Origin of the sequence: Promicromonospora alba (genome assembly GCF_042654905.1) — a bacterium.
Taxonomy (GTDB): Bacteria; Actinomycetota; Actinomycetes; order Actinomycetales; family Cellulomonadaceae; genus Promicromonospora; species Promicromonospora alba.
The window spans coordinates 587,528-639,101 of sequence record NZ_JBHSFI010000008.1 but is presented as its reverse complement, the minus strand read 5'-3'; the positions used below and the strand labels follow the sequence as shown (position 1 = coordinate 639,101).

The 51,574-nt window shown below is 73.0% G+C and carries 35 protein-coding genes; 18 read left to right on the top strand and 17 right to left on the bottom strand.

Translation table 11 applies throughout. The annotated features are described in order from the left end of the window. Positions 1–91: 91 nt before the first annotated feature. The 4 genes from ACFO6V_RS25440 to ACFO6V_RS25425 form a co-directional block, all read right to left on the bottom strand. Positions 92–1,099, bottom strand: a complete 1,008-nt coding sequence (locus tag ACFO6V_RS25440; protein ID WP_377141136.1) for a lysylphosphatidylglycerol synthase domain-containing protein — start codon at positions 1,097–1,099, stop codon at positions 92–94. Continuing rightward, on the bottom strand, positions 1,096–2,265 hold the full coding sequence (locus ACFO6V_RS25435) for a glycosyltransferase (protein WP_377141133.1): 1,170 nt from the start codon (positions 2,263–2,265) through the stop codon (positions 1,096–1,098). The genes ACFO6V_RS25440 and ACFO6V_RS25435 overlap by 4 nt, the downstream gene beginning before the upstream one ends. Next, positions 2,262–3,365 (bottom strand): glycosyltransferase family 2 protein, encoded by a 1,104-nt coding sequence (locus tag ACFO6V_RS25430; RefSeq protein ID WP_377141129.1) that lies wholly within the window; start codon positions 3,363–3,365, stop codon positions 2,262–2,264. Before ACFO6V_RS25430 ends, ACFO6V_RS25435 begins: the two co-directional genes overlap by 4 nt. Positions 3,366–4,895: 1,530 nt before the next feature. Continuing rightward, positions 4,896–6,536 (bottom strand): DUF2142 domain-containing protein, encoded by a 1,641-nt coding sequence (locus tag ACFO6V_RS25425; RefSeq protein WP_377141126.1) that lies wholly within the window; start codon positions 6,534–6,536, stop codon positions 4,896–4,898. A gap of 94 nt (positions 6,537–6,630) precedes the next feature. Here ACFO6V_RS25425 and ACFO6V_RS25420 point away from each other — a divergent pair, with 94 nt between their 5' ends. Next, positions 6,631–8,028, top strand: a complete 1,398-nt coding sequence (locus ACFO6V_RS25420) for a hypothetical protein (protein ID WP_377141123.1) — start codon at positions 6,631–6,633, stop codon at positions 8,026–8,028. Then, positions 8,029–8,643, top strand: coding sequence for a metallopeptidase family protein (locus ACFO6V_RS25415; RefSeq protein ID WP_377141120.1), 615 nt, complete (start codon positions 8,029–8,031; stop codon positions 8,641–8,643). 102 nt (positions 8,644–8,745) lie between these two features. On the opposite strand, the gene ACFO6V_RS25410 is transcribed toward ACFO6V_RS25415, so the two are convergent. The 3 genes from ACFO6V_RS25410 to ACFO6V_RS25400 all read right to left on the bottom strand — a co-directional run bounded on the left by ACFO6V_RS25410 (position 8,746) and on the right by ACFO6V_RS25400 (position 14,170). After that, on the bottom strand, positions 8,746–10,347 hold the full coding sequence (locus ACFO6V_RS25410) for a DUF5719 family protein (RefSeq protein WP_377141117.1): 1,602 nt from the start codon (positions 10,345–10,347) through the stop codon (positions 8,746–8,748). After that, positions 10,344–13,748 carry a glycosyltransferase gene (locus tag ACFO6V_RS25405; RefSeq protein WP_377141114.1) on the bottom strand — a complete coding sequence of 1,135 codons (3,405 nt, stop codon included), beginning with the start codon at positions 13,746–13,748 and terminating at the stop codon, positions 10,344–10,346. Before ACFO6V_RS25405 ends, ACFO6V_RS25410 begins: the two co-directional genes overlap by 4 nt. 80 nt (positions 13,749–13,828) lie before the next feature. Continuing rightward, on the bottom strand, positions 13,829–14,170 hold the full coding sequence (locus tag ACFO6V_RS25400; protein ID WP_357449210.1) for a WhiB family transcriptional regulator: 342 nt from the start codon (positions 14,168–14,170) through the stop codon (positions 13,829–13,831). Between the two features lie 369 nt (positions 14,171–14,539). Here ACFO6V_RS25400 and ACFO6V_RS25395 point away from each other — a divergent pair, with 369 nt between their 5' ends. The 3 genes from ACFO6V_RS25395 to ACFO6V_RS25385 all read left to right on the top strand — a co-directional run bounded on the left by ACFO6V_RS25395 (position 14,540) and on the right by ACFO6V_RS25385 (position 18,313). After that, positions 14,540–15,286: a TIGR03089 family protein gene (locus tag ACFO6V_RS25395; protein ID WP_377141111.1), complete on the top strand. Its 747-nt coding sequence runs from the start codon at positions 14,540–14,542 to the stop codon at positions 15,284–15,286. Positions 15,287–15,434: 148 nt separating this feature from the next. After that, positions 15,435–16,742: an LCP family protein gene (locus ACFO6V_RS25390; protein ID WP_377141108.1), complete on the top strand. Its 1,308-nt coding sequence runs from the start codon at positions 15,435–15,437 to the stop codon at positions 16,740–16,742. A gap of 380 nt (positions 16,743–17,122) precedes the next feature. Next, the gene (locus ACFO6V_RS25385; RefSeq protein WP_377141105.1) at positions 17,123–18,313 is read left to right on the top strand and encodes an LCP family protein; all 1,191 of its coding nucleotides are present in this window, start codon (positions 17,123–17,125) and stop codon (positions 18,311–18,313) included. Positions 18,314–18,428: 115 nt separating this feature from the next. On the opposite strand, the gene purE is transcribed toward ACFO6V_RS25385, so the two are convergent. The 4 genes from purE to ACFO6V_RS25365 form a co-directional block, all read right to left on the bottom strand. Next, positions 18,429–18,950 carry a 5-(carboxyamino)imidazole ribonucleotide mutase gene (gene purE, locus ACFO6V_RS25380; RefSeq protein ID WP_377141102.1) on the bottom strand — a complete coding sequence of 174 codons (522 nt, stop codon included), beginning with the start codon at positions 18,948–18,950 and terminating at the stop codon, positions 18,429–18,431. After that, positions 18,947–20,137 (bottom strand): 5-(carboxyamino)imidazole ribonucleotide synthase, encoded by a 1,191-nt coding sequence (locus ACFO6V_RS25375; RefSeq protein WP_377141182.1) that lies wholly within the window; start codon positions 20,135–20,137, stop codon positions 18,947–18,949. Before ACFO6V_RS25375 ends, purE begins: the two co-directional genes overlap by 4 nt. A gap of 137 nt (positions 20,138–20,274) precedes the next feature. Beyond that, positions 20,275–21,630 (bottom strand): sensor histidine kinase, encoded by a 1,356-nt coding sequence (locus ACFO6V_RS25370; protein WP_377141099.1) that lies wholly within the window; start codon positions 21,628–21,630, stop codon positions 20,275–20,277. A 3-nt stretch (positions 21,631–21,633) separates the two neighbouring features. Then, a complete protein-coding gene (locus tag ACFO6V_RS25365) occupies positions 21,634–22,317 on the bottom strand; it encodes a response regulator transcription factor (RefSeq protein ID WP_026366105.1) in 684 nt (227 codons plus the stop codon). A 152-nt stretch (positions 22,318–22,469) separates the two neighbouring features. On the opposite strand from ACFO6V_RS25365, the gene ACFO6V_RS25360 reads away from it, so the two are divergent. Both ACFO6V_RS25360 and ACFO6V_RS25355 read left to right on the top strand, forming a co-directional pair. After that, on the top strand, positions 22,470–23,864 hold the full coding sequence (locus ACFO6V_RS25360) for a sensor histidine kinase (protein WP_377141096.1): 1,395 nt from the start codon (positions 22,470–22,472) through the stop codon (positions 23,862–23,864). Further along, on the top strand, positions 23,861–24,568 hold the full coding sequence (locus ACFO6V_RS25355; protein ID WP_377141093.1) for a response regulator: 708 nt from the start codon (positions 23,861–23,863) through the stop codon (positions 24,566–24,568). The genes ACFO6V_RS25360 and ACFO6V_RS25355 overlap by 4 nt, the downstream gene beginning before the upstream one ends. A 13-nt stretch (positions 24,569–24,581) precedes the next feature. Here the strand turns inward: ACFO6V_RS25355 and ACFO6V_RS25350 are convergent, their stop codons facing one another. The 3 genes from ACFO6V_RS25350 to ACFO6V_RS25340 all read right to left on the bottom strand — a co-directional run bounded on the left by ACFO6V_RS25350 (position 24,582) and on the right by ACFO6V_RS25340 (position 30,757). Then, positions 24,582–27,194 (bottom strand): FtsX-like permease family protein, encoded by a 2,613-nt coding sequence (locus ACFO6V_RS25350; RefSeq protein ID WP_377141090.1) that lies wholly within the window; start codon positions 27,192–27,194, stop codon positions 24,582–24,584. Between the two features lie 129 nt (positions 27,195–27,323). After that, positions 27,324–29,882 (bottom strand): ABC transporter permease, encoded by a 2,559-nt coding sequence (locus ACFO6V_RS25345; protein WP_377141087.1) that lies wholly within the window; start codon positions 29,880–29,882, stop codon positions 27,324–27,326. Between the two features lie 41 nt (positions 29,883–29,923). Beyond that, positions 29,924–30,757 carry an ABC transporter ATP-binding protein gene (locus ACFO6V_RS25340; RefSeq protein ID WP_377141084.1) on the bottom strand — a complete coding sequence of 278 codons (834 nt, stop codon included), beginning with the start codon at positions 30,755–30,757 and terminating at the stop codon, positions 29,924–29,926. Positions 30,758–31,146: 389 nt separating this feature from the next. On the opposite strand from ACFO6V_RS25340, the gene ACFO6V_RS25335 reads away from it, so the two are divergent. Then, positions 31,147–34,176 carry an FtsK/SpoIIIE domain-containing protein gene (locus tag ACFO6V_RS25335; RefSeq protein ID WP_377141081.1) on the top strand — a complete coding sequence of 1,010 codons (3,030 nt, stop codon included), beginning with the start codon at positions 31,147–31,149 and terminating at the stop codon, positions 34,174–34,176. Here the strand turns inward: ACFO6V_RS25335 and ACFO6V_RS25330 are convergent. Further along, on the bottom strand, positions 34,124–34,546 hold the full coding sequence (locus tag ACFO6V_RS25330) for a hypothetical protein (RefSeq protein ID WP_377141078.1): 423 nt from the start codon (positions 34,544–34,546) through the stop codon (positions 34,124–34,126). The genes ACFO6V_RS25335 and ACFO6V_RS25330 overlap by 53 nt on opposite strands. A gap of 287 nt (positions 34,547–34,833) precedes the next feature. Between ACFO6V_RS25330 and ACFO6V_RS25325 the strand changes: the two genes are divergently transcribed. Continuing rightward, a complete protein-coding gene (locus tag ACFO6V_RS25325) occupies positions 34,834–35,082 on the top strand; it encodes a WhiB family transcriptional regulator (RefSeq protein WP_026365970.1) in 249 nt (82 codons plus the stop codon). A 173-nt stretch (positions 35,083–35,255) separates the two neighbouring features. On the opposite strand, the gene ACFO6V_RS25320 is transcribed toward ACFO6V_RS25325, so the two are convergent. Continuing rightward, on the bottom strand, positions 35,256–36,734 hold the full coding sequence (locus ACFO6V_RS25320; protein WP_377141179.1) for a sensor histidine kinase: 1,479 nt from the start codon (positions 36,732–36,734) through the stop codon (positions 35,256–35,258). 209 nt (positions 36,735–36,943) lie between these two features. On the opposite strand from ACFO6V_RS25320, the gene ACFO6V_RS25315 reads away from it, so the two are divergent. From ACFO6V_RS25315 to ACFO6V_RS25285, 7 genes are all read left to right on the top strand, one after another. Next, on the top strand, positions 36,944–37,468 hold the full coding sequence (locus tag ACFO6V_RS25315; protein ID WP_377141075.1) for a DUF2505 domain-containing protein: 525 nt from the start codon (positions 36,944–36,946) through the stop codon (positions 37,466–37,468). Between the two features lie 273 nt (positions 37,469–37,741). After that, a complete protein-coding gene (locus ACFO6V_RS25310) occupies positions 37,742–39,088 on the top strand; it encodes an ABC transporter substrate-binding protein (protein ID WP_377141072.1) in 1,347 nt (448 codons plus the stop codon). Positions 39,089–39,279: 191 nt separating this feature from the next. Next, positions 39,280–40,611 carry an ABC transporter substrate-binding protein gene (locus ACFO6V_RS25305; protein ID WP_377141069.1) on the top strand — a complete coding sequence of 444 codons (1,332 nt, stop codon included), beginning with the start codon at positions 39,280–39,282 and terminating at the stop codon, positions 40,609–40,611. Between the two features lie 266 nt (positions 40,612–40,877). After that, complete coding sequence (locus ACFO6V_RS25300) at positions 40,878–41,897, top strand: carbohydrate ABC transporter permease (protein WP_377141066.1); 1,020 nt, start codon at positions 40,878–40,880, stop codon at positions 41,895–41,897. Next, a complete protein-coding gene (locus ACFO6V_RS25295) occupies positions 41,894–42,811 on the top strand; it encodes a carbohydrate ABC transporter permease (protein WP_377141063.1) in 918 nt (305 codons plus the stop codon). The genes ACFO6V_RS25300 and ACFO6V_RS25295 overlap by 4 nt, the downstream gene beginning before the upstream one ends. An 8-nt stretch (positions 42,812–42,819) precedes the next feature. Beyond that, positions 42,820–44,406 (top strand): GH1 family beta-glucosidase, encoded by a 1,587-nt coding sequence (locus ACFO6V_RS25290; RefSeq protein ID WP_377141060.1) that lies wholly within the window; start codon positions 42,820–42,822, stop codon positions 44,404–44,406. 29 nt (positions 44,407–44,435) lie between these two features. After that, positions 44,436–45,428, top strand: a complete 993-nt coding sequence (locus ACFO6V_RS25285) for a LacI family DNA-binding transcriptional regulator (RefSeq protein ID WP_377141057.1) — start codon at positions 44,436–44,438, stop codon at positions 45,426–45,428. A 110-nt stretch (positions 45,429–45,538) separates the two neighbouring features. On the opposite strand, the gene ACFO6V_RS25280 is transcribed toward ACFO6V_RS25285, so the two are convergent. Beyond that, the gene (locus ACFO6V_RS25280) at positions 45,539–49,087 is read right to left on the bottom strand and encodes a bifunctional proline dehydrogenase/L-glutamate gamma-semialdehyde dehydrogenase (RefSeq protein ID WP_377141054.1); all 3,549 of its coding nucleotides are present in this window, start codon (positions 49,085–49,087) and stop codon (positions 45,539–45,541) included. A 108-nt stretch (positions 49,088–49,195) separates the two neighbouring features. On the opposite strand from ACFO6V_RS25280, the gene ACFO6V_RS25275 reads away from it, so the two are divergent. Both ACFO6V_RS25275 and ACFO6V_RS25270 read left to right on the top strand, forming a co-directional pair. Next, a complete protein-coding gene (locus ACFO6V_RS25275) occupies positions 49,196–49,960 on the top strand; it encodes an AraC family transcriptional regulator (RefSeq protein ID WP_377141051.1) in 765 nt (254 codons plus the stop codon). 253 nt (positions 49,961–50,213) lie between these two features. Then, positions 50,214–51,521: a Glu/Leu/Phe/Val family dehydrogenase gene (locus ACFO6V_RS25270; RefSeq protein WP_377141048.1), complete on the top strand. Its 1,308-nt coding sequence runs from the start codon at positions 50,214–50,216 to the stop codon at positions 51,519–51,521. Positions 51,522–51,574: the final 53 nt, after the last annotated feature.

Genomic DNA, 51,574 nt, shown 5'->3' with positions numbered 1-51,574 from the left:
AGCCCAACGCCTCAAGCAACTCTTCGAACAAGCCGCATAACTTGCACTGACCGCTTGACAACGCCCGCCGGGCGTGGCAGCAGGTGCATGGTCATTCTCGCTGTCGGCTTCCGCGGCTCAGCAGGAGCCCCGCACCCGCGAAGGCCAGGTCGACGAGCGTCAGGACCACCCTGCTGACGAGCACCGCGAGAGCCGCGGCCGGCCCGGGGAGCGCACCCGCGAGGACCGCCGCGAGTACCAGCTCGCGCACGCCCGCACCGGCCGGCGCGACCACGAACAGGAACCCGGCGGTCCACGCGAGCGCCCAGCCGCCGGTCGCCAGGGCGAACGTCCGGGCGGTGGGGGGCAGTCCCAGTCCCGTGCAGAGCACCCAGAGCTGCAGGCCGGCGACGAGCCACCCCGCGACCGACCAGGCTGCGGCCCGGCCCAGGCCGGCCCAGGTCATCGGGTGCTCTGGCGCGCCCCGCCGGGCGACTCGTACGGCCAGCCCGATCAGCCGGTTGAGCACGGGCGGGGCGAGCACCACCACGACGGCGGGGGCCGCCCACACCACCCACGACCACGCACCCAGCGCGCCCGCCGAGACGAACGGCAGCGCGACGGCGCCCACCGCCGCGCCCGAAGCCACGGACACCGCGACGGCGACCAGCATCGACGTGGCCGAGCGGCTGCGCGGCACGCTGTGCCCGGCGCCGACCTCCGCGGCGGCCACGACGTTCCAGACGCCGCCCGGCACGTACTTGCCGAGCTGGCTGACGCCGAACACGGCGACGGCTCTCCGCAACGACAGGGGCGAGCCGAGGTCCGCCAGGACGGCGCGCCAGGCGAGCAGCGTGCACCACACGTACCCGGCGCCGAGGACGACGACCAGGACCACCTCGGTCCCGGACAGGTCCGTCGCGGCGCGCGCCAGGGCCGCCCGGTTGTCCAGCACGTACCAGACGGCCAGCCCGAGTGCGGCGGCCAGGAAGCCCCACCGCACCCACCGCGACCGCAGGGCGGCCAGCACACGACTGACGACCGAGCGGCGGGCGGCGGGTGCCGTCGTCACTGGCTCCGCCGTCCCGGGCGCCGCCGTCCCCGCATCGGTCCTCGTCACAGCACTCCCCTGCGCCGCAGCTCGGCGACCAGCGGTTCGGTGACGACCTGCGGGCGGATCCGGTCCCTGCCGCGCGCCGCACGCTCCCGGGCAGCGGTCAGCACCGCGGGGTCGCAGAGGCTGGCGAGCTGAGCCGCGAGCGCCCCGGGATCGGCCGCCGGGACCAGCTCGACGTGCTCCCCCACTGCCCGGCGCTGCGGCGGGGTGTCCGAGGTGACGACCACGCAGCCCGCCGCGAGCCCCTGGTACACCTTGTTCGGCACCACTCGCACGCCCTTCGGGGTGTCGCTGAAGATGCCCAGGCAGACCTGGTGCCCGGCGACGAGGCCGGGCAGCTCGTCGGCCTCCACCCAGTCGTGCCAGGTCACGCCCGGTGTGCCCGCCAGGATCTCGCGCGCGCGGGGCAAGTCCTGGCCCGCGCCGACCATCGTGATGCGGAGCGCGGCACCCGCCGCGACGGCGTCGCGCACCGCCTCGGCGATGACGGGTGCACCCTGCAGCGGTGTGTACAGCCCGAAGAAGACGACGGACAGCTCTCCGTTGGTCGATCCAGTCGAGCCTCCGGTTTCGACGAGCTCAACCGGGGCAACCGGGGTCTCGCCAAGCTCGACCAACGGCGGGACGGCCGGCGAGGAGGCCGCCGTCCGCCAGGCGACCGGTGCGCCGACCAGCACGACGACGCCCCTGTCCGGGTCCGGGAGCATCTGCCGGTGCTCCTCGGTGTCCGTGACGACGAGGTCGGCGCACGCGACGGCCAGCCGGTCCAGCCCGGTCAGCAGCCGCACCCGCAGGCCGGCGGCCCCGCGGTCGGCGGCGGTGTCCCCGGCGAAGACCAGATGGTCGAGCACGATCACCGAGCGCGGGTAGAGCAGCCGCGCGAGGACGACGTCGAAGTGCCCGAGGTAGCCGACGAGCACGGCCCCGGGCCGGCCCTCCGCGCGTCGCTGCCGCACGGCGTCGCGCACCAGCCCCGCCCAGCACAGCAGGAGCCGGATCGCCAGGGCGGGCAGGCGCCACGGCTGCTGGAGCATGCGCACCCGTTCGGCGGTGGAGAAGCCGAGCGGCCGGTTCAGCTCGGCGACCTTGCTGCCGTGGGCGCGCAGCCCCGCGATCAGGACGGCGATGCGGGGGTGGCGCGCGGCGTCGTACGTGCCGAAAGCGATCACTGGACGGCTGCCGGGACGTCGGCGAGCCCGGGGTCGCTGGACCCGACCGGCCGCGCCCGCTCCACGGCCGCCGCCCGGTCGATGGGTGCCGTCAGATCCACCGGTGCCGCCCGGTCCACGGACCCCGGACGGTTCCTGCCGGACGGCCTCCGGTTCTCCGCGGCCGCCGATCCGGCCGGAGCCGCCGTCGTGCCGTACTGCACCTCCTTGAGGCGCTCCAGCGTGTCCTCGAGCAGCACCCGGTTGGTGCGCTGCAGGTCGGCGAGCACGAGCAGGGCGAAGCTGAGCAGCACCCCCACCATGGAGGTCGCCCCGAGCACTATCGACTGGAGGTGCTGCCCAGGGGTGCCGGTCGCGAGGAGCACCGCGTACCGGCCGAACGGCACCGCCGCACCGACCGCGAAGACGAGTCCGAGCGTGAGGAACACCGCGTGCGGCTTGTACATCACGTAGGACCGGCTGATCGCCTGCCCCGACTTCGCGATGTGCTGCCACATGCTCGAGAAGAGGCGCGACTCGCGGGTCTTCGCATTGGTGGTGATCGGCAGGCTCTGGATCCGCAGCCGCTTGTTCCCGGCCTGGATGATCGTCTCCATGCAATAGCTGAACTGCGTGACGACGTTGAGCCGCAGCAGTGCCCCGCGCGAGTAGGCGCGGAAACCGCTCGCGGCGTCGGGCAGATCGGTTCCCGCGGCGAAGTTCACCACCTCGCTGCCCACCTTCTGCAGCGCTTTCTTCAGCGGGGAGAAATGCTCGATGGTGCCGGTCTGCCGGTCGGCGATCACTATGTCGGCGTCGCCCAGCACCACGGGCATCACCAGGTCGCCGATCCGTTCCTGCGGGTACTGGTTGTCGCCGTCGGTGTTCACCACGATGTCGGCACCGTGCCGCAGCGCGTAGTCGACGCCGTCCCGGAACGACCGCGCCAGCCCCATGTTCCGGGCGTGGTGCACGAAGTGCCGCACGCCGAGGCGACGCGCCACCTCGACCGTGTCGTCCGTGGACCCGTCGTCAACGACCAGGATTTCGATCTCGTCGACTCCAGGGATGTCCCGGGGAATCGTGGCAAGCACCAGAGGAAGGGTTTCTTCCTCGTTCAAGCAGGGAATCTGCACGAACAGCTTCATGGCCCTGTGCTTTCGGTAGCAGGCTCTCAGCAAGCAGTGAGTGGCTTCACAAACGGTAAGCACGCCACATGACCAGGGCGTGAACACTGCGTGCCATTCAGTTTCTGTTACCCGGCCGTGACCGAAGCGACGGGATCGGTCATCGAGGCGCGGATACTCTGCACGCGTGACCCGCTCCCCGGCGCGATCCCACGGCGGCGAGCGCCTGGCCGTTCTCACCAGCGCCCTCACCGCAGTCCTGCTGGCACTGACCGTCGCCCTGGCGGACGCCCCGTACGCGACCGGCGACGAGCCACCGCACGTCGACTACGCCTACCAGCTCTGGCACGGCGTTCTCCCGGTCTTCGAGGACGGCCTGCGGCTTCGGCCCGACGGCGCCTGGCTCGCCCCGGTCCAGTGGACGGCGCAGCACCCGCCGCTGTACTACCTGCTGATCGCCCCGCTGGTCGGCCCGCTGGCCGACGCCGGACACCCCGTGGCCGCCGTCTACGCGGCGCGGGGCGTCAACGTGCTCCTGGCCGGCGTCCTCGTGGTCGCCGCCTGGTGGAGCGCACGCCGGCTGACCCGGCCCGGCAGCACGCTGCCCGTCCTCGCCGCGTTCCTGACGGGCGTCATGGCGGCGGTCGCCCACGTGGGCGGCACCGCGTACAACGACCTGCTGGCCGCGCTGTGGGTGACGGTCCTGCTCGGGCTGGTGGGCACCGTGATCCGGCGCGGGCTCGACGCGCGCCTGATCGCGCTGATCTCCGTGGTGGCCGCGGCCGCGTCGCTCACCCGGCTGTCGGCGGGCGCCATCGCCGTCGCCGTAGCGGCCGCCGCGGTGGTCGCCGGGGCGGTGCGTGCCCGGCAGGGCAGGGGCCGCTGGGGGCCGGTGGTCGCGCTGTCCGTGGCCGGCCCGCTGACCGTGCTCGCGGCGAGCGGCTGGTTCTACCTCCGCAACCTGGCACTCACCGGGACCATCACCGGCTCGCACTTCGACTGGGCGCTGGCGAACCAGAACCGTACGGAGCGGCCCGTCTGGCTGGTCCTGGTGGACCCCGTGACGTGGGCCCGGCTGCCCGACGTCTTCTGGTGGGCGGGCCGCACGCCCCCGAGCAACCCGTACGTCATCACGACGCTCGTGGTCACGGCGCTCCTGCTCGTCTGGGTCCCCCTGGTCATCGCGGCCCGTGCCGCACTGCGGCGAGCCCGCCGGCGTACGCACGGGTCGACGGCCGGCAACGCCGACGACCCGGGCACCGCGCGTACCGACAGCCTGCTGCTCCTCGCGCTGCCCGCGGGGGCGGTCGCCGTGGCCGTCACCATGCAGGTGCTGTACGCGGCGAACAGCGGCGGCGTCTACCCGCGCTACCTGCTCGTGGTCTCGCTGCCGCTGTGCCTCGCCGTGGCGGCAGGCCTGTCGGCGCGCCTGCGCCGGTACCTGCCCGTCTGGACCGCCATCTCCTTGGCCGACCTCGTGGTCTGGCTGGCGGTGGAGCTGTCCTCTCCGCCGCCCGCCGGTTACTACGCGGAGCTGCCGGTGCCGGCAGCGGTCGTCGCCGCACTCGCCTGCGGGACCGCCGTCGTCTCCGCGAGGGCGGTGCTGCGGGCAAACAGGCCGCAGGACAGCACCGCGGCTACGGCCGCCAGCACGAGCAGGACGACCAGCGCGGCGAGCTGAGGCCCGGTCAGCGGGCTCCAGCCCGCCCAGCGGGCCGCGGCGTCGGCCACCGTCGACGTCGGGCCCTGGTAGAAGCCCCAGAACCCGAAGGTGAGACCGCTCGCCGCGGCCGCGCACGCCGCACCCACGATCCAGGGCACGGCCCGGCCGATCCGCGGACCGAACAGTGCCGCCGCGCCGAGCGCCGTCGTCACCGACAGCGCGGCGAGCCCGGCGAACAGGTACCTGCCCTGCACCGCGATGACCAGGCCGGTCTCCTGGTAGCCGGGCCAGGCGTTGGCCAGGACCGCGAGCCACAGGGCGGCCGGCAGCAGCAGGAGCACGGCCACCGCCCGCCGGGTGGCGGTCAGGCGCACCAGCGCGATCGCGGCCAGCGCACCGATGGTGACCGCGGCGGTCCAGAAGACCGCGTCCGGTATCCGCAGCTCGAGCCAGCCGAAGTTGCCGAAGAACGACCTGGTCAGCTGAGTCACGCCCGTCCGGAGGAAGTACCAGAGGCCGGCCGGCTCACCGGCTGCGAAGCGGTCCGGGATGCCGACCGGCTGGACCGTGCCAAGGACCAGGAGGTTGCGCAGCCACCACCAGCCGCCGACGGCGAGCGCGACGGCGCCCGCCAGGAGCGTGCCGCGCAGCCGGCGCGCGCGGGAGCCGGACGCCACGAGGTAGGCCGCGGCCACCATCGGCAGCGCGAACACCACCATCACCTTGGTCAGCAGCCCCACGCCGAGCGCGATGCCCAGCCAGGCGGCGGTCCGGGCCCGCAGGTCGCCACCGAGGACGACGACGCACAGGTAGGTGATCGCCGCCCCGCTCAGCGTCACGAGCGCGTCGTTGGTCACGCTGCCCATGATGTGCCCGGCCTGGGGCACGAAGAGCGTGAACGACGCCGCCACGAGCGCCACCGGGCGTGACCCCGACAGCCGGCGCGCCGCCGCCGCGGCCAGCAGCGGCACCGGTACCAGGAGCGCGACGTCGAACAGGCGCAGGGCGAGCAGCTGGTGGTCCCAGCGCGCCTCTGCCATCCCGGTCCCGCGCAGCACCAGCGCGGCGACCGCGTAGTACAGCGGCGGATGCTGCGTCATCTGGTCGACGGCGTCCTCCGGCAGGTGCCGCGTGCTCGTACCGGCGGGCACCGGGTCGGCCAGGGCGTTGCCGGCGTCGACCACGAACCGGTCGCCGTCCGGGACGGGCGGGACCGCGACGAACTGCGGGACGTCCTCCCGGTCGAAGTGCCTGCCGGGCAGGTCGGTCTCCAGCTCGGCCTGCTCCCGGGCGGCGTCGACGGCGGGACCCACCAGGGCCTCGCCTGCGGCCGGCCACCCGCCGCCGTAGGCGAGGCGGAGGACGCTGTTGACGTGCTGCGGCTCGTCCGGCGCGCGGAACGGCGGGGCCAGCACCGCCCACAGCACACCCGTCAGCATGACCGATGCGGTGATGAGGGCGAGGCCCCGGCGGTACGCCACCTCGGCAGGATCGTCGCGCACGCTCACAGGATAGGGGTCACGCTCGCCGTCGTCCGGATGACGGCGGACACCCTCGCGTCGTCTGCGCGTCGGCCGGGGGCCCTACTGTGACCCCGTGCGCCCCCTCGTACCCGTCGCCGTGCTGGCCGCGATCCTCGCCTCGCTCGTGCAGGCCCTGCTCAGCCCTCCGCTGCACACGGGCGACGAGACGGCCCACCTCGACTACGCCTACCAGGTGTGGACCGGGCACCTGCCGGTCTTCGAGGACGGCCTGGTGCTCGCGCCCGAGGCCGGCTCCGTGCCACCGGTGCAGTGGGCCGCCCAGCACCCGCCGCTGTACTACCTGGTGCTGGCGCCCGTGGTCGGGCCCCTCGTGGAGGGCGGGCACGTCATCACGGCGGTCTACGCCGCACGGGGCCTGAACGTGCTGGCCGCGGGTCTGCTCGTGCTGGTGGCGGCCTGGGCGGCCCGGCGGGCCTTCCCGGCGTCGCCGCTCCTCGCCCCCGTGACCGCGCTGGTCGTCGGCACGACGGCGTGGGTCGCCCGGGTCGGCGGCTCGGGCTACAACGACGTCTTCGCCACCCTGCTCACCACCTGGCTGCTGGGGATCGCGGCGGGTGCCGTCCGGTCCGGCCTGACCTGGCCGCGCGCCGCGGGGCTGATCGTGGTCTCGGCGCTGTGCCTCGGCACGCGCCTGCACACGATGGTCATGGTGGGCGTCCTGGTCGCCGCCGTGCTGGCCGGGGTGCTCCTGCGGACCGCTGGCCTGCCCGGCGTCCGGGGCGCGACCGTCCGGGGCGAGGCCGTGCGCGCCGCGGTCGTCGCGCTCGGCGCCCCGGCCGCCGTGGCGGCGACGTCCGGCTGGTTCTACCTGCGCAACGTCGCCCTGACCGGGTCCGTCACAGGCGGGCACCCGGACTGGGCGGCCGAGAACCTGGACCGGGTGGTCCGTCCCGTCCCCGAGGTGCTCGCCGACGCCGGGGTCTGGACCCAGCTCCTCGCGGTGTTCGGGCACGGCAGGCTGCCCGACGCCGCGGTGGTGCTGGTCCTGCTGATCGTGCCCGCCGCGCTGGCCGCCGTCGCGGGCGTCCGTGCCGCGCGGAACGTCCGGCCGCCCGCGGCCGAGCGGGCCGACGTGCTGCTCCTCGTGACCGGCGCGGCGGCGGTCGCGGCGACCCTGGCGATGCAGCTCGTCTACACCGCGGGCGGCGGCTCGCCGCACCCGCGCTATCTCCTCCCGGTGATCGGGATCCTCGCGATGCTCGTGGCCCAGGGCCTCGCGTCGACGCGCCGCGGGCTGCCCTGGGCGGTCGGGTTCTGGTGCGCGGTGCCCCTGCTCGACCAGGCCGTCTGGATCGCGGTCTCCGCGCCGCGCTACGCCGGGCAGTGGCCCGACAGCTCGCTCTCCGTGCCCGGCGCGTGGGTGGCCTGGGGGCTCGCGTGCGTCGCGGTCGCCGTGGCGGTCGCCGTGGCGGTGACGAACCGGGACCCGGATCGGACGTATCGTCGGTAGGTGCCTCCGTTCTCTCCACGCGGCCGGAACCGACGGTCGGACCGCGGTACCGGCCCGGCCGGCAGCTCATCCGGCAGCTCCGGCAGCCCCAGCAGTGCCGGCAGCTCGGCCGGCAGCCCTGCCGGTATCCCCAAGGCCTCCCAGGCGGACCTGCTCCGGCTCGCGGCGATCCGCTCCGGCGACACCTCCGGCGAAGCGGTGCGTCCCCGGCGGAGGGACCGGCGCGGCCGCGGTCTGCGGGGCCCGATGTTCCCGCCCGGGACTCCCGCGCACCGCACGCGGGCGCAGCGGTTCGACGACTTCGTGCTCGACGTCGTCGAGGACCTCGACCGGACCTGGGCCGCACAGCTGCGCGGCACCGAGTTCGCCGTCGAGGACGTGCCGCCGTCGGACCCGGCACCGTGGGAGGACGGCGGTGTGCTGCTCGGCCGGTTCTTCCCGGCAGAGGCCGGCCGGCCCGGGCGCGTGGTGGTCTACCGCCGGCCCGTCGAGGTGCGCGCTCTGGACCGGGAGGACCTCGCCGACCTGGTGCGCGACGTCGTGGTGGAGCAGGTGGCGCACATGCTGGCCCGCACCCCGGAGGAGATCGACCCGAACTTCGGCGACCGCTCCTGAGTCCCGGTCGCTCAGGCTCTACTTGTATCGGCTGAGCCTGTTGTTCCGCTCCGGGCGAGCGCCTTGCTTCGCTGCGGCCTCACCCTGCGCTTCACCTCCGGCTCAGCCGGCCGCGTCGACCCGGCGCACGTGCACGTCCCCGCCCGCGGCCAGCGGCGCGGTCGGCGAGAGCACGGAGAACAGGGTCGTGTCGCTGTCCTCGGCGATGCGTACCGACCAGACGACGCCTGGCTGCCCGGCGGGCTGCTCCGCGACCACCGCGACGGTGTCGCCGAGCTCCTCCAGCTCTTCCCACTCGAGCTCGACGGTCTCGCCGGTGGGCACCTCCACCGTGCGGGTCCAGGCCTCCTCGCCGTCCGGCCCGACGCCGCGCAGCGCCACCGTGGTGCTGCCGTCCACGTCGTCGATCCGGTCCGGGTCGCGTTCGCCGGGCACACCGCTCAGCGTCACCGAGTACGCGGCATGGTCGGGAACGGCGACCGCGCCGTCGGCCACCGGGCCTGTCGGGCGCACCGCCTGCCCGGCCAGCCAGGCGCGGTCGTAGGGGTCCTCGTCGATGACGGCGTCGTCGGCGGCGGAGCCCTTCTTGTCCAGGACACCGCCGGCGACGACCGGCACGTCGGCGTCCACGACGACCGTGTAGGCACCTGCGGGCAGCCCGCCCAGGGGCAGGGTGGTGACCTTGCCCGGTTCGAGAGGCAGCTCCTCGCCCCCACGCAGCCGGACCGGTCCGTCAGGCCCGAGCACCGCGAGGTTCGCCGTGCCGGCCGCCGTGCCGGGAGTCAGCAGGTCGAGGCGCGGCGCGTGCGGGTCGTCCACCGGCTCGCCGGTGCTGACCACGCCTGAGACCGCTGTCGTGCGGGACGGCGCGGCCCCGCCCACGACGAGGTCGGCGCCCGCGGGCACCAGGCCCTCGATGCGGTGGTGCTGCACGTAGGCGCCCACGCGGCCGCCCTCGGCGGTGACGTGCAGCGCGAGCCGGCTCTGGTCGGGCGCGACGGCCTCGAGCATGGTGACGACCTGCTCCCCCGGCGGCACGACGACGAGCGACTGGCTCCCCAGCACCACGGGACCGGACGCACCCCAGGCCTCGAGCGACACGGTGGCCGGCGTCCGGCCGGGGTTCTGCAGCACCAGGCGGCCGCTCGAACCCACCGAGGTGCTGCCGCCGACCAGCCAGTGCTCGACGGACGGCACCGCGCACGGCCCCGCGACCATGCCGCGCAGGTCACCGTCGGTCGTCACCGACGCGACGGTCCCCGTCGCGTAGGTGGCGCCGCTCGGCGTCACGCGCACCGTGCGCGGCCCGGTGACCGCGCCCTCGCGCACCGCCGCTACGCCACCGGCCACGAGCGGGCCGGGGAGGTCCGGCGCCGCGGACCCGTCCAGGGTGGTGACCGAGGGCTCCGCACCCTCCGCGCCGTCCAGCACCGCGGCGGTGAGCGACGTCGTGGTCTCGCCGCGGACCGCGCTGAACTCGTCGTCGCCGACGTCCGGCTGCTGCAGCTCGGCGGGCATGGGGCAGACCAGCCCGGTCTCGGCCGCGGCCACGGGGACGGCGCGTACGGCGTCCGCCGGTGGCGTGACCCGCTCGCCGCCGCCCGTCGTGGCGAGGGCGGCGACCGCCATCGCGCAGAGGAGGCCACCCACCGCCGCGGCCGCTCGCCGGGCGACCGGCGGCACCACCAGCTTCTTGCGCTTCATCGAACCCTCCTGCGTCCCACCGGCAGGGCCAGCAGGGCGAAGACCACCAGCGTGAACGTCGTGAGCACCAGCCATACGGTGCGGTGGGGCGCCTCGTAGCGCACCACGAGGTGCCCGGCGTCAGGCCCGAGCGCGAACGCCTGCAGGCCCGCCGACTCCTCGACGGCCACCGGCTCCAGCCGGCGTCCGTCGAGGGTCGCGTGCCAGCCCGGTCCTGCTGCCTCCGCGAGCACGACGGCGCGGTCCGCACCGCCCGCGGTCACGTCGGCGCGGACGGCGGTTCCCCCGGACGGCAGCACCCGCTCCGTGGCGCCCGACTCCTCGATGCGGGCCCAGCCCGGCGCGGGTTCGCCCACCGGCGCGACCCGCCACACGGAGATCGCCTGCCCCTCGGTGACCCGGCTCATGCCAGGCACCATGTCGAGCGTCGCCACGAGGTCGCCGACGGCGCGCGCGGGATCCGTCCCGGGCGTCGCGCTCAGGCCGTGCGACCGGACCTGGACCGCACCGATCCCGAGGTCGGCGAGCTGTTCCGGCACTCCCTCGGTGGCGCCGGACACCAGCGCCGCGACCGCGTCGTCCAGGGTGCCCACCGGTTCGTCGCCCGCCCCGGCCCGATCGTCCGCCGTCGCCCTGGCCGTCGCGGAGATGTCGGCGAGCTGCGAGCCGTCGGCCCGCAGGAGGGCGTACTGCACCGTGTCGTCCGCGGCGCCGGTGCTGCCGGCCTCACCGGCGAACCCCACCTCCAGCACACGTGCCTGCCGAGGCGGAGCCTGCATCTGCTGCCCGACGGCGGGCACCACCGGGTCGGTGGTCACGTGCAGCATGCCGCTCCGCCCGGAGCCCGCGATGCTGCCCGAGCCGGACAGCCACGCGGCCGCCTGCGCGGCGGGAAGCAGGAGCGCGACCACCACCAGAGCGACCACCGCGACCTTGCGCGCCGAACCGAGGAAGCCCCGGAGCGACGCCCCGCTGTCGGCGAGCGCACGGACACCCGCGAGGGCGGCGGCGCTCAGGCCGAGCAGGACCAGCGACAGCCCGGGGCCGGACCACCTGCCGTCGCCCTGGGCCACGACCGCGACGGCGAGGCCCGCCGCCGCGACCAGCCAGCCCACGAGCGACGTCGCGGCGACGTGCTGTGCCGACTCCGGGACCCGCCTGCGGCCGATGCCCACCAGCGCCGCGCCGAGACCGACCGCCGCGAGCGCGAGCACCAGCGCGCCGAGCGCCCAGGGGCCCGCCGCCACGATCGCGCGGACGGCGGACGGCACGAGGCCGGCACCGGGCACGTCGAACCAGGGGGCGGGGACCGCGGGCAGGCCGAGCAGCAGCTCGAGGCCCGATGTGGTGCCCGGTGCCGGGACGCCGGACCCGGCCAGCGGCTCTGTCGTGAGCAGCCTGCTGTTGCCGTGGCGCAGTGCCGTCCACCAGAGCGGGGCACCGACCACGAACGCCGGTACCACCGCGAGCGCGAGGTAGATGCGGCGGCGCGGGGCCACGAGCAGCGCCCCGAGCAGCACCGCGACGGCCGCCGGGAGCAGCGCGGGCGCTCCGGCCACCACGCAGGCGAGCAGCAGACCGCTCGCACCTGCGGCGCCCAGCGAGCCGGAGCTCGTCCGGGACGCACGGGCGGTGACGCCTGCCGGCTCCTCCGCGGCGCCGTCGGGCGGCCCGAGCCTGTCGACCGCCTGGACGCCCACCGCACGGACCAGCGCGACGGCCGTCCAGGGCAGCAGCGCATGCGCCAGCACCCCGCCGAGCAGGCCACCGTCCAGCGCTCCGAGGAAGGCGGGGGCAACGGTCCAGGCGAACGCCGCGAGCGCGCGCAGCCACACCGAACGGGTCACCGTGCCGGCCGCTGCCCATGCCCCGACGGCGGCGACGGGCAGTGCGAGCAGGAGCACGGCGTCCACTGCGTGCTGCAGCGATCCGCCGGCCAGTGCGGAGAGGCCGGTCAGCACGAACAGCAGCGGGTCCGCCGGGGCGGCGGTGCCGAGCCCGTCGCGTACCCAGCCGGACGTCGCCGCCGACCAGGTGGTCGCCGTCGTGCCGCCCGCCGGCAGCAGCGCGCCGCCGACCAGGCGTCCGCCGGCCGCGAGGGCGCCGAGGGCGGGCCCGAACAGCGCCGCCGTCAGGCCGACGGCGGAGAGCACCACGGCAGCCAGTGCGGCCCGGCGACGGACGGCGAGCGCCTGCAGCTCTGCCTGCTCCAGCTCGGACGGGGCGGCGTCCACCCGGTGCGCCTCGCCGCGGGCGAGCCGCTTGTCGCGCCGCTCGGCGGCCACCTCGCGCCAGGTGCCCAGCAGTGGCCGCAGGACGCTGCGGGGTACTGTCGAGGTGCGCGCGATCCGGCGTCGGGCGCGCAGCAGCGGCCCCAGCCGGAACACGGCCCACAGCGGTGCGAGCAGCTCGTCGCGCGCCTGGTCGGGCTGCTTCATCGCGAGCCGGTAGCTCGCGGCGAACGGCGCCCACAGCACCATCGCGAACATCGCGAACGGCAGGATCCACGGCGCCACCGACGTCAGCCGCAGGTAGAGCTGGCTGCGGCGCCGGGCCCCCGAGGAGCCGGGAGCGTGCAGTGCGACCTGCGCGTGCCGCACCACGGCGTCGGGCACGACGACCACCCGGTGGCCGGCGAGCCGGACCCGCAGGCAGAAGTCCGTCGAGTCGCCGAGCTGGCCGTAGGCCGGGTCGGTGCCGCCGACCTCGCGCCAGACCGACGCCCGCACCAGCGCCCCGGCGAGGCCGACGGCGAGCACGTCCTCGCGCGCGTCGTGCTGTCCCTGGTCGATCTCCGTGTCGTCGATGCCGGTCATGCGCCGGCCGAGCGGCGAGACGGTGTGCCCCACCTCGACGAGCACACCCCGGTCGGACAGGTCGGGGTCGAGGGGTGTGCCGTCCGGGCCCGTCTCCCAGCGCCGCTGCTTGCAGCCCGCCACGGCCACGGCGTTCGAGTGCTCCACCGAACGGGTGAGGGCCGCCAGGGCGCCCGGGGCGGGGGCGGAGTCGTCGTGCAGGAACCAGAGCCAGCCCTGCTCCGGGGTGCCGACGGCGGCGAGCGCCGCCTCCACCGCGTCGCCGAAGGTGCGGGCGCCCGCACCGGCCACGAAGCGCGCACCGCCGAGCTGCAGGTCCTGGTGGCCGGACGTAGCGGGTGCGGTGTCGACGTCGACGACCACGACGGAGTCAGGGGTGCGGGACTGCGTCCTGAGCGCCGCGAGCGTCGCGGCGAGGTAGGGACTGCTGCCGCGTGTCACGACGACGGCGGTGACCGTGACGGCCACCGGCGCGGCGGTGGCCGTCTGGGCCGGGACCTTGGCCCAGACGGGACCGACCGTGTCCTCGTAGGGACCACGGTCTGGGCTGGGAGCCGACAGGCTGTCGGTACGTGGAGCGCTCATCTCGCTTCACATGATGCGGCGCGTCTGCGCCGACACGCCGCAGACGCGCCGGTCGAGGCACGCATCCTCCAGCGCAGACCTCAGACGGCGCGGCGCTTCAGCTTGCGCCGCTCACGCTCCGAGAGACCGCCCCAGATACCGAACCGCTCGTCGTTCTCCAGCGCGTAGTCCAGGCACTCGGCCCTGACCTCGCAGCCGGAACAGACCTTCTTGGCCTCGCGGGTGGACCCGCCCTTCTCCGGGAAGAAGGCCTCCGGGTCGGTCTGCGCGCACAGGGCGCGCTCCTGCCAGCCGAGCAGGGAGTCGTCCGGTTCGGTCAGCTCGTACAGCTCACCGAAAAGCGGCAGGACCCGTGCAACCGGCGCCGCCGTGTTCTCGGCGTCAGTCGGGAACTCCACGTCCGATTCCAGAATGTTCCACATGACGTGCCCCTCCATGCCGTGTCCGTGCTCCGGGCCTTGCCGGCCGACCATGCCGATCCATCTGCCGATCTGTCTTGCCGATCCATCGTGCCTGGCCAGACGTGCAGCTTCGAGACCCCGTTGCATATGCGCTACGAAAACTGCATACATGGAATTACACGCGTGTCGCCTGGAGTCGTCAAGCGGAAATGTGCTATCGCCCACGGATTCCACGGGTAATTCACCAGTCCTTCCGCAGGTCGTGGCGTACGTCTCACCTACTGCCCCGTTTTTGATATGTCGGGACACCCGGCGAGTCGCCACGCCGAAGGTCCGAGATGTGCCTGCCCGAGACCGGGACAGCGATCCCCGACGTCTTAGGCTGGCGGCATGCAGATCGCTCCCCGCAGCGGCGGCCCCGTGCCCGACGTCGCCACCCTCCTCGCCCGCCTCGCCGCCGACGGCGGCCAGCCCCGCCTCACCTGGTACGGGGACGACGGCGAGCGCGTCGAGCTCTCCGGCGCGGTCCTCGCCAACTGGGCGAGCAAGACCGTCAACCTGCTCGTCGAGGAGTTCGACGCCGCCCCCGGCACGCGGATCGTCGTCGACCTGCCCGTGCACTGGCGCACCGCGGTGTGGACGCTGGCGGCCTGGCGCGCGGGCGTGACGGTCGTGCTCCCCGGCGCCGAGGGGGCGTACCCGGACGTGGTGGTCACCGACAGCCCGGACCGCTGGTCCGACGACGGGGCGGACCTCGTCGTCGTCTCGCTGCCCGCGCTCGCCCGCCGGTACGACGGCGAGCTGCCGTCCGGCGCCATCGACGCGGCCTCCGCGGTGATGACCTACGGCGACGCCATCGGCTGGGTGCCGGAGGTCGACCCCGACCAGGAGGCGCTGGTGACCGCTGCGGGCGCCGTCGGGCACAAGGGCCTGGTCCCGGAGCCCGGCGAGGGTGCGCGCGTCCTGGTGGACGGGCGCGGGCCCGTGGCGGAGGTGCTGCGGGGTCTGCTGGGCGTCTGGGCAGGTGGCGGCTCGGTGGTCCTCACCTCGCCGGCGACCGCCGCGGAGCTCGAGCAGGACGAGGCCCGGCTGGCGCGTCTGCTGAGCACGGAGCAGGCGCAGCTGCCACAGGGGTAGGCACCCCGGTCCGAGACGTCGAAATGCCCGGTCGCAGGCCGTTTCGGACGTTGCCGCACAACGTCTTCGGTCTTCTCCACGAACCCTCTACGGTCCGACCCCGGGGGGCGCGCCGCCGTCCAACGGGCAGCACCTAGGATCTGAGGCCGTGACGTTCCCTGACTTCAGCGCCGGAGATGCGACGAGCCCAGCCACTGGGCCGTCCCATGCCCGCACGCTGAAGGGGATGAGCGGCGCGGCCAGGACGGTGGCGCTGGTGCTCGTCGCGGCGGTCTCGCTCGCGAGCGCGGGCGGGGTGGCGGCGGTGACCCAGCTGACCGGGAACATCGAGACCGCCCAGATGACGGTCCTCGGACCTGACCGGCCCAAGGTGGTGCTGCCGAAGGACCCGAACGCGGGCACCCCGCTGAACATCGTGATCATGGGCAGCGACTCACGCGGCGGGGACAACCGCGACCTGGCGGGCGGCGAGGACGCCGGCGCCCGGTCGGACACCACCGTGGTCATGCACATCTCGGGCGACCGGTCGCGGATCGAGATGATCTCGATCCCCCGCGACTCGACGGTCGACGTCCCGAGCTGCACCACCGAGGACGGCGCGACGACGGCCGAGCTGTACAGCACCAAGTTCAACGCCGCGTTCTCCCAGGGCGTGGTGGCCGGCGGGACTGTCGCCGACGGCGCCCTGTGCACGGTCAAGACCGTCGAGAAGCTGACCGGCGTCTTCATGAACGGCTTCATCGTCGTCGACTTCGCCGGGTTCTCGTCGATGGTCGACGCCGTCGGCGGCGTGGAGGTCTGCGTCGAGGAGCCGATCTACTCCGAGGACGCGAACCACCTGTCGCTCGACGCGGGTGCGCACACCCTCAAGGGCGTCAAGGCCCTCGACTACGCCCGGGCCCGCAAGGGCGACGGGCTGGGCGACGGCTCCGACCTGGGCCGGATCGGCAGGCAGCAGGAGGTCATGGCCTCGCTCGCGCGCAAGGTGCTGAGCCAGGAGGTCCTGACGAACCCCGCCAAGTCGCTCAATTTCCTCAAGGCGGTGACCCGATCCCTCACCATGAACGAGGAGCTCGCCAGCATCGACGGACTCGCCGGGTTGGCTTACTCCATGCGCAACGTGCGGCCTGACACGATCACCTTCATGACTGTCCCCAACGAGTACGACCCGGTACAGACGGCGAACGTGATCTGGACCGACGAGGCCGTACAGCTGTGGGACAACGTCAAGCACGACAGGCCTCTCGACTTCGACCCGGACGCACCGTCGGCCAGCCCGTCGGCTTCCGCCGACGCGTCGCCGTCCGCCCCGGGCGACGACGAGAGCGCGGACGGTACCTCCGAGCCCTCTCCCAGCTCGCCCGCTCCCAGTTCGCCCTCTCCCAGTCCGACAGAGATCAAGCAAGCCGGCGAAGAAGCCTTCACCGGCGCCGACACCACCAAGGTCTGCGGCTAGCCATGTCAGATCCCAGAGCGTCGAACCGATCGGCCCCAGGCGCCGACGACGACGTGACGCGCGTCCGGATACCACCCAGCTTCACGCCGCAGGGCGTGAGCGGGCGGCCCGGCGCCGACGATGCCATCCCGGTGGGTGACACCGGTGAGAGACCGCGTACTCTGCCGGGCGTGGCGTCGAGCCCTGAGCAGGGCGGGCCCGCCAACGCGGAGACGCCGGGTGTCGGGGTTCCCGGCGTCGGCGGCGCGCACCGTATCGGACGGCCGGAAGGCCACTCCGACGGCGCCCGCAGCGAACCACGCATACGCAGACAGTCTTCTCGGGAGGTACCGGTGTCCGGCCAGAGCAACAATCCCCCGCCCGTCCCACGGAGGTCGGGGATGCCGGCGCGCAACGAGTCGGGCGGGGCGCCACGCTCCATCCCGCCGCGTACCGCGCCGCGCGCCGGTGGCCAGCCACCGCAGGCGATCCCGCCGGGCCGCCCGGTCCGGGCGAGCGCGGGCCCCGTGCGTCCGACGCCGGTGCGTAGCGCGCCGCGGCCCCCGGCCGGCGGCGGTCGTGGTGGTGCTGGTGGCTACCCCGCCGGCGCTCTCGCCTCCGGCGGACGCGGTGGCAGCAACATCCGCATCCGCAAGGGCCGCGTGGCCGGCGTCATCGCCGTGCTGGTGCTGCTCGCCGTCATCGCCTGGCCGGTCGGGCTCCTGATCTGGGCCAACGGCAAGATCCAGCACGTCGAGGCGCTGTCCGGGGCGTCGAACACCCCGGGTACGACGTACCTGCTCGCGGGCTCGGACGCGCGCGGCAGCGGCGGTATCAACGACTCCACCTCGGGTGCGCGTACCGACACGATCATGCTGCTGCACAAGCCGTCGTCGGGGCCGGTCGCGCTCATCTCGATCCCGCGTGACACCTGGGCGGTCATGCCCGACGGCTCGGGCAGCAACAAGATCAACGCCGCGTACTCCTACGGCGGCGCGCCGATGCTGGTCAAGACGGTCGAGACGCTCAGCGGGCTCACCGTGGACCACTACGTCGAGGTCGGTTTCGGCGGCGTCGAGGGTGTCGTGGACGCCGTCGGCGGCGTGCGGCTCTGCCTGGACTACGACGTGCACGACGTGAAGTCGAAGCTCAAGTGGAAGGCCGGCTGCCACGTCGCGGACGGCAAGACGGCACTCGCGTTCTCGCGGATGCGGTACGCCGACCCGACGGGCGACATCGGCCGTGGGCAGCGCCAGCAGCAGGTCATCGCCCAGATCGGCAAGAAGGTCGCGGACCCGGCAGTCCTGGTCAACCCAGCCATGCAGGTCGGGATCGCCGACGCCGGGCTCTCGGCCCTCGTGACCGACACCGACTCGGGCATCATCGACATCGCGATGATGGGCCTCGCCTTCCGGACGGCGAACGGCGACGACGGCGTGACCGGCACCCCGCCGATCGCGTCGATCGGCTTCCGCACCCCCTCCGGTGCCTCGGCGGTGCTGCTCGACGACAACCAGACGCCCGAGTTCTGGGCCAAGATCCGCGACGGCGAATACGAGGCGGGCCAAGAGGTAGGCGGCATGCCGAAGTAGCCCTCCGCCGAGGTAGAACCGGGGCGAGTCCGGACACACGCTCTACTTCGCCGGCGGGCAGTCGGCGAAGTAGAGCGTCTGTCCGGACTCGCCCCGGTTCTCTCGACGGGTCGGGTCAGAGCTGGGCGCGGAGCTTCGCGCCCTTGGCGTGCGCCACCGCGCTCAGCTCCGCCTGGAACGCCTCCATGCGCTCCCGCAGGGCCGCCGCAGCGGGGCCCTCGCCCGACGCGAGGATGCGCGCCGCGAGCAGGCCGGCGTTGCGCGCCCCGCCGATCGACACCGTCGCGACGGGCACGCCGGCGGGCATCTGCACTATCGACAGCAGCGAGTCCATGCCGTCCAGGTACTTGAGCGGCACCGGCACCCCGATCACGGGCAGCGGCGTCACCGAAGCGAGCATGCCCGGCAGGTGTGCGGCGCCGCCGGCGCCCGCGATGATCACGCGCAGGCCGCGGCCCGCGGCCTGCCGCCCGTAGTCGATCATCTCGGTGGGCATGCGGTGCGCGGAGACGACGTCGACCTCTACCGGCACGTCGAACTCGCGCAGCGCCTCGGCGGCTGCCTCCATGACCGGCCAGTCGGAGTCCGACCCCATCACGATGCCGACCTGTATGCCGATCTGCGGAGTGGTGCTCATGCGTTCGCCTCTTCCTCGGTGGTGGTCTCGACAAGCTCGACCACCGGAGCCGACTCGCCGCGCAGCAGTGCCGCCGCCGCGATCGCCCGACGCCGGACCTCGTCCAGGTCGTCGCCGCTCACGTTCACGTGGCCGAGCTTCCGTCCCGGCCGGATGCCCTTGCCGTACAGGTTCACGCGCGCCTCCGGGAAGGCCGCGAGCAGCTCCGGCAGCGCGTCCGTGAGCTCGTCCAGCGTGGAGCCGAGCACGTTCGCCATGACGGTCCACGCCGCGACCGGCTCGGTGGCGCCGAGCGGCAGGTCCAGGACGGCGCGCAGGTGCTGCTCGAACTGGCTGGTCACGGCGCCGTCGATAGTCCAGTGGCCGCTGTTGTGCGGGCGCATGGCGAGCTCGTTGACCAGGACCGTCGGCACGCCGTCCGCTCCGGTGACCTCGAACATCTCGACCGCCAGCACGCCGGTCACGTCGAGCCCCTCGGCGACCGTCCTCGCGATCTCGCGCGCGCGGGCGTCGAGCTCCGCGGACAGGCCGGGTGCCGGGGCGATCACCTCGGAGCACACGCCGTCGCGCTGCACCGACTCGACGACGGGCCACGCCCGCACCTCGCCCGACGGCCGCCGGGCCACCAGCGCGGCCAGCTCGCGCACGAACGGCACCTTCTCCTCGACCAGCAGGGGCGGGCCGCCGTCGGCCACGCCGGCGAACCAGTCGGCGACGTCGTCCGGGGACGAGACCACGCGGACGCCCTTGCCGTCGTAACCGCCGCGGGAGGTCTTGACGACGGCCTCGCCGCCGACCTCCGTCAGGAAGGCCGCCAGGGCGGCCCGCCCTTCCTCGGGGGACGACGACGGCAGCGGAGCCCACCGCGGGCACGGCACGCCGAGCTCCGTGAGCCGCTGCCGCATCACTATCTTGTCCTGCGCCTGCACCAGCGCGTGCGGGCCGGGGCGCACCGGCGTCCCGTGCTCGATGAGGTCCGTGAGCAGGGCGTTCGGCACGTGCTCGTGCTCGAACGTCAGCACCGACGCCGCAGCGCCGTCGGCGGGCGCGATGAGCGAGCGGATCGCCGCCTCGTCCGAGGCCGCACCCACCGGCGTGTCCGTCACGACCTGCGCGGCGGACGACCCCGGCTCCTCCACCAGGACCCGCAGGTGGATGCCCAGCTCGCCGGCGGCCGGGGCCATCATCCGGGCCAGCTGCCCGCCTCCGACCACCGCTACGACGGGCGGTCCCGATGGAGACGGGGCGGTGCCGGACGGCTCAACAGAAGACGAGGGCCGGTCGGCCGGGAGGGAATCGAGTGTTGCGCTCACGTGAGTGAAGCCTACCGGCGGCCGCGGCCCTTCTTCTGGCCGAAGCTGGAGATCTTCGACCCCACCGGCAGCACCTGGTGGGGGTCGAGCGTCTTGGGCACGCCCGACAGGAACACCGAGAACACCGGCGGCGTGCGCTGGGTGAGCTGGAGGTTTCCGCCGTCCGCGGCGACCAGGTCCTTGGCCAGCGCGAGCCCGAGGCCCGTCCCGGCGCCCAGCGTGACGCCGCGCTCGAAGATCTTGCCCTGCATGTCCTCGGGCACGCCGGCGCCCTCGTCCGTGACCTCGATGGCCATGGCGCCCCGCTGACCCTCGCGGATCCGCAGGGTCGTGGTGCCGTCGCCGTGCTTGAGCGAGTTCTCCAGCAGAGTGGACAGCACCTGGGCGAGCGCGCCGGGGGTGGCCAGGACACGGGCACCGCCGGAGTCCTCGACGTTCAGGTGCCGGCCCGCCCGTTCGAAGGACTCGCGCCACTCCTCCTCCTGCTGGAGGAAGACGACGGCGACGTCCACGGACTCAGTGGTGCCGCCCTGGGCGCGCCGCGAGCGGGAGAGGAGATCGTCGACCACGCCGACCAGCCGCTCCACCTGCTCGAGCGAGATCCGGGCCTCCTCCTGCACGTCCGGCTCGGTGGAGGTGAACGTGATCTCCTCCAGGCGCATGGTGAGCGCCGTGAGCGGTGTGCGGAGCTGGTGGGAGGCGTCCGACGTGAACTGTCTCTCCACGGCGAGCCGCGCCGCGAGCCGGTCGGAGCTCCGCGCCAGCTCGGCCGCGACCAGGTCGATCTCCTCCACGCCGGACGGGTCCAGCCGTGGCCGCACCTGTCCCGCGCCGAGCTGTTCGGCCGAGGCCGCCAGGTACACGAAGGGTTGCGCGAGCCGGTTCGCCTGCCAGGCGGCCGTGACGGCACCCGCGGCGAAAGCGCCCACGCTGCCGAACACGACGAGCACCACGACGTTGATCGCCTTGATGTACGCCGGCCAGGCCGAGACGGAGATCACCACGCCCGTCACGGGCTGGTCCTCGGAGGTGGACCCCTTGTCGATGGTGGCTCCGGCCACGGGCTCGCCCGCGGTGAGCTGCACGCCGTCGGGCTGGTTCACCGTCACGTGCGCGACGATGTCGGTGCTCTGCGGCTGGACCGCCCGGTCCAGCACCGACTGGTCGACAAAGCCGGTGTCGGCGGCGGAGCGGTTGCGCTCGTAGGAGTTGACCGCGGACGACAGAAGGTCCTGCGCCCGGGTCTCGACCCGGGCGACCTCCTGGTCGTAGATGTATCGCGCGCCGAAGATCGCGAGCGGGATACCCAGGAGCAGGACGGCGACCGCAACCGCGGCGATCGTCGCCTGCAGCACGCGGGCGCGCACTGGCTAGCTCGCCCCGATCTCGAAGCGGAAGCCGAGACCGCGCACGGTGGAGACGTAGCGCGGTGCGTTGGCGTCGTCGCCGAGCTTGCGACGCAGCCAGGAGACGTGCATGTCCAGCGTCTTGGTCGAGCCGACCGGGTCCGAGCCCCAGACGTCGCGCATGAGCGTGTCCCGGACGACCACGGAGCCGGCGTTCTGCACGAGGACGCGCAGCAGGTCGAACTCCTTGGTGGTCAGGTGCAGCTCGCGGTCACCCTGGAAGGCACGGTGCGCGGAGACGTCGACGCGGACGTCCTGCGCGTGCAGCTCCTCCTCCTCGCCGGTCTCGCCGTGCGAGCGGCGCAGGAGAGCCCGCACCCGCGCCAGCAGCTCGGCAAGCCGGAAGGGCTTGGTGACGTAGTCGTCGGCGCCGGCGTCAAGGCCCACGACGAGGTCTACCTCGTCGGCACGGGCGGTCAGCACCAGCACGGGCACGGTGAGGCCATTGGCCCTGATCTCGCGCGCGACATCGAGCCCGTCCATGTCCGGAAGGCCCAGGTCCAGAACTACGATGTCCGCACCGGTCGAGCTCTCGATCGCACCTTTGCCGGTTCCTTGCACGACGACGTCGTATCCCTCACGGGAGAGCGCTCGTGCCAACGGCTCGGCAATGGCCGGGTCGTCCTCGGCTAGGAGTACGTGAGTCATTTCGCCATCGTAGGGCATAACCGACGCTCTGGCGCTACCCGGGCACACACGGGACGGCCGTACTACCGAATCCTTTCGGTAGAGCGAGCCATGGCGCAAGTGCTACCACGGTATGACGCGCCACCGCAACGGTTCGACCTACTCTGACCTGCATGGGTTGGTACGAGCGGTGGGCAGAGTGGGCGGAGCGCTACCGGTTCCTCGTCGACCTCTGCTGGACGCTGCTGGCGGCGCTGTTCGCACTGACCCTCGCCGCGTCGTCCCCGAGCACGTTCAGCCTCGGCGGCGGCCAGGCCGTGCTCCTCTCCGCCGCCGTGCTCGCACCGCTCCCCTGGTGCCGTACGCGACCCGTGGCCTCGTGCGTCGCGGTGTTCGTGGTGTGCATGCTGCAGATCACGGTGCTGGGCACCCCGCTGCTGCTCCCGGCCGACCTGGCGGTGCTCGTGTCGATGTACTGCGTGACGGTGTACGGCCCCCGCTGGGCGTACTGGATGGCCTGCGGGATGGCGGTGGTCGGTTCGGTCTCCGTGGGCATCTCGTTGTGGCTCTACAACGGCGGTTCACCGATGTCCGTCACACCGATGATCATCCTGTGCCTGGCCCTGCTCGGCTGCTCGTTCGCGTTCGGCCTGGTGCGCCGGTCGCGGCGGGCGATGATCACCGCGATGCGGGACCGCGCCGAGCGCCTCGAGATCGAGCGGGACCAGCAGGCCCAGATCGCCACGGCGGCCGAGCGGTCGCGCATCGCCCGCGAGATGCACGACATCGTCGCCCACTCCCTGTCGGTGATCATCGCGCAGGCCGACGGCGGGCGGTACGCCGCGGCCGCCGACCCCGCCGCCGCCGCGCGCTCCCTCGGCACCATCGCCGAGACGGGCCGTGCCGCCCTCGCCGACATGCGGCGGCTGCTCGGGGTGCTGCGGCAGGACCAGCCCAGCGCCGCGACCCCGCTGGGCCTGATGGCGCCGGGCACCGGGACACCCGCCGGCACGGCCCCTCAGGGCGCAGGGAGCGGCACCGGCGGACCGGGCGGCGCCCTGCCCGCGGTGCCACCGCCGTCGGGCGGCGCTGCCCCTTTGCGGCCCCAGCCCGATACCGGCGACATCGCGGGCCTGGTCGACCAGGCCCGCGACGACGGGCTGCGGGTCTCGTTCGCCCGGGTGGGCGTCGAGCGACGCCTGCCGCCCGGTGTGGGGCTCACCCTGTTCCGGGTGTGCCAGGAGTCGCTCACCAACGTGCGCAAGCACGCGGGCCCGCGGCCCGCCGTCACGGTCCTGCTGCGCTGGGGCGAGGAAGAGGTGGAGCTGCGCGTGGACGACGACGGCCGCGGCCTGGCGGCCGACGGCTCCCCCGGCCCCGACGAACCGCCGCCCACCGCCGGGTACGGCCTGCTCGGGATGCGCGAGCGTGCCGAGATGTTCGGCGGCACGCTCTCCGCCGGCCCGCGCCGGGGCGGCGGCTTCTCGGTGCGGTTCGTCATCCCCATCCCGCGTGCCGAGCACGCGGGCCAGAACGACACACAGAACGACACACGAGGAGCACGATGACCTACTCCCCCGACGAACCCGCCCGGCCCGTGCGGGTCGCGCTCGTCGACGACCAGCCACTGGTCCGCGCAGGCCTGCGCATGGTCATCGACTCCCAGCCCGACCTGCAGGTGGTGGTCGAGGCCGACGACGGGCGCGACGCGCTGCACCGGCTGGCGACCACGGCGACCGACGTCGTGCTGATGGACGTGCGCATGCCCGGGATGGACGGCCTGTCCGCCACCCGGGCCCTCCTGGCCGACGGCGCCGCCGCGGCAGCGGGCGACCCCCGGGTGGTGGTGCTCACCACGTTCGACCTGGACGAGTACGTGCTCGATGCCATCCGGGCGGGGGCCAGCGGCTTCCTGCTCAAGGATGCGCAGCCGGAGGAGCTGCTGACGGCGATCCGGACGGTGCACCAGGGGGACGCGGTGATCGCGCCGTCGTCCACCCGGCGGCTCATGGAGCGCCTGGTCACCGCCCTGCCGCCGGAGGAGGCGGCGGGCCCGCAGGAGGCCCTGGCCGCCCTGACGAGCCGCGAGCGCGAGGTGCTCGTGCTCATGGCCCGGGGGCGTTCCAACACGGAGATCGCCACCGACCTGTTCGTCGCCGAGGCGACGGTCAAGACGCACGTCGGACGCATCCTGTCGAAGCTCGACGCCCGCGACCGCGTACAGGCGGTGGTCACCGCCTACGAGACCGGCCTGGTCCGCCCCGGCTCCTGATCCGCCGCACCCCTCACGCCGCCGCGAGCGCCGCCAGCGGATGCGTCCGGACGGCGGCCCGAGCAGGCACCACCGAGGCGACCAGCCCAGCGACCAGGGCGACGCCGAGGACCACCAGGATCTCGGTCCACGGGACGACCAGCGGCACCCTGCCGAGGGCCGACAGCGCGGTGGTGGCGCCCGCCCAGCCGTACAGGAGGCCGAGCACCACACCGAGCACGGCGCCCACGACGGCGATGACCATGCCCTCGACGGCGAGCGTGGCCCGGAGCTGTGCCTTCGAGAGCCCGATGGCCCGGAGCACGGCGTTCTCGCGGGTGCGGTCCATGACGGACAGCGACAGCGTGTTGGCGACACCGACGAGGGCGATGAGCACGGCGACGGAGAGCAGCCCGACCACTATGCCGAGGATCATCTCGACGATTCTCTGGTAGGCGGCCTGCTCGACGAACATCCCGGCGACCCGCACGGTCTCCCCGGTGGTCGAGACGGCCTCCTGCACGTCCGAGACGACGGACGTGGCGTCCGCGCCCTCGTCGACCTTCGCCCAGACCTCGCCGGCGGAAATGCCCGCGTGGAAGGCGGCGAGGTCCTGCGGCGTCAGATAGGCGCGGTCGGCCTGCGAGCCGCTGTGCACGACGTCGAGCGTCACGTCACCGTCGGGCCCGGTGAGGACCGTCGTGTCGAGGCCCGCCAAGCCGTACAGCTCGGCCGCCCGCTCAGGGACCACGAGGGTGCCGGGCCGCAGTGCGTCCGCGTCGACCGGGGTGTTCGCTACCGACCGCAACGCCTCCGGGTCGACGACGGCGAGCTGGACCGGCCTGCCCCCGTCCGCCCGCTCGGCCGACACGCTCGTCACCTCGATCACGGTGCGCAGTCCGTCGGCGCCGCGCAGGGCGTCGAGCACCGTTCGGGGGACGGCCGTGGCGGAGCCGTCCCTGTCGTACGTGGTGCTCGTGGCCTGGAGGTCGACGGGGAAGCGCTCGTCCAGCTTCTCGTCCATCGCGACCCGTGCGCTCGCGGCACCGGTCGTCATCATCGAGACCAGGGTGACGCCGATGAGCAGCGCGGTGGACGTCGCCGCCGTCCGCCGCGGGTTGCGCAGGGTGTTGGCCGACGCCAGGCGTGCCGCAGGCCCTCCTACGCCCGCGACGCGGCCGAACGCGGCGGCGACGCGGGGCAGCCAGAAGACGGATCCGACGATGACGCCGACCAGCGACAGGGAGCCGCCGAGAACCGTCGCGAACAGTCCGACGTCGATGCTGCCGGACATCCCGAGGGCCACGCCCCATGCCAGGAGCGCGAGCCCTCCGACGGTGGCGAGCACGGCGAGCACCGCCCTCCCGCGCGCGGGCCCGCACCGACCGGGTGCGGCGGCGGGGCGCATGGCGGCGAGCGGGGCGACGAGGGACGCGGCCCGGGCCGGGGCGAGCGCGGCGGCAAGGGTCACCAGGAGACCGGCCGCGAGGGGGATCAGGAGGGCGGGCGCGCTCGGGGTGATGCTCGGCGGCAGCGCGACGCCGAGGTCGAAGCCCGGCGCGACCATGAGCCCCACCTGCACGAGCAGGGATCCGACGGCGACGCCCGCGACCGAGGCGAGCGCGCCGAGGATCGCGGCCTCGAGCAGCACGCCGCGGTAGATCTGTGCGGTGCTCGCACCCACGCAGCGCAGGAGCGCGAGGTCGCGCGACCGCCGCGCGACGAGGACCTGGAGCGTGTTCGTGATGACGAGTCCCGCGACCACCAGGGAGACGGCGGCGAGAGCGAGGGCGAACACGAGGTAGACGATGTTCTGGCCGCCGGAGATCGCCGAGACGACGTCCTCCGCGCGCTCCTCGGGCGTGGTGACCTCGGTGGCGGACGGGACGGCCGCGGCAAGGGCGCTCTTCGCTGCCTCGAGGGCGGCCTCGTCGCCGGGCCGGTCCAGGGCGACAACCAGCGTCCGCATGCCTGGCGGCTCGGCCGCGCCCGCCTCGTCGGCGATCCGCTTCTCCAGCGCCTCGGCGGTGATGACCGCCACGCCGCCGCCCGCCGCGTAGGTGCCCAGCGGGTCGTCGACGAGGCCTGACACCGTCAGCTGCTCGGCGACCTCCTGGCCGCCGTAGCACTCGGCGCCGTCCTTGTCGGCGGCGGGGTCGCCGCCGCGCAGGCAGCGGGTCGACGCGACGGTGTCGCCGACGGAGACGCCGAAGAGCTTCGCGGCGTCCACGGGGAGCACTATGCGGTCGGGGCGGTCGGCCCAGGCGCCGTCGGCCAGGACCAGGGGCGACAGCCGCGGGTCGGAGGGGTTGGCGACGAGCGACTGGTGGACCGTCCGGCCGCCGTGGCTGAGCTCCGCGTAGGCGCCGTGGAACCCGTCGGCCGCCGCCACGCCCTCGACTGCCCGTACCGCCTCCGTGTCGGCGGAGGTCATGGTGCCGTCGCGGTCGAAGACCACGAGGTCGGCGGAGGCGTACTGCGCGGCCACCTGGGCGTACGTGGTGCGGGTGACGATGGTTCCGGCCTGCAGCGTCGCGGCCACGAACGCGGTGCTGATGACTATGGCGACGCCTGCCGCGGCGAGCCGGCGGACGCCGCGCCGCAGCTGGCCCAGGGCAAGGCGGGTGGTGGGGTGGGCGGTCAGCACGCGGAGCCCTGCCGGCTCCCCGGGAAGTGCACGATGGTGTCCACGAGATCTCCCTCGAGTCGTCGTTGGGGCTGGCCGCGTGCTGACCGGTACTGCTGATCGGTACTGCCGATCGGTAGGGCTGGCGGGCTACTCCGCCGCGAGCGCCGCCACCGGGTGGGTACGGACCGCGGCCCGCGCCGGCACGACGGAGGCGAGCAGCCCGGCCACGAGGGCCACGCCGAGCACCATCGCGACGTCGGCCCACGGGATCACGAGCGGCACGTCGCCCATCGAGGAGAGCGCGGTGGTGGCGCCGGCCCAGCCGTACAGGACGCCGAGCACGACACCCAGCGCGGCCCCCACGCCGGCGATGAGCATCCCCTCGATGGCGAGCATGGTCCGCAGCTGCGCCTTCGAGAGCCCGATGGCCCGGAGCATGGCGTTCTCCCGGGTGCGCTCGATGACGGACAGCGACAGGGTGTTGGCGACGCCGATCAGGGCGATCACCACCGCCACCGCCAGCAGGCCCACCACGATGCCGAGGATCACGTCGATCACCTGCTGGTAGCTCTGCCGCTGGACCACCGCGCCGGTCACCTCGACCACCTCGTCGGTGGTGGACACCGCGTCCTGCACGGAGGCGACCGTGCCGGCGACGTCCTGCCCCTCGGCGACGCTCGCCCATACCCGGTTGGGCCGGAGGTCCGGATAGATGGCCGCGAGGTCCTGCGGCACGAGGAACGCGTACGCGTACTGGGCGTCCACCCCGACGATGTCGAGGGTCGTCCTCCCGCCGGGGCCGGTGAGCTCGATCTCGTCCATGCCCTCGAGGCCGTAGTTCTTCGCCACCCCGTCCGGGACGACGAGCGTCCCGGGCTGCAGCGCGTCGAAGTCCTCAGGCGTGTTGACGACGTCGCGCAGCTGGTCAGGTGTCGCTGCGAGCGTGGGGACCCACTGCTCGTCCGCCGTGGAGACCGATGCGTCGGTGACCGCCGCGGTGGACCGCAGCCCGCCCACGCCGTCGACCACGTCGACGACCGCACCGGGCATCGCGGCCATCTGCTCGCCGTCGTAGGTGGTGGTCGCGACGTCGACGTCGACGGGGAACTGGGCGTCGAGCTCGTTGTCCAGGGTGGTGCGTGCACTGGCGGCACCCGTCGTCATCATGCCGACAAGGGTCACGCCGATCAGCAGCGCGGTGGACGTCGCCGCCGTCCGGCGCGGGTTGCGGAGCGTGTTCGCCGCCGCGAGCCGGGCCGACGGCCCTGCCGCGCCCACGAGCCTGCCGATGCCGGCGGCGACCTTCGGCAGCCAGAACACCGAGCCGATGATCACGCCGATCAGGGAGACGGACCCGCCACCGACGGCGGCCAGCAGGCCGACGTCTATGCGTCCCTGCAGGCCCAGCACGATCCCCAGGGCCAGCGAGGCGAAACCGCCGACGGACATGATCGTCGCGAGGACGGCGCGGGCCCGCCCGGCGCCCTTGCCCAGCGTCGGGGCGTCGGCGGGCCGGAGCGCGGCCAGGGGCGCCACTCGCGAGGCCGCACGCGCCGGGGCGAGGGCGGCGGTGAGCGTGACGAGGATGCCGACCGCGAGCGGGGCGATGAACACGGGTGCGCTGAGGCTGACGGTCTCGGGGAGCGGCACGCCGAGGTCGAAGGCCGGTGCGATCATGAGGCCGGCCTGGACCAGCGCGCTACCCACGACGATGCCCGCGAGGGACGCGAGCGTGCCGAGGATGGCCGCTTCGAGGAGGACGCTGCGGTAGAGCTGGCCGGTGCCCGCACCGACGCAGCGCAGCAGCGCGAGGGTGCGGGAACGCTGCGCGACGAGCACCTGGAAGGTGTTCGCGATGACGAGACCCGCCACGACGAGCGCCACGGCGGCGAACGTCAGGACGAAGATCAGGAAGACCAGGTCCTGACCACCGGACATGCCGGCCACCATCTGCTCGGCATGCTCGTCGGTGGTGGTGACGTCCGTGGCCGCGGGGACGGCGTCCGCCAGGGCGGCGCGCACCGGTTCGACGGCGGCGGGGTCGTCGAGCGCGACGACTATCGTGCCGATCGTCGCAGCCATGTCCGGCGCCGACTCGTCGGCGATCCACTGCGCGAGCGTGGGTGCGCTCAGGACGGCGGCGCCGCCCATGGCGCTGTAGGCGTCGTACGGGTCCTGGACGAGGCCGACCACCGTGAGCTTGTCGACGACCTCGTGACCCTCGTAGGTCTCCGAACCGTCCTCGAGCTTCGTCGGCTCGGTGTCCGTCACCCAGCGGGAGGAGGAGACGGTGTCACCGAGGCCGACGCCGAGCCGTTCGGCGACGTCCTCGGGCAGCGCGATCTCGTCGCCGGCCGCCGGCCACTCGCCGTCGGACACCTCGAGCGGCGTGAGCCGCGGGTCGGACGCCGCACCGACCACGCCCTGGAAGATCGACTTCCCGCCGTGGTTGAGCTCCGTGTAGAACGTTTCCTGCGCGTCGGCGGCTGCGACGCCCTCGACGCCCCGGGCGGCCTCGACGTCGGCCTCGGTCAGGGACTGGGCGTCGTCGAAGACCACCAGGTCGGAGTCGGCAAGGGTCGCCGAGACCTGGGCGTACGTGGTGCTGGTGATGATGTTGCCGGCCAGCAGCGTGGCGGCGACGAAGGCGGTACCGATGGCGATGGCGACGCCTGCCGACGCCAGCCGGCCCGCGCTACGACGCATCTGTCCCAGGGTGAGGCGGGTTGCGGGCATGGAGCCGGCCATCAGGCACCTGCCCCGCTGGTCGTGCTGCCCGGACGGCTGGTGACGGCGGGTTCGAGGGTGCGCAGCGCGTCCAGCCCGGCCATCGCGGAATCAGGCGTGGGATCACTGATGTCGCCCGCGATACGGCCATCCGCGATCAGGACAGCGCGGTCCGCGTACGCCGCAGCCGACGGGTCGTGCGTGACCATGATGATCGTGCGGCCCAGCTCGCGTACCGAACGGCGCAGGAACGACAGCACCTCGGCCCCGGAACGCGAGTCCAGGTTGCCGGTCGGCTCGTCCGCGAACACCACATCAGGCTGGGCGATCAGGGCACGCGCGATCGCGACACGCTGCTGCTGCCCACCCGAGAGCTCCCCCGGACGATGCGTGAGCCGGCCCCTCAGACCCAGGGTCTCCACCAGGGTGTCGAACCAGGCACGGTCCACGGTGCCGCCCGCGAGCTCGACCGGGAGCGTGATGTTCTGCTCGGCCGTGAACATCGGCAACAGGTTGAACTGCTGGAACACGAACCCGACCCGGTCCCGGCGCAGCCGCGTCAGGGCCTTGTCGTTCAGGCCCGTGATCTCCGTCTCGCCGAGGAACGCCTGACCGCTGGTCGCGGAGTCCAGCCCCGCGAGCAGGTGCATCAGCGTCGACTTGCCCGAGCCCGACGGGCCCATGATCGCCGTGAACCGGCCCTGCTCGAAGTCGACGTCCACCCCGTCCAGGGCCCGCACGGTGGCCTCGCCCTTCCCATAGGTCTTGGTCAGGCTCCGGGCCCGTACGGCGCGGGCGGCACTGCCCGGCATGGGGGCCGGCTGGTCCGCCGGGACGTACACGGTGGTGTCCACGAGTTTGCTCCTCGAGTCGTCGATAGCTTCGTTGTTGCTGCGGCTGTGCTGCGGGCGGTCGCCGGTGGCGGCTCGCACCGGACGGTGCGGGTGCGGGGAGGTCCCCTGCTCGCTGTCCGGAAGTGGTCCGGCCTTCCCGGGTCTGAACCCGGTACGGCCGGCAGATACGAACCTACGGAGCCGGGACCCGTCTGGGCATCGGGCGTCGGCCTGATCCTTCCCGGACCGTGTCATCCCCTGGTCGTACATCCGGCCGCCCCCGGGTAGGGGCACTCACCCAGGGGTTGTGCCGTAGCGAGCACGACGGCGGGCCTGTGGAAACCGGGATCGTGCACAGGAACCCCTGCAACGGCCCCGATCCGGGCGCATGGACGGCGAGGCTGGGGCCCATGACCCGACCCCCGTCGTCCGAGGGCGCCGTGCGCGTGACCCTGCACCCTGGCGAGGACCTCCTCCTGCGCCCCGGCACACGCCTGGCCGACCTGCGCGCGCCCCTCGCGACGCTCGTCCGGCGTCCGGAGCTGCGGTACGCCACCTTCGCCGTCGACGGCGAGCCCCTGGCCGACGACCAGGTGGTCGGCGAGCGCCCCCTGCTGCCCGGCGCGGTCCTCGGGGTACGGCGGACGAGCCCGCACGGGGCCGGGCCGGCACCGGGTCCCGGTCTCCCGTCCGCCGCGGCCCAGCCCTGGCTCGTCGCCCGTGTGACCGGGTCCGACGCGGGGACGGTCGTCGGGGCCAGCGGACCGCTGGCCGTGCTCCGGGTCTGGGCCCGCATGCGGCGGGGCGGGCGCATGGCGGTTCGCAGGACGCGGGGCGCCGCGGCGTGGATCATGCCCCGCACCACGCCCCCGCACAGCGGCGTGCACTGGACGCTCGCGCTGCTCCCCGCGGCCGCGTCACTGAGCCTCGCCGCGGCGCTGCGTCAGCCGCTCCTGGCGGTGTTCGCGCTGGTAGGCCTGGCTGTGGCGCTCCCGCAGCTTCGTGCCGCACGGCAGCGGACCGCGACCGACGGCGCGCCACGGAACCGGTCGCAGGAGCTGCCGGGACCGGCCCGTCTCCTGGCGTTCGCGCATGCCGCGCACCACGTGTCGCCCGGCGCGTGGGCGGCCGCGCTGGCCGCCCACGCCACGGCGCGCGCGCCCGGCACGCCGGGCGCCCCGGGCACTCCCCCGGCAACGCCCGCACGCCTCCTGCCCCCGCCGTCCGACGGCCCCTGGGAGGGACTGCTGCACGACGGCGCCGTCGCCGTGCTCGGGCCCCGGGAGCTGGCCCGCTCCGTCGCCCGCGCGCTCGTCGCCGACCGTGCCGCACGGGGAGCCGAGGTACGGGTCGGCCCCGGCACTCATGGCTGGTCCTGGGCCCGCTGGCTCCCCCAGGGCGGGCCGCTCGTCGTCGTCCTGGACGACGACGGCGCCACCGCAGCGGCCCCCGGTCCCCTCACCGGCCCCGGCGACCGCCTCGTGGTGTCCGTCGGAGCCGTACCGCCCGGCTGCCGCGCCGTGGCCGACGTGCTCGACGCGCGCCGCGTCCGGATCACCGGACCCGACGGAGCAGCCCGCACCGTGCCGCTCGTCGGCGTCACCACCGAATGGGCCGAGCACCTGGCCCGCCTCCTCGCCGGCGCCGCCCGGCTCGGCCGCATCGTGCCCGGCGCACCCCCGGAAGACGCCCGGCTGCCCGCCGTCGTGCCCCTGACCAGGGCCCACGGCCTTGCCGAAGTGCCCGGACCACCGGCGCTCGCAACGCTCTGGGGCAGCGCGGACAGCTGGGCGGTGCCGCTGGGCACAGGGGCCGACGGCGCACCCGTACGCCTCGACCTGGTCCGTGACGGACCGCACCTGCTCGTCGCCGGCACGACCGGGTCGGGCAAGTCGGAGCTGCTCCAGACACTCGTGCTCGGGCTCGCCCTGACCCGTTCGCCTGCCGACCTGGCCCTCGTGCTGGTCGATTTCAAGGGCGGAGCGAGCCTCGGCGCGTGCCCGGGACTGCCGCACGTCGTCGGCCAGGTCACCGACCTGGAGCCGGGCCTCGCGGCACGGGCACTCTCCGGGCTGCGGGCAGAGCTGCGCCGTCGTGAACGCGTCCTCGCGGCCCACGGCGTGCCGGACGTCGCCGCCCTGCCGCCCGGCGTGCTGCCCCGGCTGGTCGTGGTGATCGACGAGTTCCGGGCACTGGCCGACGACTTGCCCGAGTTCCTGCCGGCCCTGCTGCGCGTCGCGGCACAGGGGCGGTCGCTCGGTGTGCACCTGGTGCTCGCGACACAGCGGCCGGGTGGGGCCGTCGGGCCGGACCTGCGGGCCAACGTCAGCGCACGGATCGCGCTCCGCGTCACCGACGCCCTCGAGTCGCGGGACGTGCTCGACGACCCCGCCGCGGCGCACATCCCGGTCACGGCACCGGGCCGGGCGGTGCTGCGTCTGGGATCCGCACCGCCCGTGACCCTGCAGTGCGCACACGTCACCGCGCCACCCGAGGCGGAGCTTCCCCTGGTGCGCCGCGCCCCGGCCTGGCCGGCGGCTCCCGGCAGCACGCCGGACCAGCAGCCCGTCGGCCGACCGAATCCCGGGCGGCCAGATCCCGCACGGCCGGCTTCCGCACGACCGGTTCCCCCACGGCCGGACGCCGCAGCGCTCGTGGTCGACGCGGCCCGCCGCGCCGCGGACCAGCTGGGCCACGTCCCGGGCGCCCCGCCGTGGCTGCCACAGCTCCCCCGCCGTGCCACCGTCTCCGACCTGCCACCGGCGACCCGGCGCGACCGGACCGGACTCGTCCTCGCCCTCGGCGACGACCCGGACCGGCAGCGTCGCACGACGGTCACGTGGAAACCTGGCGACGGCCATCTAGCGGTCGTCGGACGGGCACGCTCAGGACGAACCACGGCACTGGTCACCCTCGCCGTCGCCGCACTGCAGCAGGGCTGGACAGTACGAGGGATCGCACGCGATCCGCGCTCGTTCGCGCCCCTCGAACACTTTCCCGGCTACGGAGGCACCGTCCGCCCGGACGACGCAGGGGCGGTCGCCGGCATGCTGGCCGCCGCAGCCCCCGACGCAGCCCCCGGCGCGGAAACCGACACCGGTTCGAGCCGCACGCTGGTGCTCGTCGACGCGGCAGAGGACGTGCGCGGAACCCTGCCACCAGCGGCGTTGCGGTCAGCGGTGGCGTTCGCGCTCGCGACCGACAGCCCGTCGGTGGGCGGCCTGGCCGCGCGGGTGGGGCCGCGGCTGGTGCTGCTCGGCACCGACCGCGCGGCCGACGTAGTACTCGGGGCTCCGGTGACGCTCGCCGGATCGGGTGGCCCACCGGGCCGTGCGGCGTGGTGCGGCCGCGGCGAACCCGTGCTCTGCCAGGTGCTGGAGCCCCAGGTCAGTCCTCGGAGCCGGTCGCCGACGTCGCCGCCACGACGGAGGGCGTCATGAGCAGACCGCCCACTACCACAGCGATCGTGAGAGCCGCCCAGCCACCCGGGACGGAGGCCCCGGTGCCGCTGCCGGTCGCCGCGACCGATCCGACGATCTGAAAGAGCTGCCAGGTCACGACGGGTCCGCGGCCTGAACGACGTCCCGCGAGAAGTGCGCGGCAGGACACAACCAGAACCCAGGCAACACCCAGGAGGAAGAAAATCAGAAAGAGGCTCACCCCGAGTGAGGAGGAACCGCCAGTAAGGAGTTCACCAAGTAACACCACGGCAAAAGCAACGAGGCCGATCACCTCGATCAGGACGCCGATCACGAGGGCACGAAGAAACACCGGGACACCGCGCGCGAAAAAGGCTTTCAGTACTGGCATGACGGACTAGGATACTGGTGAGCGGCTTATTCACAATAGTGTGACGGATACCTCAGGGTTCACGACGAAGAAACTTCGCCGTAACCCCTTGTGCGAGCGTTCACGAGCGTGTGAACCTAGACGCAGCAAGCCACCACACCCCGAACAAACCCCCGTCGGTTGTCGCCTGGCGCACAGGGATCGTAAATCCGGTCCACAACCAGACCTGTGCGCCCCAGACGCACGACGACGATGCTCCCACTTGGCGAGCCGGACGGCGGGTAGTTCCTTCCAAGGAGTACGTGACCATGGACTGGCGCCACCGCGCAGCATGCCTCGAAGAGGACCCCGAACTGTTTTTCCCGATCGGTAACACGGGCCCCGCCCTGCTGCAGATCGAGGAGGCCAAGGCCGTGTGCCGTCGTTGCGACGTCGTCGATACCTGCCTCAAGTGGGCTATCGAGTCCGGCCAGGACGCCGGCGTCTGGGGCGGTATGAGCGAGGACGAGCGCCGCGCGCTCAAGCGTCGCACCGCACGCGCTCGTCGCGCGGGCTGACCTCCGCACCACGCTTCTCCGCGAGCCGCGCCTGAGCACTCCCCCTTCGCTCGGGCGCGGCTCGCGTTATTTCTTTTCGGCTGCACCAGGGTGCGCGTGAACCGCGCGCCCAATCTTTTGTGCCCGAATGTCGCACGCCCGAATGTCGCGGCGCGGCGTTCAGGACGCCGGGCTCACGACCGCGCCGAATCGGCCACACGTAGCACGAGCTGCAGCTCCACCTGCGTGCCGCCACCCTCGCGGGTCGACCATTCGATGGTGCCGCCGAGCTCGTTGGTGACCAGCGTGCGCACGATCTGGGTGCCCAGACCGCTGCCAGGGCCTCCTCCGCCCTCGCCGTCCTGCGACAGCCCGACGCCGTCGTCGGCCACGACCACCCGCAGGGCCGAGTTCTCGCGCTCCACGCCGATGTTGATGGTGCCGACGGTGCGGCCGACGAACCCGTGCTCCACCGCGTTGGTGACCAGTTCCGTGAGCACGAGCGCGAGCGGCGTCGCGTCCTGCGCGGGCACCATGCCGAACGAACCGGTGCGCACCGTACGGACCGAGGTCCCGGCCGAGGCGACGTCGGCGGTGAGGCGCAGCGCCCGGCCCACCATGTCGTCGAGCTCGACCTGCTCGTCCAGGGTCTGCGAGAGGCTCTCGTGCACCAGCGCGATGGTCGAGACACGCCGCATGGCCTCCTCGAGCGCCTCCTTCGCGGCCGGCACGTCCATCCGCCGGGCCTGGAGCCGCAGCAGCGCCGACACCGTCTGCAGGTTGTTCTTGACCCGGTGGTGGATCTCGCGGATCGTCGCGTCCTTGGTGATCAGCTCCCGCTCGCGCCGCCGCAGCTCGGACACGTCACGGCACAGCAGCACGGCGCCGATGCGCTGACCGCGGTCGGTCAGCGGCATCGCGCGCAGCGACAGCGACACCCCGTGCGCCTCGATGTCCGTGCGCCACGGCGCGCGGCCCATCACGACGAGCGGCAGCGACTCGTCGACGGGCTTCAGCTGCTCGACCATGTCGGCGGTGACCTCGACGAGCGACTGCCCCACGAGCGGGCCGATGACACCGAGCCGGTGGAAGCACGACAGGGCGTTCGGGCTCGCGTACAGGACCTCGCCCTCGGAGTTGAGGCGGATCAGGCCGTCGCCGACCCGGGGTGCACCGCGCCGCGACCCGGTCGCCGCGTTCGGCAGCGGGAACTCGCCGCGCGGGATCATCGCCACGAGGTCGTCGGCGGCCTCGACGTAGTTCAGCTCCAGGCGCGACGGCGTACGGCCCGAGCCCAGGTTCGTCTGCCGCGCGATCACCGCGATCGCCGTGTCCTTGTGGACGACGGGGACCGCCTCCTCGCGCACCGCGTACGCGCCGAACCAGCGCGGCTCCCTGGCCCGCTGCGCCTTGGCCTCGGCCATCGCCTTCGCGAGCTGCGGGCGCTGCCCCTCGGGCGCGAACGAGCCGACGATGTCGTCGTAGTGCACGGTCGCGCCCGTCGAAGGACGGCACTGCGCGATCGCGACGAACCGCCCGTCGTCGGTGGGCAGCCACAGCACCAGGTCCGCGAACGCCAGGTCCGAGACCACCTGCCAGTCGCCGACCAGCAGATGCAGCCACTCGACGTCGGCGGGCTCGAGATCGGCATGCTCAAGGATCAGGTCACTCATCGCGGACACGCGCCCCAGCCTATGCCGGAACCGTCCATTGCCCGTTGCGGGCCGTGTGCACAGCCCGTTGCGGGCCCTGTGCACAGCCCGTCGTGGGCGCCGTGCGCACCCTTGGGCTGCGGCGTCACCCGTGCGTATCGGACGCACGCAACGTGTCGGGTTAGAGTTCCACCACCGGCATGCCCCGTCGTCGCGAGGAGGAAAAGCCCGTGCACCTGACAGTGGACCTGACGTTCCCCGCGAACATCGACGACGTCTCCACGATGCTCGCCGACGAGTCGTTCGTGCGATGGCGTGCCCAGCGTTCCACCGGATCCGTGAACGGCGTGGTCGAGCAGGCCGACGTCACCGGCACGGCGGCGACCGGATTCACCGTGGTGGTGCGCCGCACCCTGCCGACGGACATCATCCCCGTGCAGGCACGCCCGTTCGTGGGCGCCCACCTCGAGATCCGCCAGGCCGAGGCCTGGGAGGCAGCTTCCGAGGGCCGGCGCACCGGCACGGTAGCCGTCGAGATCCTGGGCGCGCCGGTTCGGGTCACCGCGACGGCAGCGCTCACCGCGCTGCCCGACGGCGGGACGCGTCTCGTCTATGCGGGCGACGTGCGGGCGACGGTGCCGCTCTTCGGCTCGGTGATCGAGGAGGCCGCCGTCAGCGCGGTGCGCACGACCCTCGAGACCGAGGCGGAGGCCGGTCGTGACTGGCTCGCCGGCAAGCGCACCGGTACGGCCTGAGCCGTCCCGCTCCGGACGCCCCGCCGTGGGCGCCCTCCGCACGGTCGCGGTGAGCACCGCTACCGTGGCGCGACCCTTGCCAACCCGTGCCCGGTCCTGGCGCAGCCTGGTCCTCTCGGCATCCCAATGCAGCAGTATGGCTTCAACCCCTGCCCTTTTCGGGCGGCGGATGCTAGAACCTGAGCGAACATTCGTGTCGGATGTGGGCAACTTTGTGCTCTGATATCGCTTTCAAGCCCCGACACACACGAGTCCCGATCACGAGGAGTACCAGTGCCCAGCAAAAACGGACCGGTCCGAAGCCGGACCGTCGCCCCCCGACGCGTGGTCCTCGCCGCGCTCACGGCCTTCGTCCTGCCCCTCACCGCCTGCGGCTCGCTCCTGGGGCAGAGCCCGGCGGGCGACGGAGGCGACGAGGACGTCCCGATCACGCTGACCGTGTCGACGTTCAACAACTTCGGGTACACCGAGGAGCTGCTCGCGGCGTACACGAAGGAGCACCCGAACGTCACCGTCGAGCACATCGTGGCCCCCACGTCGGACGAGGCCCGTCTGCAGATGCTCAAGGCGTTCACGACGGGTGACGGCGCCGAGCTCGCGGACGTCGTGGCTGCCGAGGTCGACTGGATGCCGGAGCTGGTGCAGCACTCCGAGCTCTTCGAGGACCTGACGGACCCCGACGTCGCCGAGCGCTGGGTGGACTGGAAGGTGGCACAGGCCACCACGCCGGACGGCAAGCTCCTCGGCTACGGCACCGACATCGGCCCCGAGGCCATCTGCTACCGCGCGGACCTGTTCGAGGAGGCCGGCCTGCCGACCGACCGCGAAGAGGTCGCCGAGCTCCTCGGCGGCAAGGACGCGACCTGGGAGCGCTACTTCGATGTGGGTCGCCAGTTCGCCCAGCAGTCCGACGTCGCCTGGTTCGACGGTGCCACCGGCACGTTCCAGGGCATGGTCAACCAGCTTCCTGCCGCGTTCGAGGACCCGGCGACGGAGCTACCCACCGACCTCGGGTCCAACAACGAGGTCCGCTCGGTCTACGACCAGATCACCTCGGCGATCGACGACGGGCTCTCGGCCGGCCTCGTGCAGTGGTCGCCCGAGTGGGCGGCGGGCTTCCAGGAGAACGCCTTCGCGACCATGCTGTGCCCGGGCTGGATGATGGGCCCGATCGAGTCCTACTCCGCGGGTGTGCAGGGCTGGGACGTCGCCAACGTCTTCCCCGGCGGCGGCGGCAACTGGGGCGGATCGTTCCTTGCGGTGCCGTCTGCCGGCGCGTACACCGAGGAGGCGAAGGAGCTTGCCGCATGGCTCACCGCTCCCGAGCAGCAGACGCAGGCCTTCACGGCCGCCGGTGCGTTCCCGTCACAGATCGAGGCGCAGGGTTCCGAGACCGTCCAGGGCTACACCAACAAGTTCTTCAACAACGCCCCGGTGGGCAAGATCTTCACGGCCCGGGCGCAGTCCATCGACGATGCCCCGTACAAGGGCCCGTACTACTTCGCGATCCGCGACGAGGTGAACAACGCTCTGACCGCGGTCGACACCGGTAGCAGCGGTCCGGAGATCGCCTGGAACCAGGCAGTGCAGTCCGTCAGCGACTTCCGGGTCCCGGAGTGAGGCGCGCAGTCTTCGCCCGCTACCTGTCTTGACACGACCCGGTGCACGGCGCAACGATCAGTGCCCGTGGGAGCGCTACCACACCTGAATGTGGGAGCGCTTCCAGCGCCGGTACGCAGACGTGCCCGCACGTGACGCGACCGCACTGAGCTTTACCGCTAGCCCCAGACCGCACGACAAGGGAGTCCCCAGTGCTGAGCAGTACCCGACCCACACGGCGCGCCGCCGCGCGCACCCTCCAGGCGACCGCCGGTGCCGCCGTCGTCGCCCTCGCCCTCACCGCCTGTGGTGGGTCCAACGAAGGTTCCGACGGTGAGAACACCGCGGACGACGGCCCCATCACGCTGAAGGTCGCGACGTTCAACAACTTCGGCTACACGGACGAGGTGCTCGCCGAGTACCAGGAGGAGCACCCGAACGTCACCGTCGAGCACGTCACGGCTGCCACCAGCGACGACGCTCGCACCAACCTGACCACCAAGCTCGCCGCCGGTGGCGAGGGCCTGGCTGACATCGAGGCCATCGAGGTCGACTGGCTGCCCGAGCTCACGCAGTACCCGGACCTGTTCACCGACCTGGCCGACCCCGAGCTCGAGGGCCGCTGGGTGGACTGGAAGGTCCAGCAGGCGACGACGCCCGAGGGCAAGGTCATCGGCTACGGCACCGACATCGGTCCCGAGGCCATCTGCTACCGCTCCGACCTGTTCGAGGAGGCTGGCCTGCCGACCGACCGCGAAGAGGTCGCCGAGCTCCTCGGTGGCGAGGACGCCACGTGGGAGGACTACTTCGCCGTGGGCCGTGACTTCGTGAAGGAGTCCGACGCCGCCTGGTACGACAGCGTCGGTGGCACCTTCCAGGGCATGGTCAACCAGCTCCCCGAGGCGTTCGAGGACGCCGCGACCGGTGAGCCCAAGCCCCTCGCGGACAACACCGAGGTCAAGGACATCTACGACGAGATCGCCGCCTCGGTCGAGGACGGCCTGTCGGCCGGCCTGGTGCAGTGGGAGGGTGACTGGGACGCCGGTTTCCAGAACGACGCGTTCGCCACGATGATCTGCCCGGCCTGGATGACCGGTCCGGTCGAGGAGCGCGCCGGTGGCGTCGAGGGCTGGGACGTCGCCAACGTCTTCCCCGGTGGCGGCGGCAACTGGGGCGGTTCGTTCCTGACCGTCCCCGCCTCGGGCGAGAACGCCGAGGCAGCCAAGGAGCTCGCCGCGTGGCTCACCGCGCCCGAGCAGCAGACCCGGTTCTTCGAGTCGGCGGGCACGTTCCCGTCGCAGGTCGAGGCGCAGGAGTCCGAGGCCGTCCAGAGCTTCACCAACCCGTTCTTCAACGACGCTCCCGTGGGCGAGATCTTCGCCGCCCGCGCCCAGAGCATCGACAGCGCCCCCTTCAAGGGCGCGAACTACTTCGCCATCCGTGACGAGGTCACCAACGCGCTCAACCGTGTCGACGTCACGAAGTCGCAGGACGCCGGCGAGGCCTGGGACGAGGCCGTCGAGAAGGCTTCGGCCCTCGGCTGAGCCGGAGGTGCAGCGCAGGGTGAGGGCCGAGGAACGAGGCACTCACCCGAAGCGGAACCCCAGGCTCAGCCGATACAGGTAGAGCCTGAGCCAGAGCCTGATCTAGCGCCTGACCCCAGCCTCAGCAGGAACAGGGGCTGACCTGATCCGGTGGTCGAGCTCGTCGAGACCCACGTCCCGACGAGCTCGACCACCGGATCTGCGCGAGAGCACCCCACCGGGCGCTCCACAAGTGACCAACCGACGATGACGCGGCGGAAGATGAGATGGCTGTTCTGACACCCCAACGACCGGCACCGGGCTCCGGTGCGCCACAGCGCGAGTCGCGCAGAATCGGCTTCTCCCAGCGGCTCGGCCGCTGGGACGTGAAGCTTTCCCCCTACCTGTACATCTCGCCGTTCTTCATCCTGTTCGCGGTGACCGGCCTGTTCCCGCTCGCGTACACCGCGTTCGTCTCGGTGCACGAGTGGAGCCTGCTCGGCGGGCAGGGCGACTTCGTCGGCCTGGAGAACTTCACGTTCGTGCTGGCCCAGCCCACCTTCTGGAAGGCCCTGGTCAACACGCTGTCGATCTTCGTGTTCTCCTCGGTCCCGCAGGTGGTCATCGCGCTGATCATCGCGGCCCTGCTGGACCAGAACCTGCGGGCGGCGACGTTCTGGCGCATGGGCGTGCTGATCCCCTACGTGGTCGCGCCCGTCGCGGTCTCGATGATCTTCGGCCGCCTGTTCGCCGACCAGTACGGTCTGATCAACGCCATGATCTCCGCCGTCGGGCTCGATCCGATCGCCTGGCACGGCGACCGGATCGCGAGCCACGTCGCCATCGCCACGATGGTCAACTACCGCTGGATGGGCTACAACGCCCTGATCTTCCTCGCCGCGATGCAGGCGGTACCGCGTGACCTCTACGAGGCCGCGGTGATCGACGGCGCCGGCCGCGTGCGCCAGTTCTTCTCCATCACGGTGCCGCAGATCCGCGCCACCATCATCTTCGTCGTCATCACCTCGACCATCGGTGGCCTGCAGATCTTCGACGAGGTCCGCCTCTTCGACTCCGCCGGGCTCGGCGGTCCGGACCAGAACTGGATGACCACGGTCGTGTACCTGTACGACCTCGCCTGGGGCGACCAGCGCAGCCTCGGCAAGGCGTCCGCCGTGGCGTGGATGCTGTTCCTCCTGATCGTCGCGATCGGCCTCGTGAACTTCCTGGTCACGCGGCGCATCTCGTCGTCGGGCACGGCAGTCAAGAAGTCCAGGCGCAAGAGCCTCACCGGAGGGAACGCATGAGCTCGGTAGCTGTCACCGCCCAGACCGCCGGTGAGGGTGCCGCCAAGGCCGCCCTCCGCCGTCGGGAACGAACCTCCGTCGGGAGCACCAACCGCCGCGCCGGCTGGATCGTCTACGCGCTGCTCGGGATCACCCTGCTGATCTCGGTCTTCCCGCTGTACTTCACGCTGCTCCTCGGCTCGTCGGAGCCGATCGCGATCTCGCAGAGCCCCGTGCCGCAGTGGCTGCCGGACTCCTCGCTGTTCACCCAGTTCCGGACGGTCATCGAAGCCACCCAGATCAACTTCTGGCTGGCGCTGACGAACTCGGTGATCATCGCGGTGATCGTCTCCGCCGCGGTCGTGCTGTTCTCGACGCTCGCCGGGTTCTCGTTCGCGAAGCTGCGCTTCCGCGGCCGCGGCCCGCTGCTCGTGTTCGTCATCGCGACGATGGCGGTCCCGACCCAGCTCGGCGTGATCCCGATGTACATCCTCATGTCGGAGCTGGACTGGATCGGCAAGCTGCAGGCGGTCATCGTGCCGTCGCTGGTCGCCGCGTTCGGCGTCTTCTGGATGACGCAGTACCTGTCCGAGGCGCTGCCGTACGAGCTGATCGAGGCCGCCCGCGTGGACGGCGCCTCGATGATCCGCACGTTCTGGAGCATCGCGCTGCCCGCGGCCCGCCCGGCCGCGGCGATGCTGGGCCTGTTCACGTTCGTCCAGCAGTGGACGAACTTCTTCTGGCCCTCCATCGTGCTGAGCTCGGAGAATCCGACGCTGCCGCTCGTCGTGAAGTCTTTGCAGGCAAACTACTTCGTGGACTACTCGCTGGTCATGGGCGGTGTCTTCCTCGTGACGCTCCCGCTGCTGGTGATCTTCGCCTTCGTCGGCAAGCAGCTCGTCGCGGGCATCATGCAGGGAGCTGTGAAGGGATGACCCAGGGGATGACACTCAACGTCAAGACGACCGCGGAGGCCCGGCGCGTGCCGGCCCCGGGGATCGCGCTGCCGTACACGCCCACCGCGCCCAGGACGGAGCCGACCGCCAACACCAAGGGCACGGTCAGCTTCCCGGACGGGTTCCTCTGGGGTGCGGCCACCGCCGCCTACCAGGTGGAGGGCGCCGCCCACGAGGACGGCCGCGAGGACTCCGTCTGGGACGTCTTCGCCAAGGTCCCTGGCGCCGTGCTCGGCCAGGAGGACGGCGAGGTCGCCTGCGACCAGTACCACCGCTACCCCGCCGACGTCGCGCTCATGAAGGACCTCGGTATCAAGGCGTACCGGTTCTCGACGTCGTGGTCCCGGGTGGTCCCGGGCGGCCGTGCCGTGAACCCGGCGGGCCTGGCGTACTACGACCGGCTCGTGGACGAGCTGCTCGGCGCGGACATCCTGCCGTGGCTCACGCTGTACCACTGGGACCTGCCGCAGGCGATCGAGGCCGAGTCGAACGGCTGGGTCAACCGTGACACGGCGTACCGGTTCCGCGACTACGCGGTAACCATGCACGAGGCGATCGGCGACCGCGTCGACGTGTGGACCACGCTCAACGAGCCGTGGTGCGCCGCGTTCCTCGGCTACACCGGCGGTCAGCACGCGCCGGGCCGGCAGTCCCGCGAGGACGGCCTCGCGGCCGCGCACCACCTCTCGCTGGCGCACGGCCTGGCCGTCGAGGCGCTGCGGGAGCGGGCACCCGAGGCGAACCTCGGCATCACGCTCAACTTCGAGGTCCAGGACCCGGCGAACCCGGACGACCCCGCCGACGTCGACGCCGCACGCCGGCTCGACGGCGGGTTCACCCGCATCTTCGCCGACCCGATCCTGCGCGGCGCCTACCCGGAGGACGTCCTGGAGGACGTGCGCGCGTACGGCCTCGAGCGGCACATCCACGACGGCGACCTCGAGATCATCTCGACGCCCATCGACTCGCTCGGCGTGAACTACTACCACGGCAACGCCGTGTCGGCGACGCCCGCCGAGCGGCCGCTGGAGGGTGGCGCCCCGGTCACCCGGGCGGTGTCCTCCCCGTTCCCGGCCGGTGACGGCGCGTACACGCACCCGCGCAGTCTGCCCGTCACCGACCAGAACTGGGAGGTCCAGCCCGAGGGCCTGACCCGGCTCCTCCTGCGTCTGCAGCGGGACTACACGGGGCCGCGCGGCATCGCGCTGTACGTGACGGAGAACGGCAGCGCGTACGAGGACGTCGTCGGGCCGGACGGGTTCGTGGACGACCAGCAGCGCCTGGAGTTCATCGACGTGCACCTGCGCGCCATCAAGGACGCCATCGACGAGGGCGCCGACGTGCGCGGCTACTTCGGCTGGTCGCTGCTCGACAACTACGAGTGGGCGTGGGGCTACGGAAAGCGCTTCGGGCTCGTGCGCGTCGACTACGAGACGCAGGAGCGCACGGTGAAGGCGTCAGGCCGCTGGTACGGTCAGGTCGCGCGGACCAATGCCGTTCCGGAGCGGTCGGCATCGGTCCTGACGCGCCCCAGCAACAACTCCGGCGAGGACAAGGCGGTTCCCCAGGCGTGACGACCTCAGGCCCACCCACCCTGGATGACGTGGCACAGGCGGCCGGGGTATCCCGGTCGACCGCGTCGCGCGCCATCAACGGTGGCCTGCGAGTCTCCCCCGAGGCGCAGGCGGCCGTCGACGACGCCGTCGCGCGCCTCGGGTACGCACCGAACCGCGCCGCCCGGTCCCTGGTGACCCGGCGGACCGACTCGATAGCCCTCGTGGTGCCCGAGCCGGACCAGCGCATCCTCACCGACCCGTTCCTCAGCGGCACCCTCGCGGGCGTCAGCGAGGGGCTGGCCGGGACCGATCTCCAGCTCGTGCTGCTGCTCGCCCGGCCGGGCGAGCAGCGCGGGCGGGTCGGCCGCTACCTGCGCAGCGGCCACGTGGACGGCGTCATCGTGGCGTCGCACCACCGGGGCGACCACCTCGAGACCGAGCTCGGGCCGACCATGCTGCCCGCCGTCTTCGTGGGCCGCCTCTTCGAGCCAGACCCGATGTTCTCGCGCGGCCTGCGCTACGTCGACGTCGACAACGTCACCGGCGGACGCATCGCCACCCAGCGGATGATCGATCGCGGCCGCCGACGCATCGGCACCATCACCGGACCGCTCGACATGCCGGCCGGGGTGGACCGGATGGTCGGATGGCGGAACGCCTTGCGCGACGCCGGCCTACCCGACGACGCGGTGGTCGAGGGCGACTTCACGGTCGCGGGAGCAGCGGTCGCAGCGGCCCGGCTCCTCGACGCGCACCCCGACCTGGACGGCATCTTCGCCGCGTCCGACCTGATGGCGGAGGCCACGCTGCGCGTGCTCGCCGACCGCGGCCGCTCGGTGCCCGGCGACGTCTCGGTGGTCGGCTTCGACGACCTCGGCATCGCGGAGACGACGTCGCCGCGCCTGACGACCGTGCACAACCCGGTGGTGCAGATGGTCGGCGCCGCGACGAGCATGCTGGTCGACCTGGTGGCGGGCCGCCCGGTCCGCGACGAGCGCCGCATCTTCGCTCCCCGCCTGGTGGAGGGCGACTCCGCCTGACCCCGGGATCGCCGAAATAGAGCGCCTGTCCGGACACCCGCTCTACCTCGCCGTCTTGTTGTCGGCGAAGTAGAGCGGGTGTCCGGACAGGCGCTCTACTTCGGTGACTTCTAGGCGGTGCGCTGGTGGCCGTAGCGGTGCATCGTGCGGCTCACCGCCTGCTCGCGGAGCATCGTCAGCAGCTCGCGGCGTCCGCTCGCCAGGACCGGGGCGTCCAGCACGGTCACCGTGCCGAGGCGGCTCGCCGCCGCGTCGCGCAGGCCCGGCGCCTCGCCCACCACGCGGATCCGGCCGGTCACCTTGCCGTCGGCGACGGCGTCGGCGAACGCCTCGTCCGTCATCTCACGCTGCCCGACGACGGTCGCCCGCACATCCGCCCGCGCGGCGGCCGCCAGCACACGCTGCACCTCGACGTCCTGCGCGTCGGCGCCGATCCGCACGGTGATGCCGGGGACCGGCCGGTAGCGGAACACGTTCGACTCGACGCCGAGCCCCGAGGGGTCGTGCGCGGGGGCGAACTCGGTCACCCAGGCGCGGTCGTCGTCGGCCCGGGCCCAGGCGAGCCACCCGGACGGGTCGGCGGTGCGCGAGGGCACGTCCGGCGCGTCCTCCCACCGGCCGAGCTGCGCGACGTAGTTGGGGCCGCCGGCCTTGGCGCCCGGTCCCACGGAGGACGCCTTCCAGCCACCGAACGACTGGCGCTGCACCACCGCGCCGGTGATGTGCCGGTTCACGTACGCGTTACCGACCTCCACCCGGTCGAGCCAGTGCGCCACCTCGGTGTCGTCGAGGGAGTGGATGCCACCGGTGAGGCCGAACGACACGGCGTTCTGCAGCGCGATCGCCTCGTCGAGCGTACGGGCGGTCATGACGCCCAGCACCGGGCCGAAGCACTCGGTGAGGTGGAAGAACGAGCCGGGGCGGACGCCGTCGCGCACGCCGGGGGTCCAGAGCCGGCCGCGGCCCAGGCCCGCCTCGCGGGCCACCGCGTCCAGCCTGCGCGGCCGGACGAGCCAGGTCTCGCCGGGCTCCAGCGTGGTCAGGGCGTGCAGGAGCTTGCCCTGCGCCGGTTCGGTGAGCGGTCCCATCACGGTCGCCAGGTCGGTCGCCGGTCCGACGGCGAGCGACGACACGGCGTCGACCAGCTGCCGCCGGAACCGCTCGCCGGTCGCGCTGCGCGGGTCGCCCACCGAGCCGACGAGGATCACCAGCGACGCGGCGGAGCACTTCTGCCCCGCGTGCCCGAACGCCGAGCGGACGACGTCCGCGACGGCCAGGTCCAGGTCCGCCGACGGCGTCACGACTATCGCGTTCTTGCCGGACGTCTCCGCGAGCACCGGCAGCTCGGGCCGCCAGGACGCGAACATCTCCGCGGTCTCGATGGCGCCGGTCAGGATCACGCGGGACACGCCGTCGTGCGTCACGAGCCGACGTCCGAGGTCGCCGTCGGGCACGCGGACGAACTGCGCGACCGAGCGGGCCAGCGCCGAGTCCAGCCCGATCTCCGGGGCGACCTCGTCGAGCGCGGCGTGCACCGCCTCGACGGCGATCTCCAGGCAGCGCGGCGTGGGCGGCGCGGGCTTGGCGATCACCGCGGTCCCGGCCGCGAGGCCCGCGAGCACGCCGCCGATCGGGATCGCGACGGGGAAGTTCCACGGCGGGGTGACCAGGGTGACGCCGTCCGGCGTGAAGCGGGCGCCCGGCCAGGCCTCCGACGTCGGGTCGAGGGCCTCGGCCGCCTGCGCGTAGTACGCGGCGAAGTCGACGGCCTCGCTGACCTCGGGGTCGGCCTCGGCGACGGTCTTGCCGGCCTCGTGCACCATTGCCGCGACGAGGTCGGCGCGAGCGGCCTCCAGGTGCTCGGCCGCGGCGCGGAGCACGCGGCCCCGGTCGGTCGCGGAGACCTTGGACCATGCGGCGCCGGCGCGGCGCGCGAGCGCCACGACGTCGTCCACCTGGGCCGAGGTCGCCAGCGGCTCGGCGAGTGCCGGGACGTACCCGGAGAGCGGGCCGGTGATCTGCTGCGCCCACGCGCGGTGCTCGGCGACGGCGGGGTCGGTGTCGGCGGCGTTGCGGAACGGTCCCGTCACCGGCTGGGGTGCGGGGCGCGGACGGCGGCGCGGGGTGACGTCCTCGGGCGAGTAGTGCACGCCCAGCTCGACGGACGCGCGGAAGGCTGCCTCCTGCCGGTCCATGGGGGCCCCGGTGGTCGAAGCCGTCGAGACCGGGGCGAACGCCGCGTGCAGGAAGTTCTGCTCCGCCGCGTTCTCCTCCAGGCGGCGCACCAGGTACGAGATGGCGACGTCGAAGTCCTCGTCGCGCACCACGGGGGTGTAGAGCACCACGCGCCCGGAGTCCTTGGCGACCTCGTCGCGCACGGCCGCTGCCTCGGTCGGCGCCATACCCTGCAGCATCTCGATGTCGAGCGCCTCGGAGACGCCGCGCGCCCGGCCGAGCAGGATCGCGAGCGCCACGTGGAACAGGTTGTGCGACGCCGCGCCGATGCGGACCGCGTGCGCGCGCTCGGGGCGCAGCGCGTGGTCGAGCATGCGGACGTAGTTGGCGTCGACGTCGGGCTTGGAGGTGTACGGCGCCTGGGGCCAGTCGTGCAGGGTGGCCTCGACGTGCTCCATCGCCAGGTTGGCGCCCTTGACGATGCGCACCTTGATGCGCGCGCCGCCGTCGGCGACCCGCTTCGTGGCGAACTCGGTGAGGCCGTCCAGGGCACCCAGGCCGTCCGGCAGGTAGGCCTGGAGCACGATGCCGGCCTCCAGGTCGCGGAACTCGTCGCGGCCCAGGATCTCGGTGAACACCGCGGTGGTCAGGGCGAGGTCGCGGTACTCCTCCATGTCCAGGTTGAGGAACACGCCGTGGTCGCGCGCAGCGCGGTACAGCGGCAGCAGCTGCTCGACGACGCGGTCGCGGGAGCCCTCGAGGTCCCACGTGACGAGCTGCGCGGCGACGCTGGAGACCTTGACCGAAACGTAGTCGACGTCCGGGCGCTCCACGAGCGCGATGGTGCGGGCCAGCCGGCCGGCGGCCTCCTCGGCGCCGAGCACCGCCTCGCCGAGCAGGTTCACGTTGAGGGTGTAGCCCTCGGCCCGGGTGCGGGCGAGGTGGGCGGTGAGCCCGGCGCCGGCGTCGGCCACGAGGTGGCCCACGAGCTGGCGGAGGCGGGCGCGCGCCGCCGGGACCACGATGCCCGGGAACGCCGGGGCGGCCAGGGCGCCGGCCCGGAACAGGGCGCGGTCGGCGGGGCTGAGGAAGGTGGCGCTGCCGGCCTTCGTGCCGAGCCGGGCCAGGGCCTTCGCGGCGACGTGGGTGTCCTGCGGGCGGGCGACGTCGTCGACGAAGCCGACGGCGAGCTCGAGGCCGGCGGGGTCGGACACGAGTGCGCCGAGGGCGGCGGACGCGCGGGCCACCGCTCGGTCGGTCTTGGAGCCGGCGGTCCTGGAGCCGGTTGCCTTGGAGCCGGCGTCCGTGCCGGTGGCGGTGCCGATCCAGGTCCTGGCGAGGGCTACGGCGTCCTCGACGAGGGTGTCGGCGGGCTGCACGGCCAGCTCGGTCGGAGCCTGAGGCGTGGCGCTGTCCGGTGCGCCTGCGCCCCCGGTCGGGACTGTGGCGGATGCGGCGCGGTCGCGCCGGGCGGAGGTCTTCATTCCTCCAGAGTGCACCCGAAGCCGTTCACATGTATTGGCGAGATCACTCGCTGTCGGCACCGGTTTTCGCCAAGTGCGCGGCCCCGCGCCGCGTAGCATCGGAACCCCATGAGCAACCCGTCCAACAGCACGGCTCGGCCTGAGACGAGTGCCCTGCTGGCAGCACTGAACCCCGCGATGGTCGCCCTCATGGACGAGCTGTCCGGGGTCATGTTCTGCGCCAAGGACGCCGACGGGCGCTACGTGCTCGTGAACCAGGTCTTTGTGGGGCGCACGCGCGAGCGGTCCCGCCGGGACGTGATCGGAAAGCGCGCGGCCGACCTCTTCGTGCCGGAGCTGGCCGAACGCTACGAGAACCAGGACACCCACGTCCGTACCACCGACAAGCCGCTGCGGGGCGAGCTCGAGCTGATCCGGCATGTCGGCGGGGCGCCAGGCTGGTTCCTCACCTCGAAGCTGCCCCTGCACGACCAGTCCGGCGCGTACGTGGGGCTGGTCTCGGTATCGCAGGACCTGCGCTCCGGGGACGCCGACGACGCGACCATCCAGGCCATGGCCCGGCTGCGCGCCGACATCGAGAACCTGCTCGAGCACGGCGAGGTGCCCTCGGTGACCGATCTCGCCGTGCTCGCCGGGTGCAGCTCCGCGTCCCTGGACCGCCGGGTCCGGCGGGTCTTCGGGCTCTCCCCGCGCCAGCTCGTGCTGCGGCTGCGGGTCGACCGCGCGGCGCACCTGCTCACCACGAGCACCGTGCCGCTGGCCGACGTCGCGACCGCAGCCGGCTTCTACGACCAGCCGTCGTTCACGCGCACGTTCGCGCGCCTGACCGGCGAGACGCCGTCGTCGTTCCGGAGCCGGTCAAAGCGCAAGTAGAGCGCCGCCGATGGTCTGCCCCGCCCAGTGATCGTGCATGGTCTGAGCAAAATTCCTTGTGCAACCCCCAAGCGGTGGCAGAGTTCCGCTTGGTCAGCCTTGCGGCCAACCGAATCATCACCGAACGGATTCATCGTCGGCGCGCAACCAGGCCCGTCGAAGCGATACGGTGATACCGAGGCGCAAACCCCGCGCCGCGCAACCCGCGCCCCGCTCCCAAGGCGGTAGGCGCCGTTCTCCCCGGAGGACCCACGTGACGACGACAACGACGTCTACACCCTCATCACCACCCAGCTTCGCGCCGTCAGGATCGCCCGTCGAGGGTTCCGCACTCGCCACCGCGCACGCACAGCTCGCGACGGCGGCCGAGATCCTCGGTTACGACGAGGGCCTGCACCGCATGCTCGCGACGCCGCGCCGTGAGATCCACGTCGCGGTACCGCTCCGCCGCGACACGGGCGAGACCGTCCTGTTCCACGGCTTCCGCGTGCAGCACAACGTGAGCCTCGGCCCGGGCAAGGGCGGCCTGCGCTACCACCCCTCCGTCGACGTCGACGAGGTGCGTGCGCTGGCCATGTGGATGACCTGGAAGTGTGCGGTCGTCAACCTGCCGTACGGCGGCGCCAAGGGCGGCGTCGCGATCGACCCCCGCGGCTACTCGCAGGCCGAGCTCGAGCGCGTGACCCGGCGGTACACGTCGGAGATCATGCCGATGATCGGCCCCGACACCGACATCATGGCCCCGGACATGGGCACCGACGCCCAGACCATGGCCTGGGTGATGGACACCTACTCGGTCAACCGCGGGTACACGATCCCCGCGGTCGTGACCGGCAAGCCCCTCGCGGTCGGCGGTTCGCTGGGCCGCGGCACCGCTACGTCGGCGGGCATCGTGCACGTCACGTCGGCCGCGCTGGCCGAGGCGGGCATGGCCCTGAGCGACGTGTCCGTCGCCATCCAGGGCTTCGGCAAGGTCGGCTCGCACGCCGCGGAGATCTTCGCGGCACGCGGCTCGCGCGTCGTCGCGGTGAGCGATCAGTACGGCGGCATCCGGAACGACGACGGGCTCGACGTCCCCCGGCTCATGGAGCACGTGCAGCGCACGGGCTCGGTCGTGGACTTCGCCGACGCCGACCGGGTCTCCAACACGGAGCTCCTCGCGCTCGACGTCGACGTGCTGGTCCCGGCCGCGATCGAGGGCGTGCTCGACGAGAACACGGCCGGCAGCGTCAAGGCCCGCTGGGTCGTCGAGGGCGCCAACGGCCCCACGACGGCGGCCGGCGACGCGCTGCTCGCCAAGAACGACGTGACGGTGGTCCCGGACGTCCTGGCCAACGCCGGCGGCGTGGTCGTGTCCTACTTCGAGTGGGTGCAGGCGAACCAGACGTACTGGTGGACCGAGCAGGAGATCGCGGACAAGCTGGAGCACCGGATGATCACCGCGTACGCGGAGGTCTCGGCGCTGGCCCAGCGCGAGCACCTGTCGCTACGGGACGCGGCGCTCGTCATCGGCGTCAAGCGGGTCGCGGAGGCCCACCAGATCCGGGGCCTGTACCCCTGATCGCGAGGCGGCCGCGAAGTAGAGCGCCTGTCCGAGTCTCCCTGGCCCTGCGA

What these genes read in the sequence shown, in the direction of transcription:
- ACFO6V_RS25410 (WP_377141117.1), bottom strand. Translation starts at nt 10,347, where the DNA reads ATGAAGCGCAAGAAGCTGGTGGTGCCGCCGGTCGCCCGGCGAGCGGCC.
- ACFO6V_RS25405 (WP_377141114.1), bottom strand. Translation starts at nt 13,748, where the DNA reads ATGAGCGCTCCACGTACCGACAGCCTGTCGGCTCCCAGCCCAGACCGT.
- ACFO6V_RS25400 (WP_357449210.1), bottom strand. Translation starts at nt 14,170, where the DNA reads ATGTGGAACATTCTGGAATCGGACGTGGAGTTCCCGACTGACGCCGAG.
- ACFO6V_RS25395 (WP_377141111.1), top strand. Translation starts at nt 14,540, where the DNA reads ATGCAGATCGCTCCCCGCAGCGGCGGCCCCGTGCCCGACGTCGCCACC.
- ACFO6V_RS25385 (WP_377141105.1), top strand. Translation starts at nt 17,123, where the DNA reads ATGCCGGCGCGCAACGAGTCGGGCGGGGCGCCACGCTCCATCCCGCCG.
- purE (WP_377141102.1), bottom strand. Translation starts at nt 18,950, where the DNA reads ATGAGCACCACTCCGCAGATCGGCATACAGGTCGGCATCGTGATGGGG.
- ACFO6V_RS25375 (WP_377141182.1), bottom strand. Translation starts at nt 20,137, where the DNA reads ATGATGGCCCCGGCCGCCGGCGAGCTGGGCATCCACCTGCGGGTCCTG.
- ACFO6V_RS25365 (WP_026366105.1), bottom strand. Translation starts at nt 22,317, where the DNA reads ATGACTCACGTACTCCTAGCCGAGGACGACCCGGCCATTGCCGAGCCG.
- ACFO6V_RS25360 (WP_377141096.1), top strand. Translation starts at nt 22,470, where the DNA reads ATGGGTTGGTACGAGCGGTGGGCAGAGTGGGCGGAGCGCTACCGGTTC.
- ACFO6V_RS25355 (WP_377141093.1), top strand. Translation starts at nt 23,861, where the DNA reads ATGACCTACTCCCCCGACGAACCCGCCCGGCCCGTGCGGGTCGCGCTC.
- ACFO6V_RS25345 (WP_377141087.1), bottom strand. Translation starts at nt 29,882, where the DNA reads ATGCGTCGTAGCGCGGGCCGGCTGGCGTCGGCAGGCGTCGCCATCGCC.
- ACFO6V_RS25335 (WP_377141081.1), top strand. Translation starts at nt 31,147, where the DNA reads ATGACCCGACCCCCGTCGTCCGAGGGCGCCGTGCGCGTGACCCTGCAC.
- ACFO6V_RS25330 (WP_377141078.1), bottom strand. Translation starts at nt 34,546, where the DNA reads ATGCCAGTACTGAAAGCCTTTTTCGCGCGCGGTGTCCCGGTGTTTCTT.
- ACFO6V_RS25325 (WP_026365970.1), top strand. Translation starts at nt 34,834, where the DNA reads ATGGACTGGCGCCACCGCGCAGCATGCCTCGAAGAGGACCCCGAACTG.
- ACFO6V_RS25320 (WP_377141179.1), bottom strand. Translation starts at nt 36,734, where the DNA reads ATGAGTGACCTGATCCTTGAGCATGCCGATCTCGAGCCCGCCGACGTC.
- ACFO6V_RS25300 (WP_377141066.1), top strand. Translation starts at nt 40,878, where the DNA reads ATGGCTGTTCTGACACCCCAACGACCGGCACCGGGCTCCGGTGCGCCA.
- ACFO6V_RS25295 (WP_377141063.1), top strand. Translation starts at nt 41,894, where the DNA reads ATGAGCTCGGTAGCTGTCACCGCCCAGACCGCCGGTGAGGGTGCCGCC.
- ACFO6V_RS25290 (WP_377141060.1), top strand. Translation starts at nt 42,820, where the DNA reads ATGACACTCAACGTCAAGACGACCGCGGAGGCCCGGCGCGTGCCGGCC.
- ACFO6V_RS25280 (WP_377141054.1), bottom strand. Translation starts at nt 49,087, where the DNA reads ATGAAGACCTCCGCCCGGCGCGACCGCGCCGCATCCGCCACAGTCCCG.
- ACFO6V_RS25275 (WP_377141051.1), top strand. Translation starts at nt 49,196, where the DNA reads ATGAGCAACCCGTCCAACAGCACGGCTCGGCCTGAGACGAGTGCCCTG.